Here is a 56,836-nt window from a genome sequence, read left to right as displayed (position 1 = left end):
CAACGACCCGCGCGTGATCAAGGCCTACCTGGGAGAGGACTGATGCTGAAGCTGGAACAGGTCCATACCCACTACGGCGCCGTCGAGGCGCTGTCGGGCGTATCGATCGAAGTGAAGAAGGGGGAGATCGTCACCCTGATCGGCAGCAACGGCGCCGGCAAGACGACGCTGATGATGACCGTGTGCGGCACGCCGCGCGCCTCGAGCGGGCGCGTGCTGTTCGAAGGGCAGGACATCACCCATCGCTCGACCCACGAGATCATGCGCCTGGGCATGGCGATCTCGCCCGAGGGCCGGCGCGTGTTCCCGAGCCTGACGGTGCTGGAAAACCTGAAGATGGGCGCGTTCTTCGCCAAGCGCGACGAGATCGAGGCGGGCATCGAGCATGTGTTCAAGCTGTTCCCGCGCCTGAACCAGCGCGCCGGCCAGCGCGCCGGCACCATGTCGGGCGGCGAGCAGCAGATGCTGGCGATCGGCCGCGCGCTGATGAGCCGGCCACGCCTGCTGCTGCTGGACGAGCCCACGCTCGGCCTGGCACCGCTGATCATCGCGCAGATCTTCGACATCATCCGCACCATTCGTGACGAGGGCGTCACCGTGTTCCTGGTCGAGCAGAACGCCAACAAGGCGCTGCAGGTCGCGGACCGGGGCTATGTGCTGGAGACCGGCAAGGTGGTGCTGGCCGATACCGGCGCCAACCTGCTGGCCAACGACCGGATCAAGGCCGCCTACCTGGGCGGCTGATGCGCCGGCCGCCGTGCTCGCCGCGGCGGCCGCTTTCTTTTGCCACTGCGTTTTCGCCATCCGCGAAATCCCCCTTTCGCCAATCACATTACATTTCCAGCCCCGCCCGGCCCGGCCCGGGGCCAGAGCGATGGCATAATCGATTGCCAAGTCAAGCATTGCCGCAACGCTTGAAATAACGCCCGCTTCAGGCGGCTTCCGGCGCGATCCTCACGATAGCCGTCGGGCTTGGCTGCACCGAACGAAGCGGACAAACTACCCCTGCAAACTACTGCGCGGTCCCCGCAGGCCGGCCTGCCAAGGCATGGTCATCGGTCCCGCCATCGCATCATGGCCAAGACGCTCTACGACAAACTCTGGGATGACCACACCGTCCACGTCGAGGAAGACGGCACCACGCTGCTCTATATCGACCGCCACCTGCTGCATGAAGTGACCAGCCCGCAGGCGTTCGAGGGGCTGAAGCTGGCGGAGCGTCCGGTATGGCGCATCAGCGCCAACCTGGCCGTGTCGGACCACAACGTGCCGACCACCGACCGCAGCCACGGCATTGCAGACCCGGTATCGAAGCTGCAGGTCGATACGCTCGATGCCAACTGCGACAGCTACGGCATTACCCAGTTCAAGATGAACGACCACCGCCAGGGCATCGTGCACGTGATCGGGCCGGAGCAAGGCGCCACGCTGCCGGGCATGACCGTGGTGTGCGGCGACTCGCATACCAGCACGCATGGCGCGTTTGGCGCGCTGGCGCATGGCATCGGCACCTCGGAAGTCGAGCATGTGCTGGCTACCCAGACGCTGCTGGGCAAGAAGGCCAAGAACATGCTGGTCAAGGTGGAAGGCAAGCTGCCGCGCGGCTGCACCGCCAAGGACATCGTGCTGGCCGTGATCGGCAAGATCGGCACCGCCGGCGGCACCGGCTACACCATCGAGTTCGCCGGCTCGGCCATCCGCGACCTGACCATGGAAGGCCGCATGACGGTCTGCAATATGGCGATCGAGGCGGGTGCGCGCGCCGGCCTGGTGGCGGTCGACGATGTCACGCTCGAATACGTCAAGGGCCGCCCGTACGCGCCGCAGGGCGTTGAGTGGGAGCAGGCCGTGGCCTACTGGCGCACGCTGCATTCGGATGCCGGCGCCAAGTTCGACCAGGTGGTCGAACTGCGCGCGGAAGATGTCCGCCCGCAGGTGACCTGGGGCACCTCGCCGGAAATGGTGATCAGCATCGAAGACCGCGTGCCGGATCCGGAGAAGGAAAAGGACCCGAACAAGCGCAACGCGATGGAGCGCGCGCTCGAATACATGGGCCTGCAGCCCAACGTGCCGGTCGAGAGCATCAGCATCGACAAGGTCTTCATCGGTTCCTGCACCAATAGCCGCATCGAAGACATGCGCGCTGCTGCCTGGGTAGTGCAGAAGCTGGGCCGCAAGGTTGCCGCGAACGTGAAGCTCGCGATGGTGGTGCCCGGCTCCGGCCTGGTCAAGGAACAGGCCGAGCGCGAAGGCCTGGACCAGATCTTCAAGGCCGCCGGCTTCGAGTGGCGCGAGCCGGGCTGCTCGATGTGCCTGGCGATGAACGCCGACCGCCTCGATGCCGGCGAGCGCTGCGCCTCGACCTCGAACCGCAACTTCGAAGGCCGCCAGGGCGCGGGCGGGCGCACTCACCTGGTGAGCCCGGCGATGGCCGCCGCGGCCGCCATCGAAGGCCACTTCGTCGATATCCGCAAGCTGGGCTGAACAAGCAAGGACAGAGCACATGGAAAAGTTCACCGTACACAGCGGCCTGGTTGCGCCGCTCGACCGCGAGAACGTCGACACCGACGCCATCATCCCGAAGCAGTTCCTGAAGTCCATCAAGCGCACCGGCTTCGGCCCCAACCTGTTCGACGAGTGGCGCTACAAGGATGTGGGCGAGCCCGGCATGGACAACAGCAAGCGTCCCCTGAACCCGGACTTCGTGCTGAACCAGCCGCGCTACCAGGGCGCATCGATCCTGCTGGCGCGCCGCAATTTCGGCTGCGGCAGCTCGCGCGAGCACGCGCCGTGGGCGCTGACGCAATACGGCTTCCGCGCCGTGATTGCGCCCAGCTTCGCCGATATCTTCTTCAACAACTGCTACAAGAACGGCCTGCTGCCGGTGGTGCTGAGCGAGCAGCAGGTCGACCACCTGTTCAACGAGACCAACGCGTTCAACGGCTACCAGCTCACCATCGATCTCGACAAGCAGGTGGTGCTGACGCCGTCGGGGCAGAGCTACGAGTTCGACATCGCGCCGTTCCGCAAGTACTGCATGCTGAACGGCTTCGACGATATCGGCCTGACCCTGCGCCATGCCGACAAGATCAAGGCCTTCGAGGCCGAGCGCGTGGCGAAGATGCCGTGGCTGAACAACCGCCTGGTCGGATAAGGCTCTACGAGGAAAGACAACAATGAAGATCGCAGTCCTGCCGGGTGACGGCATCGGTCCCGAAATCGTTGCAGAGGCCGTCAAGGTCCTGAACGCGCTCGACGAGAAGTTCGAACTGGAAACCGCGCCGGTGGGCGGCGCCGGCTACGAGGCCGAAGGCCATCCGCTGCCGGAGAACACGCTCAAGCTGGCCAGGGAGGCCGACGCCATCCTGTTCGGCGCCGTCGGCGACTGGAAGTACGACAGCCTCGAGCGCGCGCTGCGCCCCGAGCAGGCCATCCTGGGCCTGCGCAAGCACCTGCAGCTGTTCGCCAACTTCCGTCCGGCGATCTGCTATCCGGAACTGACCGGCGCCTCGAGCCTGAAGCCCGAGCTGGTGGCCGGCCTCGACATCCTGATCGTGCGCGAGCTGAATGGCGACATCTACTTCGGCCAGCCGCGCGGCCTGCGCGAAGCGCCGGACGGCCTGTTCCAGGGCGCGCGCGAAGCCTTCGACACCATGCGCTACAGCGAGCCGGAAATCCGCCGCATCGCCCACGTGGCATTCCAGGCCGCGGCCAAGCGCGGCAAGAAGCTGTGCAGCGTCGACAAGGCCAACGTGCTCGAGACCTTCCAGTTCTGGAAGGACATCGTGATCGACGTCAGCAAGGAATATCCGGAGGTCGAGCTGTCGCACATGTACGTCGACAACGCCGCGATGCAGCTGGTCAAGGCGCCCAAGAGCTTCGACGTGATCGTCACCGGCAATATGTTCGGCGACATCCTGTCGGACGAAGCGGCGATGCTGACCGGCTCGATCGGCATGCTGCCGTCGGGGTCGCTCGATGCCAACAACAAGGGCCTGTACGAGCCCTCGCATGGCTCGGCGCCGGACATCGCCGGCAAGGGCGTGGCCAATCCGCTGGCCACCATCCTGTCGGCGGCGATGATGCTGCGCTACTCGCTGAACAAGGCCGAGCAGGCCGACCGCATCGAGAACGCCGTCAAGAAGGTGCTGGCCCAGGGCTACCGCACCGGCGACATCCTGACGCCGGGCTGCAAGCAGGTCGGCACCCGCGAGATGGGCGAGGCCGTGCTGGCGGCACTGTAAGTCACACGCCAGTCACACGCCAAAGGGGCACCGCAATCGCGGTGCCCCGTGTTTTATTTGTCCCCAATTTGCACGCTGCGGCAGCGCCGCAAAATCGTGTAGACTCTGCCGATGGCCCGATTTTCCCAGTCCACCCTGACTGCTGTTGTCGCCCTGACCGCTACCCGCGGCCCGGTTGGCACGATTTCGCTCGGCCAGACCGCAACGACGATTAAAACCACTATTAAAACCGCGATCGCCTAGATCCGTTCGTCGTGCCTGCCCGTCTTCCCCGCGCAGCCACGCCGGGCGAGGAAAATGGCGGGGAAGTAAAAATCACATCCGAGGTAAATCATGATTGTAGGTCTCGTCGGTTGGCGGGGAATGGTCGGCAGCGTCCTGATGCAGCGCATGCAGGAAGAGCGTGATTTCGACCATATCGAGCCCGTCTTCTTCAGCACGTCCAACGCCGGCGGCAAGGCGCCCGCCATGGCCAAGAACGAAACCACGCTCAAGGATGCCAACGACATCGAGGCACTGAAGAAGTGCGACGTGGTGCTGACCGCCCAGGGCGGCGACTACACCAACGAGGTCTTCCCCCAGCTGCGCGCGGCGGGCTGGAAGGGGTACTGGATCGACGCGGCGTCGTCGCTGCGGATGAAGGACGATGCCATCATCGTGCTCGATCCGGTCAACCAGGGTGTGATCAAGGACGCGCTGTCCAAGGGCGTCAAGAATTTCATCGGCGGCAACTGCACGGTCAGCTGCATGCTGATCGGCCTCGGCGGCCTGTTCCAGGCCGACATGGTCGAATGGATGACCTCGATGACGTACCAGGCGGCCTCGGGCGGCGGTGCGCAGCACATGCGCGAACTGCTGACCCAGTTCGGCACGCTCAACGCGTCGGTCAAGCCGCTGCTGGATAACCCGGCGTCGGCCATCCTGGAAATCGACCGCCAGATCCTGGCGACCCAGCACGGCCTGTCGGCGGAAGAAACCAGGCAGTTCGGCGTGCCGCTGGCCGGCAACCTGATCCCCTGGATCGACAAGGACCTCGGCAACGGCCAATCGAAGGAAGAGTGGAAGGGCGGCGCCGAGACCAACAAGATCCTGGGCCGCGGCGAGGGCTTCCTGGGCGCGACCGGCGCCAAGCCGATCGCCGTCGACGGCCTGTGCGTGCGCATCGGCGCGATGCGCTGCCACTCGCAGGCGCTGACCATCAAGCTGCGCAAGGATGTGCCGCTCGATGAAATCGAAGGCATGCTGGCCGCCCACAACCCGTGGGCGAAGGTGGTGCCGAATACGCGCGAAGCCAGCATGACCGGCCTGACCCCCGCGGCCGTGACCGGCACGCTGACCATCCCGGTCGGCCGCCTGCGCAAGATGCAGATGGGCGGCGAGTACCTGTCGGCCTTCACGGTCGGCGACCAGCTGCTGTGGGGCGCGGCCGAGCCGCTGCGCCGCATGCTGCGTATCCTGATCGAGTCCTGATCGCAGGCCGCCGCCTGTGGCCTGGTTGCGCCCGTTGCAGCCAGGCAACAGATTGCAGCGCTTTGCTTACGACGCCGCGCCCATGCGCGGCGTTGTTGTATCCGGGCGCCTATTTTGCCGGGCGATGCGTCACAATACGCCGGCATGCGACCCCGTCCGCAGGGATGGGCGCCTGCGCGCAGGCTGGCAAAAGGGGCCGTTCAGAATGCCCCGCCTGCCGGGCGGATCTGGTTTATGGGATGGGTTTGTCGGGGTCGGTTTGTCGATTCATATCGCTACTAAAACATAACGGAGCACAAGGTGAGTGTGAGCCAACATCGCCGGAAAGATGCGCCTACTGCCCGTCAGCGCTGGTCAACGCTGGCCGTCACGGCACTGGGCCTGCTGCTTGCGCAGCCGGCCGCGTATGCCGCGGGGTTCGGGCAATTGCGGGTTCAGTCGAATCTGGGGCAGCCGCTGCAGGCTGAGATCGACATCAGCGGGGTCACCGCCGAGGAGGCCGCCGGGCTCAGCGTCAGGCTGGCGCCGCCGGGCGCCTATGCCGCGGCCGGGCTGACCTATCTGCCAAGCGTCGGCAACCTGCGCCTGGAACTGGAGCGCCGCGCCAACGGCAGCTACGTGGCACGGGTCCGTTCCAGCCAGCCGATCAGCGAGCCCTTCGTCGATATCCTGGTCGACATGAGCTGGGCCAGCGGCAAGGTCTCGCGCGCCTACACCTTCCTGCTCGACCCCGCCGGGGCCAGGGCTTCCAACCAGACTTTCTCGCCGGCACCGGTGGTGCAGGCCGCCACGCCCGACGCACCGGCCGCGCCGGCACCTGCCGCCGCGCCAGCTGCGCCGGCGCAGCAGGCCGCGCCCGGCGCCGAGGCCGAGCCGGCCCGGCCCGCCGCACCAGCCCGTCCCGCGCGGCAGAGCGCCCGGCGCGCCGCGGCACCGGCCGCCGGCACCGAGATGGCCCCCGGCGGCGGCTACACCGTGCAGCGCGGCGACACGCTTTATGGCATTGCCGGCGAGGCCGTGCAGGGCCAGGAATCGGTCTCGCTCGACCAGATGCTGGTGGCGCTCTACCGCAACAATCCCAACGCCTTTATCGGCGGCAACATGAACCGCCTGCGCAGCGGCGCGGTGCTGCAGGTGCCGACCCAGCAGCAGGCTCAGGCGGTCACGCCGAGGGCGGCGCGCCGCGAAGTGGTGGCGCGCACGCAGGGCTTCGACGCCTACCGCAGCCGGCTGGCCAGCGCCGCGGCGGCCAAATCGGTCGAGCCCGACAGCGGCCGCCAGCAATCCGGCAACGTGACCGCGCGCGTGCAGGAGCAGGCGGCACCGGCCGACGGCCCGCGCGATGAACTGAAGCTGAGCAAGGCCGCGCGTGGCGCGCAGGCCGACGCCGCGGCCAAGGCCGAAGCCGAGGTCGCGCGCGAGCGCCAGCTGAAGGAAGCCGAGGCCCGCCTGGCGCAGCTGCAAAAGAATGTCGGCGATATGCAGAAGCTGCTCGAGCTGAAGAACGCCGAGATCGCCAAGCTCAGCCAGGCCAACCAGGCCGCGCTGGCCGACAAGGAGAAGGCCGACGCCGCCGCCAGGGCGGCAGCCGCCGCGCCTGCCGTGGTGCCGGCCGAGCCGCCCAAGGCCGACGCCGTGGCCGCTACCGCTGCTGCGGCAGCAACCGCGGTCGCCGCGGCGAATGCGGCGAGCGCGCCTGCCGCGCCCGCGGGCAGCGCCAGTGCTGCAGCCGCCGTGGCACCCGCGGCAGCCTCCGCCGTGGCCGCGGCCCCCGCTTCGCAGCCTGCCGCGGACGTGGCAGCCAACGCGGCCCAAGGTGCCGCATCGGCGCCAGCGGCCAAACCTGTGCCGCCGGTGGTCGCGCAGCCCGAGCCGGTGCCCGAACCGTCGTTCCTCGATGGCCTGCTGGCCAACCCCATGCTGCTGCCGGGCGGCGGCCTGGTGGTGGCGCTGCTGGGCGTGTACGCGATCTATCGCCGCCGCCAGAAGCAGAAGGAGGGTGAGGCGACCGGCTTCGGCGACAGCATCCTGTCGCAGGAGAGCACCGTCATGGCCGGCGCCAACTCGCTGTTCGGCACCGCCGGCGGCCAGAGCGTCGACACCTCGCAGCACAGCGTGTTCGGCGCCGACTTCCGCATCGGCAACAACACGCCGGAAGCCAACGAGGTCGACCCGATCGCCGAGGCCGAGGTCTATATCGCCTACGGGCGCGATGTGCAGGCAGAGGAAATCCTGCGCGAAGCCCTGGAGAAACACCCGGAGCAGCAGCCGGTACGGCTCAAGCTCCTGGAGATTTACAGCAACAGACAGGATGTGGAAGGGTTCCGCGTGATTGCAGAGGAAATGTTCGCCCAGACCGGCGGACACGGAGCGGAATGGCTGAAGGCCGCGGAAATGGGACGCGCGCTGGAGCCGGGCAACGCGCTGTTCATGGTGGTGACGCCGGAGGCTGCGGGCCCCGATACGGCATCGCCGGCGACCGACCAGTGGCGCACGCAGGACCCGTCGCAGAATCCTGCCTCGATCGCGCGGCTGGAGCCGTCGCTGGGCGACCTGTCGCTGCCGCTGGATGCCTTCCCGGCGCCGGCCGCCGGCGACCCGATCGTCGCGCCGGCCTCGGCGACGATGGCGTTCGGCGTCGAGGCGCCGCAGCCTGGCGAGCCGGTGCGTCTCGACATGGGCCTGCCGGGCGCCGATCCGCTCGCCGATGACGACGTGCCCACGCTCGACACGCCGACCCGCGGCCGCCCGCTCGAGTTCGACATGTCCGGGCTGTCGCTGGACCTGGGCAGCGCGCCGCATGCCGCGACCCCGGCCGCGCTCGACGAGGGTTCGGTGCCGCTTCCCGCCACCACCATGCTGCGCGACGGCAAGCTGGCCGAGCCGATCGACCTGTCGCGGGTGGCGCCCGACACCGCCGGCGGGCTGGGCCAGAGCGTGTCGCCGAGCACGCTGTCGACCGACGGCATGGACGGCGGGCGCGACATGCAGATCAAGCTGGACCTGGCGCGCGCCTATATCGAGATCGGCGACAAGGAGGGCGCGCGCGAGCTGCTGCAGGAAGTGGTCGAGCAGTCGCAGGACCCGCTGCAGGCCGAGGCCCGCTCGCTGCTGCTGGAAGTGGCCTGAGCTATCATTGGCGGTCCGGCCGCGGCACACGCTGCCGCGGCCCGAAGCGATGCGCCGGAAGCGTCCCTTCCGGCGCATTTGCTTTTTCGGCGCGCATAGCCGGCGCGCCGCCATGCTTTTTCCCCTGACATGAACCGCATCGCCCTTGGCCTGCACTACGACGGCGCCGCCTTTTCCGGGTGGCAGTCGCAGCCGCACCGCAATACCGTCCAGGACCACCTCGAAGACGCCATCGAGCGCTTTGCCGGCGTGCGCCTGCTGACCACGGTGGCGGGGCGCACCGATACCGGCGTGCATGCGCTCGGCCAGGTGGTCCACCTGGATACCGAACTGGTGCGCGAGCCCTTTTCCTGGGTGCGCGGCGTCAACGCCTTCCTGCCGCCGTCGATCGCGCTGCAGTGGGCGTTGCCGGTCGACGATGGCTTCCATGCCCGCTTCCTGGCGTACGAGCGCATGTATTACTACGCGCTCTACACCGGTCCGCACCGGGTGCCGCTGGTGCATGGCCGCGCCGGCTACCAGATGCTGCCGCCCGGGCAACGGCTCGACGTGGACGCCATGCGAGCCGCCGCCGCGCACCTGATTGGCGAGCACGACTTTTCCGCGTTCCGCGCCGCCGAATGCCAGGCCAAGTCGCCGGTCAAGACCATGTACGACGTCACCATCCGCGACGACGGCAACTGGGTGTTCCTGCGCTTCCGCGCCAGCGCCTTCCTGCACCATATGGTGCGCAACCTGATGGGCTGCCTGGTGGCGGTGGGGCGCGGGCGCTACCCGCCGCAGTGGCTGGCGCAGGTGCTGGCCGGACGCGACCGCAAGCTGGCGGCGCCGACCTTCATGCCGGATGGCCTCTACCTGGTCGGGGTCAAGTATCCTGATGCTTACCCGATCCCCGCGGCCGACCCGTCCGCGAGCCTGTTCCATGGAGTGTTCGATGACGCAGACTGAGGGCAGTGCGGCGCACCTGCCGCAGCGCACCCGCATCAAGATCTGCGGCCTGACCCGCGAGGACGACGTGCGCGCCGCCGTCGATGCCGGCGCCGACGCGATCGGGCTGGTGTTCTACCCGAAGAGCCCGCGCTACGTCGACGTGGCGCAGGCTGCGGCGCTGGCCGAGGCCGCCGGGCCGTTCGTCACGGTGACCGGCCTGTTCGTCAACGCCGACCTCGAAGACATCGCCCACGTCGCCGAGCGTGTGCCGCTGACGCTGCTGCAGCTGCACGGCGACGAAACTCCGCAGTTCTGCACCCAGGCCGCCCAGCGCTGCGCGTTGCCGTTCCTGCGTGCCGCCCGTGTCCGTGCGGGGCTCGATTTGGTAGAATTCGCCGATCAATACCGTGATGCCGCTGCCTTGCTGCTCGATGCCTTCGTCGAAGGCTATGGCGGTGGCGGCCACGTCTTCGACTGGACCCTGATTCCTCCGGCATGGCTTCCGCCCAATCCCCCGGTTATGGCAACCGGCAACCCGAACGCAAGCGGCGCTCCTCGCATCGTTTTGAGTGGTGGGTTGAACGCGCAAAACGTCGCTGGCGCGATTGAACGCGTGCGCCCCTACGCCGTCGATGTCAGCAGCGGGGTAGAGGCTGCCAAGGGCGTGAAGGACCACGCCCGCATTGCCGAGTTTGTGCGCGCTGTCCGCAGCGCCGAGGCCGGATGAGCCGGAGCGAAGATCGATCCCTTGCCCACCTCCGTGTCCCGCCGCTTCCAGGCGGCCGTCGCGCACCCAGTCAACCACGCGCCCTTGCCGGCTGAGGCAAGGCCGCTGTTCCGAAGAGCCTAGACATGTACGACCTGCCCGATTCCCGCGGCCATTTCGGCCCCTATGGTGGCACCTTCGTGTCCGAAACGCTGGTGCACGCGCTCGATGAGTTGCGCGACGCCTATGCGCACTACCAGAAGGATCCCGAGTTCGACGCCGAATTCCGCCGCGAGCTGAAGCACTTCGTCGGCCGCCCGTCGCCGATCTACCACGCGCAGCGCTGGAGCGAGACGCTTGGCGGCGCGCAGATCTATTTCAAGCGCGAGGACCTGAACCACACCGGCGCGCACAAGATCAACAACGTCATCGGCCAGGCGCTGCTGGCCAAGCGCATGGGCAAGCCGCGGGTCATTGCCGAAACCGGGGCAGGGCAGCACGGCGTGGCCACCGCCACCATCGCCGCGCGCTTCGGCATGGAGTGCGTGGTCTACATGGGTGCCGAGGACGTCAAGCGCCAGGCCGCCAACGTCTACCGCATGAAGCTGCTGGGCGCGACCGTGGTGCCGGTGGAAAGCGGCTCGCGCACGCTCAAGGACGCGCTCAACGAAGCCATGCGCGACTGGGTCACCAACGTCGAGAACACCTTCTACATCATCGGCACCGTGGCCGGCCCGCACCCGTACCCGATGATGGTGCGCGACTTCCAGTGCGTCATCGGCGAGGAAGCCAAGGTGCAGATGCCCGAAATGACCGGGCGCCAGCCGGATGCGGTGATCGCCTGCGTCGGCGGCGGCTCCAATGCCATGGGCATCTTCTACCCGTACATCGAGCACAAGGATGTGCAGCTGATCGGCGTCGAAGCCGCCGGCGACGGGCTGGACACCGGCCGCCACGCGGCCTCGCTGACCGGCGGCACGCCGGGCGTGCTGCATGGCAATCGCACCTACCTGCTGCAGGACGACAACGGCCAGATCATCGAGACCCATTCGGTGTCGGCGGGCCTGGACTACCCGGGCGTTGGTCCCGAGCATGCCTGGCTCAAGGACAGCGGCCGCGCACAATACGTGCCGGTCACCGACGAGGAAGCGCTCAAGGCCTTCCACGACTGCTGCCGCATCGAGGGCATCATCCCGGCGCTGGAATCCAGTCACGCCATCGCCTATGCCTGCAAGCTGGCGCCGACGCTGCCCAAGGACAAGCTGCTGCTGGTGAACCTGTCCGGCCGCGGCGACAAGGACATGCATACCGTGGCTGAGCGCGCGGGGCTCAAGCTCTGATGCGCGCGCTGCCTCCGACCGGACTTGCCGTGGGCGGCGCGGGCGCGCCAGATGCATCGGGCGCGCCCGATTCCGCCCCGCTGCGCTTGTTCCAGGAAGACATGTTCGCGGGCATTGCCCGCCTGCCGGACGGCTCGGTCGACCTGATCGTCGCCGATCCGCCGTACGGGCTGGGCAAGGACTACGGCAACGATTCCGACCTGCTGTCGGGCCAGGCCTACCTGGACTGGTCCGAGCGCTGGATGGACGCGGTGGTGCCCAAGCTCGCGCCCAGGGGCACGCTCTACCTGTTCTGCACGTGGCAGTACTCGCCGGAGCTGTTCGTGATGCTGAAGCGGCGCCTGACCATGATCAACGAGATCATCTGGGACCGGCGCGTGCCCAGCATGGGCGGCACCACGCGCAAGTTCTCGTCGGTGCACGACAACATCGGCTTCTTCGCCAGGGCGCGCGACTACTACTTCGATCTCGACCCGGTGCGTATCCCATACGACCCCGAGACCAAGAAGGCGCGCAGCCGGCCGCGCTTCGAGGGCAAGAAGTGGCTGGAGGTGGGCTACAACCCGAAGGACCTGTGGAGCGTCTCGCGCATCCACCGCCAGGACCCGGAGCGCGCCAATCACCCGACGCAGAAGCCGCTGGAGATCGTCGAGCGCATGGTGCTGTCGAGCTGCCCGCCGGGCGGCCTGGTGCTGGATCCGTTCGCCGGCAGCGGCACCACCGCGGTGGCGTGCCTGCGCCACGGCAGGCGCTTTGTCGGCTACGAGATCAACCCCGAGTACGTGCAGGTGGCGTGCGGGCGCGTGGCCGCTGCTGCAGAGGCCATGCCCGCGCTCGAGCCCGATGGTGCCGCAAGCCTCGCCACCCCAACCCTGGCCGCCGCCAACGACGATGTCTCGCCGGCGACGCGGCCTCACCTGATTCCCTGAATATGTCCCGTATCCAGAAGACGTTCGCGGCGCTGGCCGCGCAGCAGAAGAAGGGCCTGATTCCGTTCATCACCGCCGGCGATCCCGAGCCCGGCCTGACCGTGGCGCTGATGCACGCGCTGGTGGCGGGCGGCGCCGACGTGATCGAGCTGGGCGTGCCGTTCTCCGACCCGATGGCCGACGGCCCGGTGATCCAGCGCGCCTCCGAGCGCGCGCTGGCGCAGGGTGTGTCGCTCACGCAGGTGCTGCAGTGGGTGCGCGAATTCCGCCAGACCAACTCCGACACGCCGGTGGTGCTGATGGGCTATGCCAACCCGATCGAGCGCATGGGCGAGGCGGCCTTCGCCAGGGCCGCCAGCGACGCCGGCGTCGACGGCGTGCTGGTGGTCGACTATCCGCCCGAGGAGTGCGAGTCGTTCGCCGGGCTGATGCGCGACCACGGCATGGACCCGATCTTCCTGCTGGCGCCTACCTCGACCGATGCGCGCATCGAGGCGGTCGCGCGCGTCGCCAGCGGCTACCTCTACTACGTCTCGCTCAAGGGCGTGACCGGCTCCGCCTCGATCGACCTCGACAGCGTGGCGGCGCGCCTGCCGCTGATCAAGCAGCACGCCAACCTGCCGGTGGGGGTGGGCTTCGGCATCCGCGACGCGCAGACCGCGCGCGCGATCGGCGGCGTGGCCGATGCCGTGGTGATCGGCAGCCGGCTGGTGCAGTTGCTGGAAGACACCCCGCGCGAGCAGGCGGTGGCGGCGCTGCAATCGTTCATCGCCGAAATTCGCCAGGCGCTGGACCACTGAAGTGATTCATTGTCGGCCTGGAGCGATGCAAGAGGTGCATTATCGTGCGCAATTCATGCGTTGCGCTTCGAGCTCCCCGGGCCGGCATGGTAAATTCGCGGGTTGATTCCCTGCCTTCCGCCAACCGGCGCCCCGACCATGGGCCTGCCGGGCGGAGTGCAGTCATCCGAAAGGAGCTTTCATGAGCTGGTTGGATAAACTCCTGCCCCCCAAGATTCAACAGACCGACCCCAGCACCCGCAAGGGCATCCCCGAGGGGTTGTGGGTCAAGTGTCCGTCGTGCGAGTCCACCTTGTACCGGACCGACGTCGAGGCCAACCTGCACGTCTGCCCCAAGTGCGACCACCATATGCGCATCAGCGCGCGCGCGCGTCTGGACGCGCTGCTCGACGCCGAAGGCCGCTATGAGATCGGCCAGGAGATCGTGCCGGTCGACGCGCTCAAGTTCAAGGATTCCAAGAAGTACCCCGACCGCATCAAGGCCGCCATGGACGACACCGGCGAGACCGATGCCATGGTGGTGATGGGCGGTGCCATCCACACCATCCCGGTGGTGGCGAGCTGCTTCGAGTTCGAGTTCATGGGCGGCTCGATGGGCTCGGTGGTGGGCGAGCGCTTCGTGCGCGGCGCGCAGGCCGCGCTCGAGCAGAAGGTGCCGTTCATCTGCTTTACCGCGACCGGCGGCGCGCGCATGCAGGAAAGCCTGCTGTCGCTGCTGCAGATGGCCAAGACCACCGCGATGCTGAACCAGCTGAGCGCGGCCAAACTGCCGTTCATCAGCGTGCTGACCGACCCGACCATGGGCGGCGTGTCGGCATCGTTCGCCTTCCTGGGCGACGTGGTGATCGCCGAGCCCAAGGCGCTGATCGGCTTTGCCGGCCCGCGCGTGATCGAGCAGACCGTGCGCGAGAAGCTGCCGGAAGGCTTCCAGCGCTCGGAATTCCTGCTGACCAAGGGCGCCATCGACATGATCGTCGACCGCCGCAAGATGCGCGCCGAACTGGCGCAACTGCTGGCGCTGCTGCAGAAGCAGCCGGCCGACGCGGTGGCATAACGCCGCCAGTATCGCGGTACCGAAGGCGCGGGTGGTTGACGCGCCTTTCGCCTTTTCTGGACCGGCGCGGCGCGCCGCCCCTTGACTTTGCGCCCGCCTGCCCGAATCTGGTAGCAAACGCTTCGCACGCTTCCCTCGCACACCCGAAATGCCTGTCTTCCACACGCTCCCCGAATGGCTCGCCCATCTCGAAACCGCCCATCCCGTGGGCATCGACATGGGCCTGACGCGCATCACGCGCGTGAAGGAGGCCCTCGGGCTGCGCATCGACGCCGCGGTCTTCACCGTGGGCGGCACCAACGGCAAGGGTTCGACCTGCGCCATGCTCGAGCGCATCCTGCTGGAAGCCGGCTACAAGGTGGGCTGCCATACCTCGCCGCACCTGATCTCGTTCAACGAGCGCGCGCGCCTGAACGGCGAGATCGCCACCGATGCGCAGCTGCTACCGCATTTCGAGGCGGTCGAGCATGCGCGCACCAGCTTTGCCGACCCGGTCAGCCTGACTTACTTCGAGTTCACCACGCTGGCCATCCTCCATTTCTTCGCCGCGGCCGGCCTCGACGCGATCGTGCTGGAAGTGGGGCTGGGCGGCCGACTCGATGCCACCAATGTGATCGATACCGACTGCGCCATCATCACCAGCGTCGACATCGACCATACCCAGTACCTGGGCAACACCCGCGAGGAAATCGGCTTCGAGAAAGCCGGCATCTTCCGCCCGGGCGTGCCGGCGATCTGCGGCGACCCGGTGCCGCCCAAGTCGCTGCTGGCGCACGCCGAAGCGGTCGGTGCCGAGCTGTGGCTGGTGGGGCGCGACTACCACTTCCAGGCCGCCAAGGGCCAGGAGCGCCAGCAATGGGACTGGAGCGGCGGCGGGCGCAAGCTCAACGGCCTGGGCTATCCGGCGCTGCGCGGCGCCAACCAGCTGCTGAACGCATCGGCCGCGCTGGCGGCGCTGCAGGCGCTGCGCGAGCGCCTGCCGGTGAGCGCGCAGGAAGTGCGCAACGGCCTGGCCTTTGTCGAGCTGCCGGGCCGGTTCCAGGTGCTGCCGGGCCGCCCGGCCGTGATCCTCGACGTGGCGCACAATCCGCATGCGGCGGCGACGCTGGGGCAGAACCTCGAGAACATGGGCTTCTTCCGCTACACCTACGCGGTCTTCGGCGCGATGCAGGACAAGGACATCGCCGGGGTGCTGCAGCATGTGGCCGACAAGGTCGACCACTGGTGCCTGTGCGACCTGCCGACCGAACGCGCGGCCAGCGCCGCGGACCTGCTCGGCAAGCTGGAAGCAGGGGGCTTCCAGCCCGGCCCGGATGCGACCGCGGCCTGCTTTTCCAGCCCCGAGGCGGCATTCCGCGACGCCATCGAGCGAGCCACCGAGAATGATAGAATTCTGGTCTTCGGATCGTTCTATACCGTCGCCGGCGTGATGGCCTACCGTGCCACGCAGGCTAACTGAAGCGGGCGTCCCGGCGCGCGCTGACCTGGCCACCCCGGCGGCCTTGGCCGATCACTGAGCGGCAAACGCAACGAGCGGCCCACCGGGCCGTATCACCGAACCAATCTATGGGCCTGCTTTCGCTGTTTTCCTCCCGCAAGGGCAACGACCCGGCACCCGAGCGTGCCCGGCGCCAGCGCGCCGATACGGGTGCGGGCATCGCCTCGTCGCGCCGCCTGGCCGACGAGTATGCCGACGACACGCTGGACCCTGAATTCCCGCAGAAGCAGCGCGCGCGCCGCCGGCTGATCGGCGCCGTGGTGCTGATGGTGGCCGCCGTGATCGTGCTGCCGATCGTGTTCGAGACCAAGCCGCGGCCGGTGTCCGATGATGTCTCGGTCAAGGTCGCCAACGGCGTCGGCACGCAGAAGCCGCGCGTCGAGCCGCGCAAGGCCGATCCGCTGCCGCCCGCGCCGGCCTCGCGCAATGATGCCGCGGCGCTGGATGCCGGCGAGGAAATCGTCAATGCGCCGAAAGCCGCGGCGGTTGCCGCCGACAAGCCGGCGCAGCGTACCGAGGCCAAGGCCGAGCCGAAGCCTGAAACCAAGGCCGAAGCCAAGACCGGCAGCGGCAAGTACCTGATCCTGATCGGCGCGTTTTCTTCCGAAGAGCGCGCCAGGGGCTGGCTGGCCAAGCTCAAGGCGAGCAAGGTGCCGGCCTATGTCGAAAGGAAAGTGCTGGCCGATGGCGAGCGCATCCTGCTGCGTGCCGGTCCCTTCAACGACCGCGACGCCGCCGATGCCGCCGACAAGCGCGTGCGCGCCGTGGGGCTGACCTCGAAGGTCGTGGAACAGTAAGGGCGCCGCGGCCGGCGCGTGTGCGCGGCCGCCAGCAACGATGCAGCCGACTTTCTTCGACTATGCCGTGGTCTTCATCCTGCTGGCCTCGGGCCTGCTGGGCGTGCTGCGCGGGCTGGTGCGCGAGGTGCTGTCGCTGATCGGATGGGTGGTGGCGTTCTGGGTGGCGTTCCGCTACGGCGCGGTGGCCGCGGGCTGGATGCCCGAGTCCCTGCCGGGCGGCGAGCTGGCCCGCCATGCGCTGGGCTTCGTGGTGCTGCTGATCGGCACCGTGCTGGGGGCTTCGCTGGCCGGCATGGTGGTCGGGCAATTGCTGGAAAGCACCGGGCTCAAGCCCGCCGACCGCGGCCTGGGCCTGGTGTTCGGGCTGTTGCGCGGCGTGCTGCTGGTGATGGTGATGGTGACGCTGGCCAGCCTGACGAAATTGCCGGAAGAACCGTTCTGGCGCGATGCGGTGAGCCGCCCGTATGTGATGCAGGCCATGGAATCGATCAAGCCGTGGCTGCCGCCGGAGCTGGCGAAGTACGTGAAGACATAAGGCCGGGCACGTTGCGCGGCTGGTAGTAACGCAGGCCTTCGGGCCCGGAGGATCCCGGGCCGGGCTGCGCCCCCTGAATCAAAGCCTTTCCTGGGAGCTTGGCATGTGCGGTATCGTCGGTGTGGTGTCATCCACGCCTGTCAACCAATTGATTTACGACAGCCTGCTGTTGTTGCAACACCGCGGACAGGATGCTGCCGGCATCGCCACCGCCAACGGCAGTACTTTCCACATGCACAAGGCCAACGGCCTGGTGCGCGATGTCTTCCGCACCCGCAACATGCGCAGCCTGCCGGGCGCCGCCGGCATCGGCCAGGTGCGGTATCCGACCGCGGGCTCCGCTTCCAGCGAGGAAGAGGCGCAGCCGTTCTACGTGAACGCCCCTTACGGCGTGATCCTGGCGCATAACGGCAACCTGACCAACTGGGAACAACTGCGCGAGGAGATGTTCCGCCGCGACCGCCGCCACATCAACACGCACTCGGACACCGAAGTGCTGCTGAACGTGCTGGCCGACGAGCTGCAGCGCGCCAGCAATGGCATGGCGCTGGACCCGGACACCATCTTCAAGGCGGTCGGCGGCCTGCACCGCCGGGTGCGCGGCTCGTACGCCATTGCCGCGCAGATCGCCGGCTACGGCATGCTGGCGGTGCGCGATCCGTTCGGCATCCGCCCGCTGTGCCTGGGCAGTGTCGAAACCCCGACCGGCAAGGAATGGATGGTGGCGTCGGAGTCGGTGGCGCTGGAAGGTATCGGCTACAAGCTCGAGCGCGACGTGGCGCCGGGCGAGGCCATCTTCATCGACCTCGACGGCAAGCTCTACAGCAAGCAATGCGCCGACAACGCGGTGCTGACGCCGTGCATCTTCGAATACGTCTACCTGGCCCGCCCGGATTCGTGCATCGACGGCGTGCCGGTCTACGACGCGCGCCTGCGCATGGGCGACTACCTGGCCGAGAAGATCCGCCAGGAAGTGTCTGCCGGCGATATCGACGTGGTCATGCCGATCCCGGATTCCAGCCGCCCGGCCGCGATGCAGGTGGCCAACCGCCTGGGCGTCAATTACCGCGAAGGCTTCTTCAAGAACCGCTACGTCGGCCGCACCTTCATCATGCCGGGCCAGGCGGTGCGCAAGAAATCGGTGCGCCAGAAGCTCAACGCCATGGGCGTGGAGTTCAAGGGCAAGAACGTGCTGATCGTCGACGACTCGATCGTGCGCGGCACCACCTCGTTCGAGATCGTGCAGATGGCGCGCGACGCCGGCGCCAACAAGGTGATCTTCGCCTCGGCCGCGCCGCCGGTGAAGTTCCCCAACGTGTACGGCATCGACATGCCGACCCGCAGCGAACTGGTGGCGCATGGCCGTACCCACGAAGAGATCGCGAAGATCATCGGCGCGGACAAGCTGGTGTACCAGGACGTGGAAGCGATGAAGCAGGCGGTGCGCGACATCAACCCCGCGCTGAAGGACTTCGACGCGTCGTGCTTCGACGGCCGCTACATCACCGGCGATATCGACGAGGCCTACCTGGACCGCCTGGAAACCGCGCGCAGCCAGGCCGACCGCGACGGCACCGGTGGCGACACCGAGCGCTCGCAACTGCACCTGCAGCGCTCCGGCGGCAACGAGTAAGCCCCGCCACCGCGTTGGCGCGCGTTGACGAATGCGATGTCCGGCCGTAACATGGCCGGGCGTCGATTTGACAGTCAGCTTGCGGACGCGGGTACAGCCCGAAACAGCTAAAGAGATGGTGGCCAGCAACGATTCCCGCTGCGCAGCGCCTTGCCGGCGCCGCGAGGTCCGGAAGCCGGCCGCCACAGCCTGAAGCCCAAGGCTATACGCATACGCACACGCAGAACAGCAAGCCCGTCGATCCGACCATCCGATCGCACGGGCTTTTTTCATGGCCGCGCGCCGTCCACCGGGGCGGTGCGCAGCTTGTCGAAACCATCGCATTCGCGCGGGTACGACCGCGCCACCAGCATGAACCAACCGCTCAATCCCGAATCGCTTGGCATCGATACCCTCGGCGTGCGCGCCGGCACGCTGCGCAGCGACTTCATGGAGCACTCCGAGGCCATGTACCTGACCTCGAGCTTCTGCTTCAACAGCGCCGCCGAGGCCGCCGAGCGCTTTGCCAACTCGGAAGAGGGCTACACCTATTCGCGCTTCACCAACCCGACCGTGTCGATGTTCCAGTCGCGGCTGGCCGCGCTGGAAGGCGCGCAGGCCTGCATGGCGACCGCGTCGGGCATGAGCGCGATCCTGTCGGTGGTGCTGTCGTCGATGCAGGCCGGCGACCACCTGGTCAGCTCGCGCGCGATCTTCGGCTCGACCATGACGCTGTTCAACAATATCTTCGGCAAGTTCGGCGTCGAGACCACCTTCGTCGATCCCACCGACCTGGGAGCATGGCGCGCCGCTGTGCGTCCGAACACGAAGCTGTTCTTCCTGGAAACGCCGTCGAACCCCCTGACCGAAGTGGCCGACATCGCGGCCGTGGCCGACATCGCCCACGACGCCAAGGCGCTGCTGGTGGTCGACAACTGCTTCTGTTCGCCCGCGCTGCAGCAGCCGATGAAGTTCGGCGCCGACATCGTGGTGCACTCCGCCACCAAGCATATCGACGGCCAGGGCCGCGTGCTGGGCGGCGCGGTGCTGGGCTCGCACGACTTCATCATGGGCAAGGTGTTCCCGTTCGTGCGCACCGCCGGGCCGACGCTGTCGGCATTCAATGCGTGGGTGCTGCTCAAGGGCATGGAGACGCTGGCGATCCGCATGGAGCGCCACTCGGCCAGCGCGCTGGCGCTGGCGCAGTTCCTGGAGTCGCACCCGGCGGTGGCGCGCGTGTTCCACCCGGCGCTGGCGTCGCACCCGCAGCACCAGATCGCGATGCGCCAGCAAAGTGGCGGCGGCGCGATCGTGTCGTTCGTGCTCAAGGGCGCGACGCCCGAGCAGCAGCGCGCCAATGCCTGGCGCGTGATCGACAGCACCCGGCTGTGCTCGATCACCGGCAACCTGGGCGACACCCGCACCACCATCACGCACCCGTACACCACCACGCATGCGCGCGTGAGCCCCGAGGCCAAGGCGGCCGCGGGCGTCGGCGAAGGGCTGATCCGCCTGGCGGTGGGGCTGGAGTCGGTCGAAGACCTGAAGGCAGACCTGCTGCGCGGCCTGGGCGACTGAGGCGCTACTCTGTCGCCGCGACCACCGGGGCAGGTTCTTGCGGAGCCGGCCCTTGCGGTGCCGGCGCTTGCAGTGGCTGCGCTTGCGGCGCGGGCTCATCGTTGCCGGCCATCGCCTTCACGCCGGCGGCGGTGACGTCGTAGGTCGCGCCGACCGCGGTCGAGGCCACGCTGACCGCGGCCGAGCCCACCGTCGCCACCGTCGACACCGCGGCGCTGCCGACGGCCACGGTGGCGCCGACCACCATGCAGCCGGACAGCGACGCGGTGGCGCAGGCGGCTGCCAGCATCAGGACGATGCGCGGCAGGGTGGCGCAGGTTTCGCTGTCGTTGCGCAGGTTGCGACGCAAGCGGGGAAATAAAGACGGCATGGAACTCGTAGTAATGGGTGAGCCTGGCATGGGACTGAGTCAGCGCAGCAGCCGGCGGCGCAGCAGCACCAGGCACACCACCAGCGCGGCCACGGCATAGGCGGCCAGCACCGCCAGGTGCAGGCCGGCGCCGTCGACCGGGCGGCCCAGCATCAGCGGCCGGATCAGCGCCACCGCGTGCGACAGCGGCAACAGCTTGGTGGCCGTCTGCACGCCTTCGGGCAACTGCTCCAGCGGGAAGAACACCCCGGACAGCAGCAGCATCGGCGTCATCACCAGGGTCTGGTAGAACATGAAGAAATCGTAGCTGGGCGCCAGCGCGGTGACGATCATCGCCAGCGCGGCGAAGGCAATCCCGGCCAGCACGATCACCGGCAACGCCAGCAGCGCCCCGGGCATCTGCGCATAGCCGAGCGCGCCCGCCACCAGCATGATCGCGAGCCCCGACAGCACCGCCTTGCTCGCGGCCCAGGCGATTTCGCCCAGCACCACGTCGCCCAGCGTCAGCGGCGCATGCATGATGGCTTCCCAGGTGCGCTGCACATGCATGCGCGAGAACGCCGAATACATCGACTCGAAGCTGGCCGACATCATCACGCTGGACCCAGTGGTGCCGGCCGCGAGGAAGGCGATATAAGACACGCCGTCGACCTGGCCCACCATCAGCCCGAGCCCGAGGCCGAGGCCGAACAGGTAGATCATCGGGTCGGCCAGGTTGCCGATCATCGACGGAATCGCCAGCTTCTTCCACACCATGTAGTTCCGGTACCAGACCATCATCCAGTTGCGCAGGTTGCGCGGCAGCAGCGGCTGCGGATAGGTCTGCCGCGCCGCCATGGCGGCGGCGGGGGAGGCATCGGTGGCGTCCGCGCGGGGGTCCTGTTCGCTCATGTCGTCCCCTGGTTCAGTCCCGCATCTCGCGGCCGGTCAGCTTGAGGAACACGTCCTCGAGGTTGGCCGGGCGGTGCAGGTAGCGCACGCCGCTCCTGCCGTGCAGCGCCGCCAGCAGCGGGGCCGGCTCGCGCACGTAGCAGAACAGCGTCTCGCCGCTCATTTCGGTGCGCTGCGCCAGCGGCGTCAGCGTGCCGCGCAGCGTCTCCAGTTCATCGCCATAGACCTCGACCACGTCGCAGCCGATCTGGCTGTCGATCAGCTCGTGCGGCTTGCCTTCGGCGATCTTGCGGCCGCCGTCGATCACGCACAGGTAGTTGCACAGCCGCTCGGCTTCTTCCATGAAATGCGTGGTCAGCAGGATGGTCTTGCCGCTGGCCATCAGCGACTTCAGCCGCTCCCAGATCAGGTGGCGCGCCTGCGGGTCGAGGCCGGTGGTGGGCTCGTCCATCACCAGCAGGTCCGGGTCGTTGATCAGCGCGCGCGCCACCGTCAGGCGCCGGCGCATGCCGCCGGAGAGGTCGCGCACCTGCGCATCGGCTCGGTTTTCCAGCCGCGCGAATTCCAGCAGCTTCGGCACGCGCCGCTCGATCTCGGCCGACGACAGCCCGAAGTAGCGCCCAAAGATGCGCAGGTTCTCGATCACCGAGAAGTCGGGGTCGAGATTGTCGAACTGCGGCACCACGCCCACGCGCATGCGCGCCTGCGGCGCACGCTCGGGGATGGGCTCGCCGCACAGCGTCAGCGTGCCCGCCAGCGGCGTGGTCAGGCCCAGCAACAGCCGCAGCGTGGTGGTCTTGCCGGCGCCGTTGGGGCCCAACAGGCCGAAGCACTGGCCGCGGAAAACCTGGAGGTCGAGGTCGTCGACCACGACCGTGTCGCCGTATTGCTTGCGCACCTTGCGCAACTCGAGGATGGCAGTCAAGGCAGGGTCCGGTGTGGCGCCGCAACGGCGCAATATCCGCCATTATGCCGGTCATCCGCGCCGGCCTCGGTTGGCGCGGTGCAGCAGGCGCGGCGGCCCCGGCGCACAGGCATAAAAAAAACCGCCAGCGGACTGGCGGTTTTTCTTGCCTGGCGAGGCCAGGCAGCGAAGCGTACCGGAATCAGTACATCTTCTTCGGCAGCATCTGCATGCGCAGGCGCTTGCGCAGGCGTGCTTCGGCGGCCTTCTTCTTGCGCTTGCGCTCGGTCGTCGGCTTCTCGTAAGCGGTACGGCTCTTGAGTTCAACGATCAGGCCAGTCTGCAGAATGGCACGACGGAAACGCCGCATTGCAACTTCAACGGGCTCACCGGGTTTCAAGACGATCTTAGTCAATTCAGTCCTTTAGGGGATTGCCGCCGGGGCGGCTGGTTCACACGGGGGGAAACTGCGGGTCGCCGGAGCGACTGGTATTGCACGCCGGGCCGATGCCCTGGTGCGCCCCCGCGAACCTGAAAGATGTGGACGTTTCAGTCCGTGCAACCAGTGTCAGGGGTGATAGCGCCAGGTCCAAACATAACTGGAGCCTGACAGTACCGGTTTCCATGAATGCTATACGCCCGTAACTATGGCATGTATACGACGGCGCTGTCAAGAATGCAGTGCAATGTACGTGCGGCGGCCGGGCCTCGAACACATTTCCAGACCACTTCCAGCGCCCCGCAGCGTCCCGCCGGGCGGCGAGCCGTCTTTATACCGTTTTTATGGCCGCGGCGGGCCTTTCTACCCCGTTTTTATCCCCGCATCCCTAATCTGGGTGACGTCTGCCACTCACGATTCTGCCTGTCATGGATGCGATGTTCCTGCTCGTTTTGATTGCCTTCGGTGCCGCCAGCGTCGCCATGGTCGCGCTCTGCGCATGGCTGTGCGGCCCGGCGCGGCCGGTATCCGCCGCGGACCGGCCGCAGCCGGACGCCGCCACCGGGGGAGACCGCTGATGGACTGGACCGAACTGCTGGCCGGCGCGCTTGCCGTGGCCATCTTCCTCTACCTGCTGATTGCGCTGTGCCGTCCGGAGAAGTTCTGATGCCGACCGATTTCCCGGGCCTGCTGGCCCTGTACCTGGCCATCCTGCTGGCGCTGGCCCCATTGCTTGGCCGCTACCTGCGCCGCGCGGTCGAAGACGGCAGCTACCGCCTGACCGGCTGGGGCCGGCCGCTCGAGCGCGCGCTGTACCGGCTTGCCGGCGTCCAGCCTGGCGCGCAGATGGGCTGGCGGCGCTACGCGCTGGCCGTGCTCGCCTTCAACCTGCTCGGCGCGGTGGCGGTCTATGCGCTGCAGCGGCTGCAGGGCTGGCTGCCGCTGAACCCGCAGGGCTTCGGCGCGGTGTCGCCGGACTCGGCCTTCAACACCGCCGTCAGCTTCGTCGCCAATACCAACTGGCAGGGCTATGCCGGCGAGTCGACCATGAGCTACCTGACGCAGATGCTGGCGCTGACGGTGCAGAACTTTGTCTCCGCGGCCACCGGCATCGCCGTGGTGTTCGCGCTGATCCGCGGCTTCGCGCGCCAGCGCGCTGGCGGCATCGGCAACTTCTGGGTCGACCTGACCCGCATCACGCTGTACGTGCTGGTGCCGCTGGCATCGGCCATTGCGCTGATGCTGGCGAGCCAGGGTGTGATCCAGAACTTCAGCGGCTATCGCGACGCAGCGTTGCTGCGTCCGGTGGCCTACAGCCAGCCGGTCACGGACGCCGCCGGCAATCCGGTCGCCAATGCGCAAGGCCAGGCGCTGACCCGTGCCGCCACGGCGCACACGCAGACGCTGCCGATGGGGCCGGTGGCCTCGCAGGAAGCGATCAAGATGCTGGGCACCAACGGCGGCGGCTTCTTCAACGCCAACTCCGCGCATCCGTACGAGAACCCGACCGCGCTGTCCAACCTGATCGAGATGCTGGCGATCTTCCTGATCCCCGCCGCGCTGTGCTTCACCTTCGGCGAGATGGTGCAGGACCGCCGGCAAGGCGTGGCGGTGCTGGCGGCGATGACGCTGCTGTTCGTGGCCATGGCGTGCCTGGCCGCGCTCGCCGAGCAGCGTGCCGGGGCGGTGCTGTCCGCGCTGCCGCTGGACCACGTGGGTTCCGCGCTGCAGGCGGGCGGCAATATGGAGGGCAAGGAAACGCGCTTCGGCGTGGCCGCCTCCGCGCTGTTCGCGGCGATCACCACGGCGGCGTCGTGCGGCGCGGTCAATGCCATGCACGATTCCTTCACCGCGCTGGGCGGCATGGTGCCGATGCTGCTGATGCAGCTGGGCGAGGTGGTGTTCGGCGGGGTCGGCTCCGGCCTGTACGGCATGCTGGTCTACGCGGTGCTGGCGGTGTTCATCGCCGGCCTGATGATCGGCCGCACGCCGGAATACCTCGGCAAGAAGATCGAGGCCTTCGAGATGAAGATGACCGTGATCGTGATCCTGGTCACGCCGCTGCTGGTGCTGCTCGGCACGGCAGTGGCGGTGATGGCGGGCGCGGGGCGCGCGGGCGTGCTCAACCCGGGCACGCACGGTTTTTCCGAGATCCTCTATGCGCTGTCATCGGCGGCCAACAACAACGGCAGCGCGTTCGCGGGCCTGTCCGCCAACACCCCGTTCTACAACACGCTGCTGGCCGCGGCGATGTGGTTCGGCCGCTTCTGGGTCGTGATCCCGGTGCTGGCGCTGGCGGGCTCGCTCGCGGCCAAGCCGAAGCTGCCGGCCACCGGCGGCACCATGCCCACGCACGGCGCGCTGTTCGTGGTGCTGCTGGCCGGCGCCGTGCTCATGGTTGGCGCGCTGACCTATGCCCCGGCGCTGGCGCTGGGCCCCGTCGCCGAACACCTGCAAGGCGTGCTGCCCAGCGCCGCGCGCTGATCGCCGGTCCTGCCTATCGCCACTCGCGAACCTGTCTCCATCATGCAACCCGATACCCTGACCACGCGGCCCCAGGCCGCTCCCGGCAGCGCCCAGGACGGCGCCGCCCACGACGCGGCACGCGCGCCGCGCCGCATCTTGTCCCCCGAGCTGGTGCGCCCGGCGCTGCTCGCGGCATTGCGCAAGCTGTCGCCGCGCGAACAGCTGCGCAACCCGGTGATGTTCGTCGTCTATGCCGGCGCCATCCTGACCACGCTGCTGGCGCTGCGTGCGCTGGTCTCGCCGCTGCCGCATGCCACCGAAAGCGCGGGCTTTATCGTCGTGGTCACGATCTGGCTGTGGGTGACCGTGCTGTTTGCCAATTTTGCCGAGGCGCTGGCCGAAGGCCGCAGCCGGCAGCAGGCCGCATCGCTGCGCGGGCTGAAGAGCACCGCGAGCGCGCGCGTGCTGACCGAGGGTCGCCGCGACGGCGCCGTGCATGTGCGCCCGGCCACCACGCTGCGCCGCGGCGACGTGGTGCTGGCCGAGGCCGGCGACATGATCCCCGGCGACGGCGAGGTCATCGTAGGCGTGGCCTCGGTCGACGAAAGCGCCATCACGGGCGAGTCGGCACCGGTGATCCGCGAATCCGGCGGCGATTTCTCGTCGGTCACCGGCGGCACCCGCGTGCTGTCCGACTGGATCGTGGTGCGCATCACCACCAATCCCGGCGAAAGCTTTATCGACCGGATGATCTCGATGGTCGAAGGCGCGCGGCGCCAGAAGACGCCCAACGAGCTGGCGCTGACCATCCTGCTGGTCGGGCTGTCGATGGTGCTGCTGCTGGCCACGGCCACGCTGCTGCCGTTCTCCTCCTACAGCGTGCTGGCGACGGGCGCGGGGCTGCCGGTCACCGTGACCGTGCTGGTGGCGCTGCTGGTGTGCCTGATCCCGACCACCATCGGCGGGCTGCTGTCGGCGATCGGCGTGGCCGGCATGAGCCGCATGATGGCGGCCAACGTGATCGCAACCTCGGGCCGCGCGGTGGAGGCCGCCGGCGATGCCGACGTGCTGCTGCTCGACAAGACCGGCACGATCACGCTCGGCAATCGCCAGGCCGCCAGGCTGCTGCCGGCACCGGGCGTGACCGGGCGCCAGCTGGCCGCCGCCGCGTGGCTGTCGTCGCTGGCCGATGAGACCCCCGAGGGCCGCAGCATCGTGGTGCTGGCGCGCCAGCAGGCCGGCGCCGACGCCCCGGGCATGGGCGCGGCGCGGCCGGTGTTCGTGCCGTTCAGCGCGCAGACGCGCATGAGCGGCGTCGACCTCGACGACGGCGCGTCGCGGCGCAGCGTGCGCAAGGGCGCGGCCGATGCCGTGCGCCGCTACGTGGCCGAGCATGCGGGCAAGTTCCCGGATGCGGTCACGCACGCGGTCGAGGACGTGGCGCGGGCCGGCAGCACGCCGCTGGTGGTGGCCGAGCTGGCCGGGACCGAAGTGCGCGTGCTGGGCGTGGTGGAGCTGAAGGACACGGTCAAGCGCGGCATCCGCGAGCGCTTCGGCGAACTGCGCCGCATGGGCATCCGCACCGTGATGATCACCGGCGACAACCGGCTGACCGCCGCCGCGATTGCCGCCGAGGCGGGCGTCGACGACTTCCTCGCCGAGGCCACACCCGAAGCCAAGCTCGCGCTGATCCGCCAGTACCAGGCAGAAGGGCGGCTGGTGGCGATGACCGGCGACGGCACCAACGACGCTCCGGCGCTGGCGCAGGCCGACGTCGCGGTCGCCATGAACAGCGGCACGCAGGCCGCGCGCGAGGCCGGCAACATGGTCGATCTCGACAGCAACCCGACCAAGCTGATCGAGATCGTCGGCATCGGCAAGCAGATGCTGATGACCCGCGGCGCGCTCACCACCTTCAGCGTGGCCAACGACCTGGCCAAGTATTTCGCGATCATTCCGGCTGCCTTTGCCACCACCTATCCGCAGCTTGGCCTGCTCAACGTGATGGGGCTGGCGACGCCGGCATCGGCGATCCTGTCGGCCGTGATCTTCAACGCGCTGATCATCGTGGTGCTGATCCCGCTGGCTCTGCGTGGCGTGCGCTACCGCGCGCTCGGCGCCGCCGCGCTGCTGCGCCGCAACCTGCTGGTGTACGGGCTGGGCGGCATCGTGGTGCCGTTTGCCGGCATCAAGCTGATCGACCTGGGCCTGGCCGCCATGGGCTGGGCCTGATCCGACCCGACCCGACCCCAAACAATGTTCGGAGCAACCATGTCTCATCCAATTACTGCCGACACCGCGCACGCCGCGCAAACCGAAGGGCAGGGCGGCGTGCTGCGCCCGGCGCTGGTCATCCTGCTGGCGCTGTCGCTGCTGACCGGCCTGCTGTACCCCGCGGCGGTCACCATGATTGCCGGCGCCGCCTTTTCGCACCAGGCCGCCGGCTCGCTGATCGTGCGCGACGGCAAGGTGCTGGGGTCCGAGCTGATCGGCCAGCCGTTCTCCGCGCCCGGGGATTTCTGGGGCCGGCTCTCGGCGACCGCGCTGATGCCTTATAACGGAGGCGCTTCCGGCGGCTCCAACCTGGGCCCCTCGAACCCGGCGCTGGCCGACGCGGCACGCGCGCGCATCGACGCGCTGCGCGCGGCCGATCCCGGCAACACCGCGCCAGTGCCGGTGGACCTGGTGACCGCCTCCGGCAGCGGCCTGGACCCGCATATCAGCGTGGCCGCGGCCGACTACCAGGCGGCGCGCGTGGCGCGGGCGCGGGGTTTGCCGCTCGCGCAGGTGCGCGCGCTGATCGCCGCGCATACCGACAAGCCGCTGCTGCCGGTGCTGGGCGAGGCCGGCGTCAACGTGCTGCGGCTGAACCTGGCACTGGATGCGTTGCCGGCGCGCTGAGGCGGGAGGCCACGTTGGGGGCCACGCGCCGGCCTGCATGGCACAATCTGGCTGCGCTCGCGCTGCCGCAACGTGAGCGCGCCCACCATGCCCGTGCGCCCAGCCGACGACCTCCGTCCCGATCCCGACCACCTGTTGCAACGCCTGCAGGCCGACGGCGAACGCGCCGCGCGCGGACGCCTGCGCATCTACTTCGGCGCCTCGGCCGGCGTCGGCAAGACCTTTGCCATGCTGGCGGCGGCGCGCGCATTGCGCGAACAGGGGGGCGATGTCGTCGTGGGCGTGGTCGAAAGCCATGGCCGCGCCGAGACCGAGGCGCTGGCCGAAGGCCTCGAGCAGCTGCCGCGGCGCGTGCTCGAGCACCGCGGCCGTGCGCTGCAGGAATTCGATCTCGATGCGGCGCTGGCGCGCCGGCCGGCGCTGGTGCTGGTGGACGAACTGGCCCACAGCAACGCGCCCGGCAGCCGTCATCCCAAGCGCTGGCAGGACATCGCCGAGCTGCGCTCGGCCGGCATCGACGTCTGGACCACCGTCAACGTCCAGCACCTCGACAGCCTGAACCAGGCAGTGGCCGGCATCACCGGCATCCGCGTGCGCGAGACCGTTCCCGACGCGGTCTTCGACGAGGCCGACGAAGTGGTGCTGGTCGACCTGCCCGCCGACGAGCTGCTGCGCCGGCTGCGCGAAGGCCGGGTGTACGTGCCCGAACAGGCCCGCCACGCGGTGCAGCACTTCTTCCGCAAGGGCAACCTGATCGCGCTGCGCGAGCTGGCGCTGCGCCGCACCGCCGACCGCGTCGACGACGATGTGCGCGCCTACCGCCAGCAGGCGTCGATCGAGCCGGTGTGGCGCACGCGCGAAGCCGTGCTGGCCTGCATCGGCCACGGCAGCGATGCCGCGCAGGTGGTGCGCAGCGCGCGCCGGCTGGCCGCGCAGCTCGATTGCGACTGCCATGTGGTGACAGTGTCGGTGCCGCGGCTGGCGCCAGTGCCTGAGCCGCTGCGCGCGCAGCTCGACGAAGCCATGCGGCTGGCCGAGTCGCTGGGCGCGCGCACCGAGACCCTGGCCGGCAGCGACATGGTGGCGGCGGTGGCCGGCTATGTGCGGCGGCACAACCTGACCAAGGTATTGATCGGCCGCACGCCGGCGCGCTGGGCCGACCGCGGTGCTTCGCTGCCGAGCCGCCTGCACGGCTGCCTGGCACGTGCGCTGGCCCCGTGGCTGGGCGCGCGCGCCTGGCTGTTCGGGCGCAGCAGCTTTGCCGATGCGCTGGCGGCCGCGTGTCCGGAAGTCGACGTGATCCGCGTCGCGGCTGACGGGGTCCGGCATGATGCGTCCGACGCCGCCCGCGGCGCGCATGGCATCGAAGCGCAAGGTGACGGGGCACGTCCGGCGCAATGGCCCGGCCTGCTGTGGGCGGTGGCCTGGTGCGCCGCCGTCACCGCGCTGTCGGCGCTGGCGCGGCCATGGTTCGACCTGGTCAATATCGCCATGCTGTTCCTGCTGGCGGTGGCCGGGGTGGCGCTGCGCCATGGGCGCACCGCCGGCGCCTTCGCCGCGCTGGTGGCGGTGGGGGCGTTCGACTTCTTCTTCGTGCCGCCGCAGCTGTCGTTCGCGGTCAGCGACGTGCAATACCTGGTGACCTTCCTCGTGATGCTGGCGGTGGGGCTGGTGATCGGGCAGCTCACCGCCGGGCTGCGCGAGCAGGCGCGCGTGTCGGTCCAGCGCGAGACCGATGCGCGCACGCTGTACGAGCTGGCGCGCGAACTGTCGGCGGCGCTGACCGATACGCAGATCGTCGCCATCGGCGGCCGCTTCCTGCGTGCGGCGTTCGACGCGCGTGCGGCGTTTTTCCTGGCGGGCCCGCAAGGGCGGCTGCAAGCGGCCGCCACCGATGCCGAGAGCGCGGCGCAAGCCGGCGTCGCCGCGCAGAGCGACGCCATCGACCATGTGCTGGCGCAATGGGTGTTCGACCACGGGCAGCCGGCCGGCACCGGCACCGACACGCTGCCGGCGGGCACGGTGCTGTACCTGCCGCTGAAAGCGCCGATGCAGGTGCGCGGCGTGCTCGCGGTCGAGCCGCGCGCCTGGCGTGCCTTTGCGCAGCCCGCGCTGCGACGCCAGGCCGATGTCTTTGCCACGCTGATCGCGATCGCGCTGGAGCGGCTGCATTACGTCGAGGTTGCGCAGCAGGCCCTGCTGACGATGGAGTCCGAACGCCTGCGCAGCTCGCTGCTGGCGGCGGTGTCGCACGACCTGCGCACGCCGCTGACCAGCCTGATCGGCATGGCCGAGACGTTGCAGCGCGGCACGCCGCCGCTGGCGCCGGACGTGGCCGACGCGGTCGGCGCCATGCGCGACCAGGCGCGGCGCATGCATGCGATGGTCGCCAACCTGCTCGACATGGCGCGGCTGCAGGGCCCCAACGTGGCGCTGCGCAAGACCTGGCAGTCGTTCGAAGAACTGGCCGGCGCGGCGCTGGCGTCACTGCGCGACGCGTTGGCGCGGCACCGCGTGGTGGTGGCCGACCTGTCGGCGCTGCCGCTGGTGGAATGCGATGGCGTGCTGATCGAGCGCGTGCTGTGCAACCTGCTCGAGAACGCCGCCAAGTACACCGCGCCGGGCACCGAGATCCGGCTGCGCGGCGAGCTCACCGAAGCCTCGGTGAGTCTGATCGTCGAGGACGACGGCCCCGGCGTGCCGCCCGCGATGGCGCGTCAGGTGTTCGAGAAATTCACGCGCGGCGAGCGCGAATCCGCCACCAGCGGCGTCGGCCTGGGGCTGGCCGTGTGCGAGGCGATCGTGCAGGCGCACGGCGGCAGCATCCGGGTCGAGCCGGTGCATCCGGCGCAGGCCGCTAGGGTCGATGGGAAGGGCGCGCGCTTCGTGGTCACGCTGCCGCGCGGCACCCCGCCCGTGCTGGAGCCCGAAGCGGCCGGCGTGCCGGCCTGAACCCGCCAACCTTGCAAGGAAGCAACCGGTCATGCCATTCGAGTTTTCGCCCACGGTGCTGCTGGTGGAAGACGAGCCCCATATCCGCCGCTTCGTGCGCGCGGCGCTGCAGGACGAGGGCTGCACGGTGCACGAGGCCGAGACGCTGCAGCGCGGCCTGATCGAGGCCGGCACGCGCCAGCCCGACCTGGTGATCCTGGACCTGGGCCTGCCCGATGGCGATGGCGTCTCGATGATCGGCGAGCTGCGCACCTGGACCGAAGTGCCGGTGCTGGTGCTGTCGGCGCGCACCGACGAGACCGAGAAGATCCGCGCGCTCGACGCCGGCGCCGACGACTACCTGACCAAGCCCTTCGGCGTGGGCGAACTGGTGGCGCGGCTGCGTGTGCTGTTGCGCCGGCATGCGCGCGCCGGCGCCCAGGGGCGGGCGCAGGTGGCGTTCGGCGATGTCGCCGTCGACCTCGCCAACCGGCAGGTCACCCGCGGGGGCGAGGCGGTGCACCTGACCCCGATCGAATACCGCCTGCTGGCGGTGCTGCTGGCGCACCGCGGCAAGGTCATGACCCACCGCGAGCTGCTGCGCGAAGTGTGGGGGCCGTCCCACGCCGACAGCAGCCACTACCTGCGCGTCTACATGGGCCACCTGCGCCACAAGCTGGAAGCCGACCCGGCCCAGCCGGCGTGGCTGCTGACCGAGGTCGGCGTCGGTTATCGCTTCGCCGGCTAGGCCCACCAGGCGTTACATCGTCCGTTTCCAACGGATCACGCTCCGCGTGAGGGCGGCGCTCGTCCATGCCCTCCACTCCCGGTAAACCCGCAAACGCGTCGAAAACGTTTGACGGGTAAATTCATGTGTATAAACTATTATTCATGAACATGAATTCAGGCAGGAGACCCGGATGTCGGACCAACCCGTTTATTTCATCTCGACCGCCGAGGTCGAGGGCTACCACCCTGCCAACCATGTCGGCACGCTCAACCGCCGACTGATCGCGCCCGAGACGGTCGGCTCGCGCCATCTGGAAGTGATCCACGGCACCATTGAGAAGGGCAAGGGCGCGCTGCCGCATGCGCATCCCGGCATCGAACAGGTTTGCTACGTGCTGGAAGGCCGCGCCATTGCCGAGGTCGGCGGCCAGCGCCGCGAGCTGGGTCCGGGCGATTGCTGCTTTTTCCCGCCGGACCAGATGCACGTCTTCACGGTGGTCAGCGACGAGCCGGCGAAGATTTTGGTGATCTATTCCCCGCCCTACGAGGAATCCCCTGAACGCGTGATACGGCCCGCCTGACCGGCGGCGTCGCGGGCAGGGCACAAAATTACAGGAGACAACCACCGTGAAGTCCTTCAAGAACGCTTTTGCCGGCCTGGTGCTGGGTTGCGGCGCGGCGCTTGCCGCGACCCCGGCGCTGGCCGCCGATGAATTCCCCGCCAAGCCGCTGCGACTGGTGGTGCCGTTTGCCGCCGGCAGCGGCACCGATGCGGTGGCGCGCCTGACCGCGAAGTACCTGGGCGAGTCGCTGCAGCAGCCGGTGGTGGTCGACAACAAGCCCGGCGCCAATGGCACCATCGCCGCCGAGTTCGTGGCCAAGGCGCCCGCCGATGGCTATACGCTGTTCATGACCACCAACACCACGCATTCGGCCAACCCGTCGCTGATGAAGCAGCTGCGCTATGACCCGGTCAAGGATTTCACGCCGATCTCGCGCATGGGCAACCTGCCGTTCATGCTGGTGGTCAACCCGGCGCTGCCGGTCAAAACGCTGCGCGAGTTCATCGACTACGCCAAGGCGCATCCGGGACTCACCTATGCCAGCGGCAACAGCACCGGCATCGTCTCGGGCGCGACGCTGTCGAAGATGGCGGGGCTGAAGATGCTGCACGTGCCGTACAAGAGCACGCCACCGGCGATGACCGACGTGATGGGCGGACAGGTGCAGGCGATGTTCGTCGACTTCGCCGCCGGCATCGCCAACGTGCGCGCCGGCAAGCTGCGCGCGCTGGCGGTGACCACCGCGCAGCGCAGCGCGCTGCTGCCGGATCTGCCGCCGCTGGCAAGCGTGCCGGAGCTGAAGGGCTTCGACGTGACCTCGTGGAATGGCGTGTTCGCGCCGGCCGGGGTGCCGGCACCGGTGGTGGCGCGGCTGAACCGCGAGCTGGTGGCGATTGCCACCAGCAAGCAGCATGCGGCGCAGTTCCACGCGCTGGGCTTCGAGCCGTTCGGCAGCACGCCGGCCGAACTCAACCAGTTTGTCGTAGCCGAGCTGCAGAAGTGGGCGCGGCTGGTGAAGGACGCGGGCATCCAGCCGGAATAAGACACCATCGAACAGACAACGACAGCAAGCAGGTAACGCAATGAATTTCGATCTCTCCGAAGAACAGGCCTCCATCGTCGAGGCCGTGCAGCAGGTTTGCGCGCAGTTCGACATGGAATACTGGGACCGCCTCGACAAGTCCGGCACCTATCCGCACGAGTTCTACAAGACGCTGTGCGAAGGTGGCTGGCTCGGCGTGGCCATGCCGGAGGCGTTTGGCGGCGCTGGACTGGGCATCCTGGAAGCGGCGCTGGTGATGCAGACCATCTCGCAATCCGGCGCGGGCATGACCGGCGCGTCGGCGGTGCACATGAACGTGTTCGGCCTGAACCCGGTGGTGGTGTTCGGCACCGACGCGCAGAAGGGCCGCTTCCTGCCGCCGCTGATCGCCGGCCAGGAGAAGGCGTGCTTCGGCGTGACCGAGCCCGACGCCGGGCTCGACACCACCAAGCTCAAGACCTTTGCACGCAAGGTGCCGGGCGGCTATTCGGTCAGCGGGCGCAAGATCTGGATCTCGACCGCGCAGGTGGCCGACCGCATGCTGCTGCTGGCGCGCACCACGCCGCTGGAATCGGTGAAGAAATCGACCGAGGGGCTGTCGCTGTTCTATACCAAAGTCGACCGCAGCAAGATCGAGATCCGCGAGATCGACAAGATGGGCCGCGCCGCCGTCGACACCAACATGCTGTTCATCGACGACCTGTTCATCCCCGACGAGGACCGCATCGGCGAAGAGGGCAAGGGCTTCGAGTACATCCTGCACGGGCTCAACCCGGAGCGCATCCTGATCGCGGCCGAGGCCATCGGGCTGGGCCGCGCGGCGCTGGCCATCGCCACGCAGTACGCCAAGGAACGCGTGGTGTTCGGCCGCCCCATCGGCATGAACCAGGGCGTGCAGCATCCGCTGGCGCAGGCGTGGATGCAGCTGGAGTCGGCCAACCTGATGATGCTCAAGGCCGCGGCGCGCTACGACGCGGGCCAGTCCTGCGGGGCCGAGGCCAATGCCGCCAAGTATCTCGCCGCCGAGGCCGGCCACAATGCCTGCCAGACCGCGATCCTGACGCTGGGCGGCATGGGCTATTCGCGCGAGTACCGGGTCGAGCGGCTGCTGCGCGAGTCGTATATCCCGCGCATCGCGCCGGTCAGCCCGCAGCTGATCCTGTGCTTTATCGCCGAGCGCGTGCTGGGCTTGCCGAAGTCGTACTGAGTGGGAGCGGCGATGCAAGACAAGCCAGTGCAGGCCAGTGCGCCGACCGGGCCGCTGGCCGGGATCCGCGTGATCGACATGACGTCCGTGGCGATGGGGCCGTATGCCACCCAGATCCTGGGCGACATGGGTGCCGAAGTGATCAAGGTCGAGCCGCCCGCCGGTGACGTATTCCGCCACGCCGAGCCGGCGCGGCACGCCGCCATGGGTGCGAGCTTCCTCAACCTGAACCGCAACAAGCAGTTCGTGGTGCTGGACGTGAAGCAGCCCGACGACCTGGCGGCGCTGAAGGCGCTGATCGCGGGCGCCGATGTCTTTGTCTCCAACGTGCGGCCGCAGTCGCTGCGCAAGCTGGGACTCGACTATGCCTCGCTGTGCGCCGACCATCCGCGGCTGATCTACTGCGGCGCCTATGGCTATTCGGAGTCAGGGCCGTACGCCGGCGCGCCGGCGTTCGACGACATCATCCAGGCGCGCAGCGGCATGGCGCAGTTCCAGGGCGCCAACTCGAACGAAGGGCCGCAGTACGTCAACACCATCCTCGCCGACAAGGTGGCCGGGCTGACCGTGGCCTATGCGATTCCGATGGCGTTGTACGAGCGCGAGCGCTCCGGCCGCGGCCAGGCCATCGAGGTGCCGATGTTCGAGACGCTGGTATCGTTCCTCGCCACCGAACAACTGGCCGGGCAGACCTTTGTGCCGCCGCTCGGGCCGGCCGGCTATCCGCGCGTGATGTCGCTGCACCGCAAGCCGTACCGCACCCGCGACGGGCATATCGCGCTGCTGCCGTACACCAGCGCGCAATGGCAGCGCTTCTTCGATGTCTCCGGTCATGCACCGCTGGCCAGCGATCCGCGCTACGCGACGCCGGCCGCGCGCAGCGCCAATATCGACGCGCTCTATGCCACGCTGGCCGAGATCGTCGCGCAGCGCACCACCGCCGAATGGCTGGCGTTGCTGCGCGATGCGGACATACCGCACAGCGAGGTGCCGCACTTCGACGGCCTTGCCGACGACCCGCACCTGCGCGCCACCGGCATGATGTTCGAGTACGACCATCCGAGCGAAGGGCGCCTGCGCGGCGTGGGCATTCCCACGCGCTTCTCGCGCACGCCCGGCAATATCCGCAGCTGGCCGCAGGCCTTGCCGCCGGCCGCGCGTCAGGAGGACTGACCCGCGCTGCCGCCGCGTACAATCCCGGCCAAGGGATACTGAAGTCGAGGAAGCCAACGATGGCAGCAAACGAAGCGGCGGAGAAGTCCGGTTACGGCAGCGTCAAGACGGCGCTGCGCGTGATCGAGATCATGGAAATCTATGCGCGCGAAGGGCGCTCGCTGACGCTGACCGAGCTGGCCAAGCTGCTGGGCGCGCCGATGTCGAGCTGCCTGGGGCTGATCCGCACGCTCGCCTCGCTGGGCTATCTCTACGAGACCGGGCGCCGCCAGGGCTACTACCCGACGCGCCGGCTGCTCGACATCGCGCAACGCATCGCCCGCAACGACCCGCTGCTGGAGCGCGTGCAGCCGGTGCTGGAGTCACTGCGCGATGCCACCGGCGAGACCGTGGTGTTCGGCAAGCTGCAGGAAGACGGGCGTGTGCTGTATCTGGAAGTGCGCGAATCCACCAACCCGGTGCGCTATATCGCCGCGCCGGGCGAGCTGCGCGATGCGCATGTCAATTCAATCGGCCGTGCCATCCTGGGCACCTTGACCGCGGAGAACCGCGCGGAACTGCTGGCCGGCGTTTCCTTTGCGTCGCGCACCGGGCGCACGGTGGACTCGCTGCGCGTCTTCGAGGCAGCGATGCAGCAGTGGCAGGCGCAAGGGTGGTATCCGAACTTCGGCGAGTCGTTCCCGGACCTGGGGGCCATCGCGATCCCGGTGTCGCTCGGCGGCGTTGCCTACGGGATGTCGGTGGCGGGGCCGTTGCATCGGGTCGAAGCCAATGCGGAGGCTATCGTCGTGGCGCTGAAGGCAGCAGGCGGTTCGCTGCAGGGATAAGCGCACGACAGGGCCGCTGCCGCCAACGCAGGTGCACCCGCAAACGAAAAAGCCCGGTGCGTTTGCACCGGGCTTCCGTATCGGTTGGCTCCCCGACCTGGGCTCGAACCAGGGACCTGCGGATTAACAGTCCGTCGCTCTACCGACTGAGCTATCGGGGAACAGCTGAGAAAGAAATTATAGCCAGTTTCTCATTTCTTCGTCAACACCCTTTCGATATTCAGTTCTCGGAGTGCGGGGAAGGCTGGCTTGCTGCCTGGCGTGCGATCCAGAGGGCTGGATGCCGGCTTCGCGACCGTGGGCGCCGAACAGCGAGGCCGCATTATAGCGATGGTTCCAGCCTTGTGCCAGAAAAAAACCGCCTCGCGGCGGTTTTTTTCTGCGGGGACCGGCAGCAGGTCAGTCGAACACCGGCGATTCCACGCCCAGCACCTTGTGCAGCTTCGGCGAGGTGGTGGTGTACTGCATGTGGATCTTCTTTTCGGGGAAGATATACGGTGCAGCACCGAACGCGGCCAGCGCGGCCTCGTGGAAGCCCGACAGGATCAGCTTTTTCTTGCCGGGGTAGGTGTTGATATCGCCGACCGCGAAGATGCCTGGGATATTGGTCTGGAATTTCTCCGTGTCCACCTTGATCTGCTTGCGCTCCAGGTCCAGGCCCCATTCGGCGATCGGACCCAGCTTGGGCGACAGCCCGAAGAACACCAGCAGGTCGTCGAGCGGCAGGCGGCGGGTCACGCCGTCGGCGCCGGACACCTTGATCTCGGTGAGCACGCCGTCCTTCTCTTCATAGCCGCTGATCTGGCCAACCAGGAACTGCATTTCCATCTGCTCGCACAGTTCCTTCATCTTGGCGACCGACGCCGGCGCGGCGCGGAAGCCGTCGCGGCGGTGGATCATCACCACCGACTCAGCCTTGCCGACCAGGTCCAGGGTCCAGTCCAGCGCCGAGTCGCCGCCGCCGACGATCACCAGGTTGCGGCCGTGGAAGCGGCTCGGATCCTTGACGCGGTAGAACAGCTGCTTGCCGTCGAACTTGTCGATGCCATCGACCTTCAGCGTGCGCGGCTGGAACGAGCCCACGCCGGCGGCAATGAAGATGGTCTTGGTGATGAAGCGCGTGCCGAGCGAGGTCTCGACGAAGAAGCGGCCGTCTTCACGGCGCTCGACCACGGAGACTTCCTGGCCCAGGTGGAAGGTGGGCTCGAACGGCTCGATCTGCTTGAGCAGGTTGTCGGTCAGTTCCTGGCCGGTGCAGCTGGGCACGGCGGGGATGTCGTAGATGGGCTTGTCCGGATACAGCTCGACGCACTGGCCGCCAACGACCTTCAGGGAATCGATGACGTGGGCCTTGATTTCGAGCAGGCCCAGTTCGAACACCTGGAACAGACCTACCGGACCGGCACCGACGATCAGCGCGTCGATTTCCAGCGGCTGGCCGCCTGCGGGGCTGCCGCCCTCGACCTGCCTGGTCGTGTCGGCAACGGGATTTGGAATGCTCAAGTCCATATTCGTCCTGATACGTTGGTTGGGCACGCGGGTGCCCGGCATTGCGGAAAGCGCGTGGGGACGGCTTTCTTTGCTGCCCGGTGCGCTCAGCGCTCCAGGTACTGCAGCTTGTCGGTGGCGTCCTTCCATTCCTCGGCCTCGGCCAGCGGGGCCTTGGTCTTGGTGATGGAGGGCCAGTTGCGGGCCAGCTCGGCGTTCAGCTCGATGAACTGCTGCTGGTCGCCCGGCACGTCTTCCTCGGCGTAAATGGCGTTCACCGGGCATTCGGCCACGCACACGGCGCAGTCGATGCACTCATCCGGGTCGATGGCGAGGAAGTTCGGGCCTTCGCGGAAACAATCGACCGGACACACGTCAACGCAGTCTGTGTAGCGGCAACGGATGCAGGATTCGGTGACAACGTGAGTCATTTCGGTTCCAGGAAAACGGGTCGGCTTTTAATGGGAAACTGTGGGGCCGCTTCTTGCCGGCGAGACGCGCCGCATCCATCACATGGAAGTGCCCGCGTGCCGCAGGGCAGCATGGGCTGGGCGAGCGCCGGCCGAGGCCTTTTGGAAACCGATATTGTAGCCGAGCCTTCTGGCAAGGATAGCCGGTCTATATAGCCGGATCAGATAGTTTTCTTATTTCTTTATGTACTTTTGATTTAACGCATGGTGGCCGGCTGGCGCCTTTGTCTGGTCCCCGGCATGCGCGCGGCAGCACCCGGCCAGCCGGCAGCGCACAGACTTCAGGTAGCATGGCGTTCTGACCCGGCATCGCCGTCTGGCCCGCTATGATCATCCAGTCTCTGCTCGACACCGACCTGTACAAATTCACGATGATGCAGGTGGTGCTGCATCAGTTCCCGCAGGCGCAAGTGGAATACCGCTTCAAGTGCCGCAACGCGGGCATCGATCTGACCCCATATATCGACGAGATCCGCGCCGAGGTGGCGCACCTGTGCCAGCTTCGCTTCACCGAGGAAGAGCTGGCCTACCTGCGCGGCCTGCGCTTCATCAAGAGCGATTTCGTCGATTTTCTCGGGCTGTTCCACCTGAACGAGAAATATGTCTCGGTGCGCCCGTCGCCGCAGGGCAACGGCGAGATCGAGATTTCCATTATCGGTCCGTGGCTGCACACCATCCTGTTCGAGGTGCCGGTGCTGGCCATCGTCAATGAAGTCTATTTCCGCCGCACCCAGCCCCAGGCCGACCTGGCCGAAGGCCGCCGCCGGCTGGAAACCAAGCTGGCCCTGCTGAAGACACCCGAACTGGGCGACTGCGTGATCGCCGACTACGGCACGCGCCGGCGCTTCTCGCGCGACTGGCAGGAAGAGGTGCTGCTGACCATGCGGCGCCTGCTGGGCCCGCAGCTGGCGGGCACCAGCAATGTCCACTTCGCGCGCCTGCACAATATGGTGCCGCTGGGCACGATGGCGCATGAATACCTGCAGGCCTGCCAGGCGCTGGGACCCCGCCTGCGGGATTCGCAGGTGTTTGCGCTGGAGCGCTGGGCGCGCGAATACCGCGGCGACCTGGGCATCGCGCTGTCGGATACCTATGGCTTCGACGCCTTCCTGCGCGACTTCGACCTGTATTTCTGCAAGCTCTTTGACGGCGTGCGCCACGATTCCGGCGATCCGGTGCTGTGGGGCGAGCGCATGGTGGCCCACTATGCCGCCAACCGCGTCGACCCGCGCACCAAGACGCTGATCTTCAGCGACAGCCTCGACATCCCGCGCGTGATCGAGCTGTACCAGCGCTTCCACGGCCGTTGCCGGCTGGCATTCGGCGTCGGCACCAACCTGACCAACGACCTGGGCTACACGCCGCTGCAGATCGTGCTGAAGATGGTGCGCTGTAACGGGCAGCCGGTGGCCAAGCTGTCGGACACGCCGGAAAAGACCATGTGCGACGATCCCGGGTACCTGGCCTACCTGCGCCAGGTGTATTCGGTGCAGCCCGCCGCGTAGCAAGCTTCCACTCGGCGCGCCGCTGTATCGACCTGCAGCGTGCCGCTGGATCGACCCTATAATCGCCGCATCGCGCCTTTGCGCATTGCCATCCCAGCCAGGCCCCATGGAAACCAACGACGCCCGCGACCGCATCTTTGCCCGCATCCGAGCCGCCCAGGGCAGGACGGCCCGGCCGAGCGCGGGGGAGCGCGGCGCCGTTGCCGATTACCTGGCCCGTCACCCGCAGGGGCCGCGTCCGGCCGCCGCGCCCGACCTGGCAGAAGCCTTCCTGGCGCAGGCGCAGCGCATGGCCTCAACCGTGGACCGCGTCGCGACCCTGGCCGACGTGCCCGCCTCCACGGGGCGATATCTCGACAGCCTGGGCCTGGTGCGCCGCGCGGTCGCGTGGGATGAATTCGGGCCGTTGCCGTGGCAGGACGCAGGGCTGACGGTGGAGTGCCGCCCGCCGGTGCGCGATGCCGTCGCCGACCGCGAGCATGGCGACCTGGTCGGCATCACCGGCTGCTTCTGCGCGATTGCCGAGACCGGCTCCCTGATGCTGCTGTCCGGGCCGGCCACCTTCGCCTCGGCCGCGCTGCTGCCCGAGACCCATGTCGCGGTGGTGCCGCGCTCGCGCATCGTCGCCGGCCTGGAAGATGCGTTTGCGCTGGTGCGCAGCGAGCGCGGCGAGCTGCCGCGCGCCACCAACATCATCAGCGGTCCGTCGCGCACCGGCGATATCGAGCAGACCATCGTGCTGGGCGCGCACGGCCCGTACCGCGTGCATGTGATCCTGGTCGACGCGGCCTGATCCGCGTGGCGCGGAACCGGCGCGCCGCAATCCGAAAATGCACGCCGCAAGGGGGATCGCGGCAGGGCCTTGCATTACACTTGCAGGCTTGCCCGCGCGCTTTGGCATCGCGCCGCGCGCGCCATGACCGCTGCATTGTTCGAGGAGATCCTGCCTGATGCGACGTGCCCCCGTGCTGTTGCCACTGCTGGCCATGCTGGCCGCCTTTCCCGCCGCCGGCCATGCCGCCGATCTCGACGGGGCGTCGCTGTCGCCGCTGTGGGGCCTGCCCTTTGCCGGCATCCTGCTGTCGATCGCGCTGTGGCCGCTGCTGGGGCCGAAGTTCTGGCACCACCACTACGGCAAGATTGCCGCCGGCTGGGGACTGCTGTTCCTGCTGCCCTTCGCGTTCGTGTTCGGCGCGCATGCCGCCGCCGTCAGCACCGTGCACGCGCTGCTGGCCGAGTACATTCCGTTCATCGCGCTGATCACCACGCTCTATATCGTTGCCGGCGGCATCTGCGTGCGCGGCAACCTGCACGGCACGCCGGGGCTCAATACCGGCATCCTGGCGCTGGGCACGTTCCTGGCCAGCTTCATGGGCACCACCGGCGCGGCCATGCTGCTGATCCGGCCGCTGCTGCGCGCCAATGACAACCGCCGCCACGTGGCGCACGTGGTGGTGTTCTTTATCTTCCTGGTGGCCAACGCCGGCGGCTCGCTGACGCCGCTGGGCGACCCGCCGCTGTTCCTGGGCTTCCTGAAGGGCGTCGATTTCTTCTGGACCCTGCGCAACATCTTCCCGGAAACGCTCTTTATCTGCGCGGTGTTGCTGCTGGTGTTCTACCTGGTTGACCGGCACTACTACCGCAACAAGGAAGAGCAACTGTCGGTCGATCCCACCCCGGATTCGGGCGGCATCGCCATCGAAGGCAAGTTCAACTTCGTGCTGCTGCTGGCGGTGGTCAGCCTGGTGCTGATGAGCGGGCTGTGGAAGCCGGGGATCTCGTTCGACATCCTGGGCACCGAGGTGCCACTGCAGGCCGCGGTGCGCGACGCCCTGCTGGTGGTGGTGGCGGTGGTGTCGATGCTGGTCACACCGCGGGCGGCGCGCGTGGGCAATGAGTTCAACTGGGAACCCATCCTCGAGGTGGGCAAGCTGTTCGCCGGCATCTTCCTGACCATCATCCCGGTCATCGCCATGCTGAAGGCGGGTACCGACGGCGCCTTCTCGGGGGTGATCCGCGCGGTCAGCGACGCCAACGGCCAGCCGGTCGACAGCATGTATTTCTGGGCGACCGGCGTGCTGTCCTCCTTCCTCGACAACGCGCCGACCTACCTGGTGTTCTTCAATACCGCCGGTGGCGACCCCGCCACGCTGATGACGCGCGATGCCTCGACGCTGGCCGCGATCTCGGCCGGCGCGGTGTTCATGGGCGCCAACACCTATATTGGCAATGCGCCCAACCTGATGGTCAAGGCCATCGCCGAGAACCGCGGCGTGCGCATGCCGAGCTTCTTCGGCTACATGTTGTATTCGGGCATTTTCCTGCTGCCGCTGTTCGTCATCATGACTTTCCTCTTCTTCCATATCTGATGCCATGAAGCCGTCCGTCCTGGTCACCCGCGCCATCTATCCCGAAGTCATCGCGCACCTGGCGCAGTATTTCGATGTCGACGACAACCAGCAGGACGCGGTGCTCGACGCCGCGGCGCTGAAGGCGCGGCTGGCTGGCAAGGCCGGCGTGCTGGCCAATGCCGCCGACCGCATCGACGCCGGCGTCATTGCCGGGCTGCCGGCGTTGCGCGCGGTGTGCAACATGGCGGTCGGCTACAACAACCTGGACCTGCCGGCGCTGACTGCCGCGGGCATCGTCGCCACCAATACGCCCGATGTGCTGACGGAGACCACCGCCGATTTCGGCTGGGCCCTGCTGATGGCAACCGCGCGCCGCGTCACCGAGGCCGAGCACTACCTGCGCGCGGGCAAGTGGCAGCGCTGGAGCTACGACATGCTGGTCGGCATGGACCTGTACGGCAGCACGCTGGGCATCCTGGGCATGGGCCGCATCGGCCAGGCGCTGGCGCGGCGTGCGGGCGGGTTTGGCATGAATGTGCTGTACCACAACCGCAGCCAGCTGCCGGCCGAGACCGAGCGCGCGCTCAACGCCCACTATGTCAGCAAGGAAGACCTGCTGCGCCAGTCCGATCACCTGCTGCTGGTGCTGCCGTACGGTCCGCAGAGCCACCACGCCATCGGCGCCGCCGAGCTGGCGCTGATGAAGCCCACCGCGACGCTGGTGAACCTGGCGCGCGGCGGCATCGTCGACGATGCCGCGCTGGCGCAGGCGCTGCGCGACAAGCGCATCTTCGGCGCCGGACTGGATGTGTTCGAAGGCGAGCCGGCCGTCCATCCGGACCTGCTGACGGTGTCCAACGTCGTGCTGACGCCGCATATCGCCAGCGCGTCCGAGAAAACCCGCCGCGCCATGGCCATGCTCGCGGCCGACAACCTGATCGCGGCGCTCGACCAGGGCCCGCAGGCCGGCCATCCGCCCACCGTGATCAACCCTGAAGTGATGGCGCATCGCCGCTGAGGTTTTCGCATGACCCTGATTCCGTTCCTGACGCTGGCCGCGGCGCTGCTCGCGGTCGTGCTGCTGGTCATCGTGTTGCTGCGCCAGCAGGCCGGGTCATCCGGCGCCGGCATGGCGCGGCAGCTCGACGAGATGCGGCTGGAGCAGGCACGCGGCATGGAACGGCTGGAGCGCGAGGTGCGCACCGAGGTGGCCGAGGCCGCGCGCGGCAGCCGCGGCGAGTCGGCGCAGCAGATGCTGCGCTTCCAGCAGGCGCTGTCGTCGCAGCTGACCGGCATCGCCACGCTGCAGAACAACCAGATCGACACCTTCGCGCAGCAGCTGGCCAAGCTGACCGAGACCAACACCCAGCAACTGGAGCAGGTGCGCCAGCACCTGATGCTGCAGTCGCAGCAGGCGCGCGACGAGCAGGCCGACACGCTGCGCCGCTTCGGCGACGGCCTGCAGCAACAGCTGGCGCAACTGTCCGAGGGCAACGAGCGGCGCCTGGCCGAGGTCCGCGCCACGCTGGAGCAGAAGCTGCAGGACATCGAGGCCAACAACGCCGCCAAGCTTGAGGAAATGCGCCGTACCGTCGACGAGAAGCTGCACGCGACGCTGGAGCAGCGCCTGGGGGAATCGTTCCGGCTGGTGTCGGACCGCCTCGAGCAGGTGCATCGCGGCCTGGGCGAAATGCAGGTGCTGGCGCAGGGCGTGGGCGACCTGAAGAAGGTGCTGACCAACGTGAAGTCGCGCGGCACCTGGGGTGAGGTGCAGCTGGAGATGCTGCTCGAGCAGATGCTGACGCCGGAGCAGTACGGCAAGAATGTCGAGACTGTGCGCAACTCGGGCGCGCGCGTGGAGTTTGCCATCCGCCTGCCCGGCAAGGCGGCGGGCGCGGATCCTGCGCCGGTCTGGCTGCCAGTCGACGCCAAGTTTCCCAAGGAACAGTACGAGCGGCTGGTCGACGCGCAGGAACGCGGCGATCCCGACGGCGTACTGGCGTTCGGCCGCGAACTGGAAACGGCACTGCGGCGCGAGGCCCAGACTATCGCCGAAAAATACCTGGCGCCGCCGCAGACCACGGACTTTGCCATCCTGTTCCTGCCGACCGAAGGGCTTTATGCCGAGGTGCTGCGCCGTCCCGGCCTGACCGACCAGCTGCAGCGCGACTATCGCGTGACCGTGGCCGGTCCCACCACGCTGACCGCGCTGCTGAACAGCCTGCAGATGGGCTTCCGCACGCTGGCGTTGGAAAAGCGCTCGAGCGAAGTGTGGGAAGTGCTGGGCGCGGTCAAGACCGAATTCGGCAAGTTCGGCGACGTGCTGGCCAAGACCCGCGATACCCTAGAGCGTGCCGCGCGCAATATCGAGCAGGCGGAAGTGCGCACGCGTCAGATGGCGCGCAAGCTGCGCACGGTGGAAGCGCTGCCGGGTGAAGCCGCGCAGCAGCTGCTTGGCCTCGGCCTGGAAGCTGCGGCGGATGGCACGCCGGAAAATACCAATAACGCGGAAAACAGCCAGGCCTGAGCGCGCGGCAGGGCAGGCGGGGAGAGCTGGAAAGGCGGCCGGCGTAGCGCCCGGCCGCGACTGGCAGTGTGCCGTTCAGCGGTCTTCTTCGGGAGACAGCTCGCGCACGTGGACCTCGATGCCGCCGAAGCGGGCAGCCACCCAGTTGTAGGCCTTGCAGGCCAGCCACAGCAGGCCAAAGCCGATCAGCGCATTGAGAATGATCGCGCTGAAGACCGTGATCGCCGGCAGGTCACCATAGCGGACGAAGGTGACGAACAGGCCGAGCGACACGATCGGCAGGGAGAAGCAAAGGTAGACCAGCACCAGCGCGCGGGCGGTCTTGACGGGGTGGAGGTACGCAATCTCCTGATTCATGACGGGGGATACTCGAATGTTTCTGAATCGTGCGCCAAGTGTAGCGATTGGCCGATGCCAAGCATAGCCCGGCGGCCGCGGGGCAGCCGAAAGCGCGGCGGCAACGGTGCCGCGGCGGCAAATGTGCAGCACAAAAACGACACATTGCTACGATCGTGTAGCGAATGGTTGCGCGCAGCTCCCGCCGTGCCGGTCAAACCAGCCCGTCGAACAACATCACCTCGACCGCGTCGCCCGCCTTGACCGAATCCTGCGCGTGGCCGAGCACGATAAAGCAGTTGGCCTCGCTCATCGAGCGCAGCACGCCCGAGCCCTGCTGGCCGGTGATGCGCACTTCCCACTCGCCGTCGCCAGCGCGCGCCAGGATGCCGCGCTGGTACTCGGTGCGCCCCGGCTTCTTGCGGATCGCCTGCGCGCTGCGCACGCGCAGCAGCGGCAGCGGCGGCACCGTCGCGCCCATCAGCCGGTGCAGCGCCGCACGCACGAAATGGTAGAAGGTCACCATCACCGCCACCGGATTGCCGGGCAGGCCGAACAGCAGGGCCGAGTGCGCGCCCGCGCCGTCGGCCTGGATGCGCCCGAAGGCCATCGGCCGGCCCGGGCGCATGGCGATCTTCCAGAACGTGACATCGCCCAGGCGCGCCATGATCTGCTTGGTGTAGTCGGCCTCGCCGACCGAGACCCCGCCGGAGGTGATGACCGCGTCGGCGCTCTCGCAGGCAGTGCGGAAAGCGGCTTCGAGCGACTCGGGATCGTCGCGCACCACGCCCATGTCGAGCAGGTCCACGTTCATCCGGCGCAGCATGCCATGCAGCGTGTAGCGGTTGGAGTCGTAGACACAGCCCGGGTCGAGCGGCTCGCCGATCGAGCGCAGTTCGTCGCCGGTGGAGAAGAACGCCACGCGCAGGCGCCTGCGCACGCGCACCTCGGCCACGCCCAGCGACGCCAGCAGGCCGAGGTTGGCCGGCTGCAGGATGCGTCCGGCCTGCAGCGCGGCCTGGCCACGGGCCAGGTCCTCGCCGCGCAGGCGCCGGTTGTCGCCGATGCGGACGCAGTCCGCGGCAAAGCGGATGCGCGCGCCGTCGGCGACGGTTTCGACAAACTCCTGTGGCACCACCGTATCGCAGCCGGCCGGCATCACCGCGCCGGTCATGATGCGCACCGCCTGCACCGCGGTCGGGGCCAGCGCGCCGGCGCCGCCGGCCAGCGCGCTGCCGATCACCTCGAGCTCGACCGTGTCGGTCTGCGCCGCGGCCAGGGCCGCACCGTGGAAGGCATAGCCATCCATCGCCGAGTTGTCATGCGCCGGCACGTCGATGGTCGAGACGATGTCCTCGGCCAGCACCCGGTCCAGCGCACTGCGGATCGGCAACTGCTCGATGCCGCGCACCGGCTCGACCACCTCGCCGATGATGCGGTTGGCGTGGTCTACCGGCAGCGCGGTGGGATCGTAGTCGGACAGGCAGGAAATGACGGATTGCAGCGATGGCATGGCGGCTCGGCGGTCGGCGGTGGCAGGATTCAGCGCGTTTCGTGCGCGCGCAGTTCGTCCAGGGTGTTGATATTGGCAAAGGCCGCGGCGTCGTCGAACAGCACTTCGGCCAGCCGGTGCGAGGCGGCCCAGGTCTCGATCTTGCGGCCGCCCCCGGAAAGATAAGCCACCAGGCTGTCGAGCGCACTGACCGGCATCAGGCAGAACACCGGCTGGGTCTGGCGCCGGCCGTCCTGGTCCAGCGTCACCGGAATCGCCAGCTCGGCGCCCTCGGCCTCGATCGCCTGTGCCAGCCGTGCCACCAGGTCGGTCGGCAGGAACGGCGAATCGCAGGGTGCCGTCACCATCCACGGGGTCGCGCATTGTTCCAGGCCGGCCAGCATCCCGGCCAGCGGGCCGGCGAAATCTGGCACGCTGTCGGTGTAGACCGGCACGCCGAAGGACTCATAGGCGGCCAGGTTGCGGTTGGCGTTGATCATCAGTCCGCCCACCTGGGGCGTCAGCCGCATCATCGTGTGCATGGCCATCGGCGTGCCCTGCAGCGGCTGCAGGCCCTTGTCGGTGCCGCCCATGCGGCTGCCCCTGCCGCCTGCGAGGATCAGGCCGGTGATGTCGTCGCGTGCAATCATGGAGTAGTTGTGGGGCGGGGTCAGCCGCCGATATAGGACATCTCGATCTTGCGCTCGGCGCGCCTGGCGCGCACTGCCGGGTCGCTGCGCTGCTCGGAATAGTTGTCGGTGCGGCCCTGCCATACCTGAGCGATCGCGTTGGAGATTTCCAGGTCGCTGTAGCCGCCGCGCAGCAGCGCGCGCAGGTCGAAGCCCTCGGTGGCGAACAGGCACAGGTAGAGCCGGCCTTCGGTGGACAAGCGGATGCGGCTGCAGTCGCCGCAGAAGGCATGGGTGACGCTGGAGATCACGCCGACCTCGCCGGCGCCGTCGCGGTAGCGCCAGCGTTCGGCGGTTTCGCCGGCATAGTTGGCCTGCACCGGCTCGAGCGGGAATTCGGCGTCGATGCGCTTCACCACTTCGGCCGACGGCAGCACTTCATCCATCTGCCAGTGGTTGCTCGCGCCGACGTCCATGAACTCGATGAAGCGGAGGATGATGCCGCTGTGGCGGAAGTGGCGCGCCATCGGCACGATTTCCTGGTCGTTGGTGCCGCGCTTGACCACCATGTTGACCTTGATCGGCGCCAGCCCCACGGCCTGCGCGGTCTCGATGCCGCGCAGCACGTCGGCGACGGCGAAGTCGACGTCATTCATGCGGCGGAAGGTGGCATCGTCGATCGCGTCCAGGCTGACGCTGACCCGCGTCAGGCCCGCGTCGCGCAGCGCGCGCGCCTTGCGCGCCAGCAGCGAGGCGTTGGTGGTCAGGGTCAGGTCCAGCGGCTTGCCCGACACGGTTTCGATCTTCGCCAGCATCTCCACCAGGTGCTCGATGTTCTTGCGCAGCAGCGGCTCGCCGCCGGTCAGGCGGATCTTCTCGACGCCGTGGGCAATGAACAGGCGCGCGGTGCGCTCGATCTCCTCGAAGCTCAGCAGTTCGGAATGCGGCAGGAAGGTGTAGTCCTTGTCGAACACTTCCTTCGGCATGCAGTAGACGCAGCGGAAATTGCAGCGGTCCGTCACCGAAATACGCAGGTCGTGCAGCGGCCGGCCGCGGCGGTCGGCCACCAGGCCGGTCGGCGCAACCAGGTTGCCGGGAATGCTGGGCGTCATCGAACGGTAGCGATGGTCGCGCAGGTCGAAAATCGGGATGACGGATTCGGTCATGGCCTGTGGGTGGCACGGCTTCCGGGGAGCGGCACGGTAACGCAAGAAGCGATGTGGCGCGGGTGCTCGGGGGCCGGATGCATTCTGCTGCCATTCTAGCCGAGGCCGGGGCGGGGCATCCGCATCCCGCGGTGATGACGGGGATTCACAGGGATTGCCACGCGCCCGTCGCCCATGAAAAAAAGGGGACGGCCAGGCCGTCCCCTTCTTGCTGTGGCTGCAGCGCAGCGGCGTGCCTTACTGCTGCGATGCCATCTGCACTTCGCGGCTGCCGGTTTCCACCAGGATCATCGGGCCCTGGGGCAGCGGCGGCAGCGGCTTGCGCTCGCGCGGCACGCGCGGGGCGGGCACGATGCGGGCGGCGGCTTCCTGGGCCGAGCGCAGCTTGTCGCTGTCGGTATGGACCCATTGCAGGCCGGCGGTGGCCAGCATCGGCTCCAGGTTTTCCAGCGACGCCGGCGCTGCTGCAGGGACCGTAGCCGGGGCCGGGGCCGGGACCGAAGCGACCGGCTCGGCCGCCGGAGCGGTTGCCGCGACCGGTGCCGCCACGGGCTCCGGTGCGGGTGCCGCGGCGGGGGCAGCGGCCGGCACGACCGGCGTAGCGGTTTCGACCGCCGCGCTGAGCGCAGGCTCGGAGACGGCCTCCGCGGCAATGGCCTCGGTCACCGCCACGGCCACCGGCGTGACGGCTTCGGCAGGTTCGGCAGCTTGCGCGACCACCGGCTGGACCGCCGGGGTGGCTTCCGCCGCCGGTGCCGGCGTCACCTCTGCCGGCACCGCGATGCGGACGGCTTCGACGGCTTGGGGTGCGGGTTGCGCGGCTACGGGCACCTGCGGCGCGGGCTCGGCCGGCGCGCCGGCTTCGGCGCTGGCCGGGGCAAAATCTTCGGCGGCGGTGCCTTCGCCTTCACCTGCCACGCCTTGCACCGACTCGTCGCGTTCGCGGCGATAGCGGTTGCGGCCACGGCGGTTGCGGCGGCGGCGTTCCTCGCCCTCGGCGGTCTCCGCGCTTTCGGCGACACCTTCGGCGCCTTCCGGCAGTTCGGCGCGGGCCTGGGTGTCTTCGGTCAGGGCCTGCGGCAGCACGCCCAGGGCCTGGGCGGCAGCGATGGCTTCCGGCTGCGGCGCTTCACCGGCTTCGGCTTCGCGCAGTTCGGTGCGCTCGCGCTGCCGTTCGCGCTGGCGCTCGCGGCGTTCCTGGTTGCGGTCGCGGCGGCCTTCCTGGCGTGCCTCGGCGCGTTCGCCCTGGGCACGCTCGGCGGGCACGGCCTCGGCCTGGCGCGCCACGGCCGGCGTCGCCTGGCCTTCACCTTGCTGGCGCGGCTGGCGGCCCTGGCGTTCGCCCCGGCCTTCGCGCTGCTCACCGCGCTGCTCACCGCGCTCGGCGGCCTGGCGTTCGCCACGCTCGGCGCGTTCGGTGCGTTCGCCGCGCTCGCCACGTTCACCGCGCTGGCCCCGGCCCTGGCGCTCGCCACGCTCAGCGCGCTCGGTGCGTTCGCCACGTTCGGCGCGCTCGCCACGCTGGCCGCGGCCTTCGCCACGCTGACCGCGCTCACGACGGCCATCGGCGCTGCGGGTTTCCGCGGCGGCGGCCGGCTTGGCCGGCTCCACCACCGGCGGCGTGGCCGGACGGGCACCGAACAGGCCCTTCAGCCAGGCGATAAAGCCGCCGGCCTCCACCGGCTTGGTGGCCGGCACGGGCGGTGCCACCGGAGCGGCTTCCGGGCGCGGCGCGCGCTCGGGGCGCGGCACCGAGACCGGCGCGGGCTGCTCGGGCGTGATGCCCTTGACCGCGGCTTCCTGGCGCGGCTTGGCTTCTTCCTTGCGGCGGCTGCTGTAGCTGGTGTCGGCTTCCAGTTCCTTGGCGGCGGCCTCGGCCATCTTGTAGCTGGCGGTGCTGTCCTCCAGGCGCGGATCGTCGTGGCGCAGGCGCTCCAGCTTGTAGTGCGGCGTTTCCAGGTGCTTGTTCGGGATCAGCAGCACGTTGACCTTGAAGCGCAGCTCGATCAGGTTGATTTCCTGGCGCTTCTCGTTCAGCAGGAAGGCGGCGACCTCCACCGGCACCTGGCAGTGGATGGCGGCGGTGTTTTCCTTCATCGCCTCTTCCTGGATGATGCGCAGCACCTGCAGGGCGGACGATTCGGTATCGCGGATATGGCCGGTGCCGTTGCAGCGCGGGCAGGTGATGTGCGAGCCCTCGGACAGCGACGGGCGCAGGCGCTGGCGCGACAGTTCCATCAGGCCGAAGCGGCTGATCTTGCCCATCTGCACGCGCGCGCGGTCGTGGCGCAGCGCGTCCTTCAGGCGCGTCTCCACGTCCTTCTGCGCCTTGCCCGACTCCATGTCGATGAAGTCGATCACGATCAGGCCGCCCAGGTCGCGCAGGCGCAGCTGGCGGGCGATCTCGTCGGCGGCCTCGAGGTTGGTGCGCAGCGCGGTTTCTTCGATGTCGGCGCCCTTGGTGGCGCGGGCCGAGTTCACGTCCACCGAGACCAGCGCCTCGGTGTGGTCGATCACGATGGCGCCGCCCGACGGCAGCATCACCATGCGCGAGTAGGCCGATTCGATCTGGTGTTCGATCTGGAAGCGCGAGAACAGGGGCACATCATCCCGGTACTTCTTCACGCGGTTCATGTTGTCAGGCATCACCACGCTCATGAAGGCGCGGGCCTGTTCGTAGATCTCGTCGGTGTCGATGAGGATCTCGCCGATATCCGGCTGGAAGTAGTCGCGGATGGCGCGGATCACCAGGCTGGATTCCAGGTAGATCAGCAGCGGCGCCTTGTTGTCGCCGGCGGCGCCGTCGATGGCCTTCCACAGTTGCAGCAGGTAGTTCAGGTCCCACTGCAGTTCCTCGGCCGAGCGGCCGATGCCAGCGGTGCGGGCGATGATGCTCATGCCTTCCGGCACGGTCAGCTGCGCCATGGTCTCGCGCAGTTCCTGGCGGTCTTCGCCCTCGATGCGGCGCGACACGCCGCCGCCGCGCGGGTTGTTCGGCATCAGCACCAGGTAGCGACCGGCCAGCGAGATGAAGGTGGTCAGGGCCGCGCCCTTGTTGCCGCGCTCTTCCTTCTCGACCTGGACGATCAGTTCCTGGCCTTCATGCAGCGCGTCCTGGATGCGCGCGTTGCGCACGTCGATGCCTTCCTTGAAGAAGGCGCGCGCGACTTCCTTGAACGGCAGGAAGCCGTGGCGCTCTTCGCCGTAATTGACGAAGCAGGCTTCCAGCGAAGGTTCGATGCGGGTGATGACACCCTTGTAGATGTTGCCCTTGCGCTGTTCGCGCCCGGCAGTCTCGATGTCGATATCGATCAGCTTCTGACCGTCGACGATGGCGACGCGCAATTCTTCCTGTTGCGTCGCGTTGAACAGCATGCGTTTCATCGCAATACCTCACTCCAGTGTCGCGGGTGGCACCGTCTGGGCGGTGTCCGCGGCGATCCATGGAGCACGCGAGGGAGCGAGCGAGGCGCGAGAATTGCCGGAAAGCGCCGCTGCGCAAGACATGCGAGCGGCTGGGCGCGGGTGAAAGAGAGCGATGACGTCGGGGTAACGACCGCAGGGCAGGAGAGAACACCGGAGGCTGCTCTTGCGCAGACATCCGGCGCATTCCCGTGCCGGAGGCGATGCTGGGCGCCGGCGCAACCAGCACCGGCGGCATCGCGGCCGGCCGCGGAAGGCCTAGACGCGTCAAAGAGCAAATTTTTCGGACACGGCATGGTTGCCGTTGCTGCCTGACTTCTCCTGGCGGGCGCACCTACTACTTCTTGGAGTTCTGCGACCGGGCGCCGGTAACTTCCAGTCAGGCGGCAGGTCAACCTGCCGGCCGGCACCGTTTCCCGGTGCGGGCGGGACTTCTCTCACCGAAGCGGATGCCGGCTGCGGCATCCGCCTTTAAATTCTGTTTTACCTGAACACTCAGTTCCCACGTCACCGCCTGCCCGTGCCGAAGCCACCTTTGGGCGACTTCCTGCATGCCGGCGGCACCGTGCGTGCTGCTTTTTGCTGCCATTTGCCCGTCTGGCGCTTGGCGTAACGCGAATTGCGGGAGACGGGCGGGGTCGACGGCAACCCAAGTGTAGAATGCGAAAAATCGAATAAAACTCGAAGATCCATCGCTTACACAGGTCTTGCGCTGCCGGCCACGAGCCGGAACAGCGAGGAAATTATATTGAAAATGAATGAGTTACGCCATCAAATTGAAAAGGCTGCCGAAGCTGCGCCGGCCAGCCCACAGGTGGCGTATGTCACGATTGACGAAGGCTCCGAAGGCCAGCGCATCGACAACTTCCTGCTGAAGGTCGCCAAGGGGGTACCCAAGAGCCATATTTACCGGGTGCTGCGTTCGGGCGAGGTTCGGGTCAATAAGGGACGTATCGACGCCACTTATCGTCTCCAGTCGGGCGATGTGGTGCGGATCCCGCCGATGCGTGTGGCGAATACGGCGCAACCCGGCGCGGCTCCCGTGCCGGCCGGGGAATTCCCGGTGTTGTTCGAAGACGCGCACCTGCTGGTCATCAACAAACCGGCCGGCGTCGCCGTGCATGGCGGCTCCGGCGTCGCCTTCGGGGTGATCGAGCAGCTGCGCCGGTCGCGCCCGCAGGCCAAGTTCCTCGAACTGGTGCACCGGTTGGACCGCGAGACTTCCGGCATCCTGGTGCTGGCAAAGAAGCGCACGGCACTGGTCCACCTGCATGAGCAGATTCGCGGCAACACCATGGACAAGCGTTACTTCGCCTGCGTCGCCGGCGAATTTCTCAACGCTCGCCAGCACGTGAAGCTGGCGCTATATAAATACAGCACGCCGGACGGGGAGCGGCGGGTGCGGGTCCAGGCAGACGGGCTGGCCTCGCATACCGTGTTCAACCGGATCGAGGCCTTCCACGGCTTCACGCTGCTGGAGGCCGAACTGAAGACCGGCCGCACGCACCAGATCCGCGTCCACCTGGCACACTCGGGCTTTCCCATCGTCGGCGACGAAAAATACGGCGATTTCTCGCTGAACAAGTCGCTGGCGCGTTCCGGCGCCCGGCCGGGCATCAAACGCATGTTCCTGCACGCGCACCGGCTGGTGTTTATCCACCCGGCCACCGGCGAGCCGCTGTCCGTGGAGGCGCCCCTGCCCGACGACTGCGTCGGATTCCTGCAACAATTGCGCGAACTGCACGCCCCGGAGTAGGGTAGTGCCTCAAACGCCACAAGGACTTCCATGGCCAGGCAACAATTTGACCTGATCGTTTTCGACTGGGACGGGACGCTGATGGACTCGACCCCGACCATCGCCAAGTGCATCCAGCTTGCCAGCCGGGACCTGGGCCTGCCGGTGCCGGACGACAGCGCCGCCAGCCACGTCATCGGGCTGGGCCTGAAGGATGCGCTGTCATACGCGGTGCCGACGCTGGATCCCGCCGACTACCCGCGGCTGGCCGAGCGCTACCGCTACCATTTCCTGACCCGCGACGCCGATCTGGTGCTGTTCGACGGCGTGCGCGAAATGCTCGAGACGTTGCGCGCGGAACACTATTTTCTCGGCGTGGCCACCGGCAAGACCCGCGTCGGCTTGCAGCGCGCGCTCGCGGCCAGCGGCCTGACCGCGCTGTTCGACGCCACGCGCTGTGCCGACGAGACCTTCTCCAAGCCGCACCCGGCCATGCTGCACGAGCTGACGCGCGAGCTGGGCCAGGACGTGGAGCGCACGGTGATGATCGGCGACACCACCCATGACCTGCAGATGGCGGCCAACGCCGGTGCCAAGGGCCTGGGGGTCTGTTACGGGGCGCATCCGGCCGAGTCGCTGCGCGCCATGGCGCCGGTGCACTGCGCCAGTTCAATCAGCGACCTGACCGAGTGGCTGCTGGCCCATGCCTGAGGCCACCTCCGGCCACGCGCCGGTGCGGCTGTGCGACGCCGATGCATTGCAGGAGGGCGGACTTGGCGTGCGCTTCTCGGTGGCGCTCGACCGGCGCGAGATCGGCGCCTTTGTGGTGCGTTTCGACGGCGTTGCCCATGCCTACCTGAACCAGTGCGCGCACGTGCCGATGGAGCTGGACTGGCAGGAGGGCCGGTTCTTCGATGCCTCGGGCCTATACTTGATGTGCGCCACTCATGGCGCGGTGTACGCGCCGGATAGCGGCGAGTGCGTCGGCGGCCCTTGCCGCGGGGCCGCGCTGGCCAAGCTGCAGGTCGAAGAACGCGACGGCCAGGTCTACTGGCTGCCGCGGGCCCCGTACCGCGCGGCCGAGGCTTCCGGCGGCGCCTGAATGGATTTCCACGAGCGAGTTGCATGACAGAACAACAGAAACCGCCTTCGGACGACACCAACGAACCGGGGCAGCCGGACCCGCGCAAGCCCGCCGGAGAGGGCGGGCCGGCCCGCGTGCCCGAGTCCGAGTCGGAGCGCCTGGTGACCGCGCCGCGTGCCGATTTCCCGCTGGAAGACGAACTCCGCGCGGGCGATGATGCCGCGCGGCGCGAAGCGCGCGAGCGCAAGGCGCGCCTCGCCGGCGCCAGCGGCGGCGGACAGGTGGGCGGACAGGCGAGCGGAGGCTGGGAACGGGACGTGCTGGAAAAAGTGCTGACCGCCTCGCTGCGCGAGCAGCGCGCGGCGCGGCGCTGGCGCATCTTTTTCCGGCTGGTGACCCTGGGCCTGCTGGCGTTGATCCTGTTCGCGGTGTTCGACTTCAAGGGCGATGGCGCCATCAGCGCTTCAGGTCGCCACACCGCGATGGTCACGCTGGAGGGTGAAATCGCCGCCGGCACGCCGGCAAGCGCCGAAGCGATCAACGCCTCGCTGCAGGCGGCCTTTGCCGACAGCAATGCCGCCGGCGTGATCCTGAAGATCAATTCGCCCGGCGGCTCGCCCGTGCAGGCAGGCATCATCAACGACGAAATCCACCGGCTGCGCGGCCTCTACCCGTCCAAGCCGCTGTATGTGGTGGTCGAGGAAATCTGTGCTTCCGGCGGCTATTACGTGGCGGCGGCGGCGGACAAGATTTATGTCGACAAGGCCAGCATCGTTGGCTCGATCGGCGTGCTGATGGATGGCTTCGGCTTTACCGGGTTGATGGACAAGCTGGGCGTGGAGCGCCGGCTCTACACCTCGGGCGCCAACAAGGGCATGCTCGACCCGTTCTCGCCGCAGGTGCCGAAGCAGAAGGACTTTGCCGAAGCCATGCTCAAGCAGATCCACCAGCAGTTCATCGACGTGGTCAAGGAAGGCCGCGGCGACCGGCTCAAGGACGACCCGGAACTGTTCTCCGGCCTGTTCTGGTCGGGCGAGCGCAGCGTCGCGCTGGGGCTGGCCGACGGCCTGGGCAGCGCCGAATACGTGGCGCGCGACCTGTTCAAGGCCGAGGACATCGTCGACTACACGGTCAAGGAGAACATCGCCGAGCGCGTGGCCAAGCGCTTCGGCGCGGCCGTGGGCACCGCGGCGATGAAGACCATGCTGTGGAGCACCGGCATGCAGGGCATGCGCTGAAGCCTGGCGCGGCAGCGAGTGAACAAGGGGGGGCAAGCGCCCCCCTTGTCATTTCCGTCCAGTGTTTGCCCTAGAGGGCGAGCAGCGAGAAGATCGCCGGGCGCTTGTGCAGCGCGATCCGCTCGGGGCGCCAGTCCGACAGCGGCAGCGTGACGATGGTCTCGCCGGGCAGGGTCAGGTCCACCGCCACGGACAGCAGCGTGGTGCCGGCGCAATGTTGTCGCATGGCCTCCAGCAGCGCGCCGTTGCGGTACGGGGTTTCGATGAAGACCTGGGTCTGGCTGGCCTTGCGCGAGCGCTGTTCCAGTTCGCGCAGCCGCTGCG

51 protein-coding genes and 1 tRNA gene (2 of these 52 running past the window's edge) are annotated in these 56,836 nt (G+C 68.1%); 39 read left to right on the top strand and 13 right to left on the bottom strand.

Annotated elements, in window-relative coordinates:
- From livG to ACEI37_RS21825, 18 genes are all read left to right on the top strand, one after another.
- Window positions 1–43: the 3' end of a high-affinity branched-chain amino acid ABC transporter ATP-binding protein LivG gene (gene livG / locus ACEI37_RS21910; protein WP_373380297.1), read on the top strand. The gene continues 731 nt to the left of window position 1, outside the view; the window shows 43 of its 774 coding nt (coding positions 732–774); its start codon lies beyond the left edge, outside the window; its stop codon occupies window positions 41–43.
- Window positions 43–744, top strand: coding sequence for an ABC transporter ATP-binding protein (locus tag ACEI37_RS21905; RefSeq protein ID WP_373378136.1), 702 nt, complete (start codon window positions 43–45; stop codon window positions 742–744). Before livG ends, ACEI37_RS21905 begins: the two co-directional genes overlap by 1 nt.
- 330 nt (window positions 745–1,074) lie before the next feature.
- Entirely contained in the window at window positions 1,075–2,484 is a 1,410-nt protein-coding gene (gene leuC, locus ACEI37_RS21900) for a 3-isopropylmalate dehydratase large subunit (RefSeq protein WP_373378135.1), read from the top strand.
- 19 nt (window positions 2,485–2,503) lie between these two features.
- On the top strand, window positions 2,504–3,154 hold the full coding sequence (leuD, locus tag ACEI37_RS21895; protein WP_373378134.1) for a 3-isopropylmalate dehydratase small subunit: 651 nt from the start codon (window positions 2,504–2,506) through the stop codon (window positions 3,152–3,154).
- 22 nt (window positions 3,155–3,176) lie between these two features.
- Entirely contained in the window at window positions 3,177–4,244 is a 1,068-nt protein-coding gene (gene leuB, locus ACEI37_RS21890) for a 3-isopropylmalate dehydrogenase (RefSeq protein WP_373378133.1), read from the top strand.
- Between the two features lie 333 nt (window positions 4,245–4,577).
- Window positions 4,578–5,714 (top strand): aspartate-semialdehyde dehydrogenase, encoded by a 1,137-nt coding sequence (gene asd, locus ACEI37_RS21885; RefSeq protein WP_373378132.1) that lies wholly within the window; start codon window positions 4,578–4,580, stop codon window positions 5,712–5,714.
- A 300-nt stretch (window positions 5,715–6,014) separates the two neighbouring features.
- The gene (locus ACEI37_RS21880; RefSeq protein WP_373378131.1) at window positions 6,015–8,843 is read left to right on the top strand and encodes a FimV/HubP family polar landmark protein; all 2,829 of its coding nucleotides are present in this window, start codon (window positions 6,015–6,017) and stop codon (window positions 8,841–8,843) included.
- Window positions 8,844–8,972: 129 nt separating this feature from the next.
- Window positions 8,973–9,791 (top strand): tRNA pseudouridine(38-40) synthase TruA, encoded by an 819-nt coding sequence (gene truA / locus ACEI37_RS21875; protein ID WP_373378130.1) that lies wholly within the window; start codon window positions 8,973–8,975, stop codon window positions 9,789–9,791.
- The gene (locus ACEI37_RS21870) at window positions 9,778–10,500 is read left to right on the top strand and encodes a phosphoribosylanthranilate isomerase (RefSeq protein WP_373378129.1); all 723 of its coding nucleotides are present in this window, start codon (window positions 9,778–9,780) and stop codon (window positions 10,498–10,500) included. The genes truA and ACEI37_RS21870 overlap by 14 nt, the downstream gene beginning before the upstream one ends.
- A 125-nt stretch (window positions 10,501–10,625) precedes the next feature.
- Window positions 10,626–11,819: a tryptophan synthase subunit beta gene (gene trpB, locus ACEI37_RS21865; RefSeq protein WP_115680672.1), complete on the top strand. Its 1,194-nt coding sequence runs from the start codon at window positions 10,626–10,628 to the stop codon at window positions 11,817–11,819.
- Entirely contained in the window at window positions 11,819–12,748 is a 930-nt protein-coding gene (locus ACEI37_RS21860; RefSeq protein WP_373378128.1) for a site-specific DNA-methyltransferase, read from the top strand. The genes trpB and ACEI37_RS21860 overlap by 1 nt, the downstream gene beginning before the upstream one ends.
- 2 nt (window positions 12,749–12,750) lie before the next feature.
- Entirely contained in the window at window positions 12,751–13,548 is a 798-nt protein-coding gene (gene trpA / locus ACEI37_RS21855; RefSeq protein ID WP_373378127.1) for a tryptophan synthase subunit alpha, read from the top strand.
- Window positions 13,549–13,729: 181 nt separating this feature from the next.
- The gene (gene accD / locus ACEI37_RS21850; protein WP_373378126.1) at window positions 13,730–14,602 is read left to right on the top strand and encodes an acetyl-CoA carboxylase, carboxyltransferase subunit beta; all 873 of its coding nucleotides are present in this window, start codon (window positions 13,730–13,732) and stop codon (window positions 14,600–14,602) included.
- 148 nt (window positions 14,603–14,750) lie between these two features.
- Complete coding sequence (gene folC / locus ACEI37_RS21845) at window positions 14,751–16,061, top strand: bifunctional tetrahydrofolate synthase/dihydrofolate synthase (RefSeq protein WP_373378125.1); 1,311 nt, start codon at window positions 14,751–14,753, stop codon at window positions 16,059–16,061.
- Between the two features lie 107 nt (window positions 16,062–16,168).
- Window positions 16,169–16,897: an SPOR domain-containing protein gene (locus ACEI37_RS21840; RefSeq protein ID WP_373378124.1), complete on the top strand. Its 729-nt coding sequence runs from the start codon at window positions 16,169–16,171 to the stop codon at window positions 16,895–16,897.
- A gap of 40 nt (window positions 16,898–16,937) precedes the next feature.
- On the top strand, window positions 16,938–17,435 hold the full coding sequence (locus ACEI37_RS21835; RefSeq protein WP_025585719.1) for a CvpA family protein: 498 nt from the start codon (window positions 16,938–16,940) through the stop codon (window positions 17,433–17,435).
- A gap of 103 nt (window positions 17,436–17,538) precedes the next feature.
- The gene (gene purF / locus ACEI37_RS21830; protein WP_373378123.1) at window positions 17,539–19,068 is read left to right on the top strand and encodes an amidophosphoribosyltransferase; all 1,530 of its coding nucleotides are present in this window, start codon (window positions 17,539–17,541) and stop codon (window positions 19,066–19,068) included.
- Window positions 19,069–19,419: 351 nt separating this feature from the next.
- On the top strand, window positions 19,420–20,625 hold the full coding sequence (locus tag ACEI37_RS21825; RefSeq protein WP_373378122.1) for an O-succinylhomoserine sulfhydrylase: 1,206 nt from the start codon (window positions 19,420–19,422) through the stop codon (window positions 20,623–20,625).
- A 4-nt stretch (window positions 20,626–20,629) separates the two neighbouring features.
- On the opposite strand, the gene ACEI37_RS21820 is transcribed toward ACEI37_RS21825, so the two are convergent.
- From ACEI37_RS21820 to rpsU, 4 genes are all read right to left on the bottom strand, one after another.
- Window positions 20,630–20,995, bottom strand: coding sequence for a hypothetical protein (locus ACEI37_RS21820; RefSeq protein ID WP_373378121.1), 366 nt, complete (start codon window positions 20,993–20,995; stop codon window positions 20,630–20,632).
- A gap of 39 nt (window positions 20,996–21,034) precedes the next feature.
- Window positions 21,035–21,886, bottom strand: coding sequence for an ABC transporter permease (locus ACEI37_RS21815; protein WP_373378120.1), 852 nt, complete (start codon window positions 21,884–21,886; stop codon window positions 21,035–21,037).
- A gap of 13 nt (window positions 21,887–21,899) precedes the next feature.
- Window positions 21,900–22,811, bottom strand: coding sequence for a nodulation factor ABC transporter ATP-binding protein NodI (gene nodI, locus ACEI37_RS21810; RefSeq protein WP_115680665.1), 912 nt, complete (start codon window positions 22,809–22,811; stop codon window positions 21,900–21,902).
- Window positions 22,812–22,992: 181 nt separating this feature from the next.
- Window positions 22,993–23,205, bottom strand: a complete 213-nt coding sequence (gene rpsU / locus ACEI37_RS21805; protein ID WP_010814647.1) for a 30S ribosomal protein S21 — start codon at window positions 23,203–23,205, stop codon at window positions 22,993–22,995.
- A gap of 452 nt (window positions 23,206–23,657) precedes the next feature.
- Here rpsU and ACEI37_RS21800 point away from each other — a divergent pair, with 452 nt between their 5' ends.
- The 12 genes from ACEI37_RS21800 (at window position 23,658) to ACEI37_RS21745 (ending at window position 37,068) form a co-directional block, all read left to right on the top strand.
- A complete protein-coding gene (locus tag ACEI37_RS21800; RefSeq protein WP_373378119.1) occupies window positions 23,658–23,807 on the top strand; it encodes a hypothetical protein in 150 nt (49 codons plus the stop codon).
- Window positions 23,807–23,896, top strand: a complete 90-nt coding sequence (locus tag ACEI37_RS21795; protein WP_062800936.1) for a potassium-transporting ATPase subunit F — start codon at window positions 23,807–23,809, stop codon at window positions 23,894–23,896. The genes ACEI37_RS21800 and ACEI37_RS21795 overlap by 1 nt, the downstream gene beginning before the upstream one ends.
- Complete coding sequence (gene kdpA, locus ACEI37_RS21790; RefSeq protein WP_373378118.1) at window positions 23,896–25,713, top strand: potassium-transporting ATPase subunit KdpA; 1,818 nt, start codon at window positions 23,896–23,898, stop codon at window positions 25,711–25,713. Before ACEI37_RS21795 ends, kdpA begins: the two co-directional genes overlap by 1 nt.
- A gap of 42 nt (window positions 25,714–25,755) precedes the next feature.
- The gene (gene kdpB / locus ACEI37_RS21785; RefSeq protein WP_373378117.1) at window positions 25,756–27,927 is read left to right on the top strand and encodes a potassium-transporting ATPase subunit KdpB; all 2,172 of its coding nucleotides are present in this window, start codon (window positions 25,756–25,758) and stop codon (window positions 27,925–27,927) included.
- Window positions 27,928–27,966: 39 nt separating this feature from the next.
- Window positions 27,967–28,596 carry a potassium-transporting ATPase subunit KdpC gene (gene kdpC, locus ACEI37_RS21780; protein ID WP_373378116.1) on the top strand — a complete coding sequence of 210 codons (630 nt, stop codon included), beginning with the start codon at window positions 27,967–27,969 and terminating at the stop codon, window positions 28,594–28,596.
- A gap of 87 nt (window positions 28,597–28,683) precedes the next feature.
- A complete protein-coding gene (locus ACEI37_RS21775) occupies window positions 28,684–31,548 on the top strand; it encodes a DUF4118 domain-containing protein (protein WP_373378115.1) in 2,865 nt (954 codons plus the stop codon).
- A gap of 31 nt (window positions 31,549–31,579) precedes the next feature.
- Window positions 31,580–32,275 (top strand): two-component system response regulator KdpE, encoded by a 696-nt coding sequence (gene kdpE, locus ACEI37_RS21770; RefSeq protein ID WP_373378114.1) that lies wholly within the window; start codon window positions 31,580–31,582, stop codon window positions 32,273–32,275.
- A gap of 172 nt (window positions 32,276–32,447) precedes the next feature.
- Window positions 32,448–32,837 carry a cupin domain-containing protein gene (locus ACEI37_RS21765; protein WP_373378113.1) on the top strand — a complete coding sequence of 130 codons (390 nt, stop codon included), beginning with the start codon at window positions 32,448–32,450 and terminating at the stop codon, window positions 32,835–32,837.
- Window positions 32,838–32,883: 46 nt separating this feature from the next.
- Window positions 32,884–33,861: a Bug family tripartite tricarboxylate transporter substrate binding protein gene (locus ACEI37_RS21760; RefSeq protein WP_373378112.1), complete on the top strand. Its 978-nt coding sequence runs from the start codon at window positions 32,884–32,886 to the stop codon at window positions 33,859–33,861.
- Window positions 33,862–33,901: 40 nt separating this feature from the next.
- The gene (locus ACEI37_RS21755; RefSeq protein WP_012353341.1) at window positions 33,902–35,068 is read left to right on the top strand and encodes an acyl-CoA dehydrogenase family protein; all 1,167 of its coding nucleotides are present in this window, start codon (window positions 33,902–33,904) and stop codon (window positions 35,066–35,068) included.
- A gap of 12 nt (window positions 35,069–35,080) precedes the next feature.
- Window positions 35,081–36,241: a CaiB/BaiF CoA transferase family protein gene (locus ACEI37_RS21750; RefSeq protein ID WP_373378111.1), complete on the top strand. Its 1,161-nt coding sequence runs from the start codon at window positions 35,081–35,083 to the stop codon at window positions 36,239–36,241.
- Between the two features lie 59 nt (window positions 36,242–36,300).
- Window positions 36,301–37,068 (top strand): IclR family transcriptional regulator, encoded by a 768-nt coding sequence (locus ACEI37_RS21745; RefSeq protein WP_373378110.1) that lies wholly within the window; start codon window positions 36,301–36,303, stop codon window positions 37,066–37,068.
- 85 nt (window positions 37,069–37,153) lie between these two features.
- Here ACEI37_RS21745 and ACEI37_RS21740 read toward each other — a convergent pair.
- From ACEI37_RS21740 to fdxA, 3 genes are all read right to left on the bottom strand, one after another.
- Window positions 37,154–37,229, bottom strand: a tRNA-Asn gene (locus ACEI37_RS21740).
- A 238-nt stretch (window positions 37,230–37,467) separates the two neighbouring features.
- Complete coding sequence (locus tag ACEI37_RS21735; protein ID WP_026164075.1) at window positions 37,468–38,577, bottom strand: NAD(P)/FAD-dependent oxidoreductase; 1,110 nt, start codon at window positions 38,575–38,577, stop codon at window positions 37,468–37,470.
- Window positions 38,578–38,663: 86 nt separating this feature from the next.
- Window positions 38,664–38,987: a ferredoxin FdxA gene (fdxA, locus tag ACEI37_RS21730; protein WP_112773948.1), complete on the bottom strand. Its 324-nt coding sequence runs from the start codon at window positions 38,985–38,987 to the stop codon at window positions 38,664–38,666.
- Window positions 38,988–39,352: 365 nt separating this feature from the next.
- Between fdxA and pncB the strand changes: the two genes are divergently transcribed.
- The 5 genes from pncB to rmuC all read left to right on the top strand — a co-directional run bounded on the left by pncB (window position 39,353) and on the right by rmuC (window position 45,409).
- Window positions 39,353–40,531, top strand: a complete 1,179-nt coding sequence (pncB, locus tag ACEI37_RS21725; protein WP_373378109.1) for a nicotinate phosphoribosyltransferase — start codon at window positions 39,353–39,355, stop codon at window positions 40,529–40,531.
- A 106-nt stretch (window positions 40,532–40,637) separates the two neighbouring features.
- Window positions 40,638–41,324 (top strand): lactate utilization protein C, encoded by a 687-nt coding sequence (locus ACEI37_RS21720; protein ID WP_373378108.1) that lies wholly within the window; start codon window positions 40,638–40,640, stop codon window positions 41,322–41,324.
- A 157-nt stretch (window positions 41,325–41,481) separates the two neighbouring features.
- The gene (locus tag ACEI37_RS21715; protein ID WP_373378107.1) at window positions 41,482–42,900 is read left to right on the top strand and encodes a sodium:proton antiporter; all 1,419 of its coding nucleotides are present in this window, start codon (window positions 41,482–41,484) and stop codon (window positions 42,898–42,900) included.
- Between the two features lie 4 nt (window positions 42,901–42,904).
- Window positions 42,905–43,900 carry a 2-hydroxyacid dehydrogenase gene (locus ACEI37_RS21710; protein WP_373378106.1) on the top strand — a complete coding sequence of 332 codons (996 nt, stop codon included), beginning with the start codon at window positions 42,905–42,907 and terminating at the stop codon, window positions 43,898–43,900.
- A gap of 9 nt (window positions 43,901–43,909) precedes the next feature.
- Window positions 43,910–45,409 (top strand): DNA recombination protein RmuC, encoded by a 1,500-nt coding sequence (gene rmuC / locus ACEI37_RS21705; RefSeq protein WP_373378105.1) that lies wholly within the window; start codon window positions 43,910–43,912, stop codon window positions 45,407–45,409.
- A gap of 75 nt (window positions 45,410–45,484) precedes the next feature.
- Here rmuC and ACEI37_RS21700 read toward each other — a convergent pair whose 3' ends face one another.
- The 5 genes from ACEI37_RS21700 to ACEI37_RS21680 all read right to left on the bottom strand — a co-directional run bounded on the left by ACEI37_RS21700 (window position 45,485) and on the right by ACEI37_RS21680 (window position 52,416).
- Entirely contained in the window at window positions 45,485–45,766 is a 282-nt protein-coding gene (locus ACEI37_RS21700) for a hypothetical protein (protein ID WP_018005172.1), read from the bottom strand.
- A gap of 193 nt (window positions 45,767–45,959) precedes the next feature.
- Window positions 45,960–47,258, bottom strand: a complete 1,299-nt coding sequence (gene glp, locus ACEI37_RS21695; RefSeq protein ID WP_373378104.1) for a gephyrin-like molybdotransferase Glp — start codon at window positions 47,256–47,258, stop codon at window positions 45,960–45,962.
- A 29-nt stretch (window positions 47,259–47,287) separates the two neighbouring features.
- Window positions 47,288–47,887: a molybdenum cofactor guanylyltransferase MobA gene (gene mobA / locus ACEI37_RS21690; protein WP_373378103.1), complete on the bottom strand. Its 600-nt coding sequence runs from the start codon at window positions 47,885–47,887 to the stop codon at window positions 47,288–47,290.
- Window positions 47,888–47,907: 20 nt separating this feature from the next.
- Entirely contained in the window at window positions 47,908–49,032 is a 1,125-nt protein-coding gene (gene moaA / locus ACEI37_RS21685; RefSeq protein ID WP_373378102.1) for a GTP 3',8-cyclase MoaA, read from the bottom strand.
- Window positions 49,033–49,269: 237 nt separating this feature from the next.
- A complete protein-coding gene (locus ACEI37_RS21680; protein WP_373378101.1) occupies window positions 49,270–52,416 on the bottom strand; it encodes an Rne/Rng family ribonuclease in 3,147 nt (1,048 codons plus the stop codon).
- Between the two features lie 793 nt (window positions 52,417–53,209).
- Here ACEI37_RS21680 and ACEI37_RS21675 point away from each other — a divergent pair.
- From ACEI37_RS21675 to ACEI37_RS21660, 4 genes are read left to right on the top strand one after another with little or no spacing between them, the layout of a single operon-like run.
- The gene (locus tag ACEI37_RS21675; RefSeq protein ID WP_373378100.1) at window positions 53,210–54,211 is read left to right on the top strand and encodes an RluA family pseudouridine synthase; all 1,002 of its coding nucleotides are present in this window, start codon (window positions 53,210–53,212) and stop codon (window positions 54,209–54,211) included.
- Between the two features lie 30 nt (window positions 54,212–54,241).
- A complete protein-coding gene (locus ACEI37_RS21670) occupies window positions 54,242–54,901 on the top strand; it encodes an HAD-IA family hydrolase (protein ID WP_373378099.1) in 660 nt (219 codons plus the stop codon).
- The gene (locus ACEI37_RS21665; RefSeq protein ID WP_373378098.1) at window positions 54,894–55,292 is read left to right on the top strand and encodes a Rieske (2Fe-2S) protein; all 399 of its coding nucleotides are present in this window, start codon (window positions 54,894–54,896) and stop codon (window positions 55,290–55,292) included. Before ACEI37_RS21670 ends, ACEI37_RS21665 begins: the two co-directional genes overlap by 8 nt.
- Window positions 55,293–55,315: 23 nt before the next feature.
- Window positions 55,316–56,512, top strand: a complete 1,197-nt coding sequence (locus ACEI37_RS21660; protein ID WP_373378097.1) for a S49 family peptidase — start codon at window positions 55,316–55,318, stop codon at window positions 56,510–56,512.
- Between the two features lie 70 nt (window positions 56,513–56,582).
- On the opposite strand, the gene ACEI37_RS21655 is transcribed toward ACEI37_RS21660, so the two are convergent.
- A protein-coding gene (locus ACEI37_RS21655) for an SAM-dependent methyltransferase (protein WP_373378096.1) crosses the window boundary here: on the bottom strand, window positions 56,583–56,836 show its final stretch. The gene runs 478 nt beyond the window's last position; 254 of the gene's 732 nt are visible here — the last part of the coding sequence; its start codon lies off the right edge, out of view; its stop codon occupies window positions 56,583–56,585.

It is taken from the genome of Cupriavidus nantongensis (assembly GCF_041726985.1).
Classification (GTDB): Bacteria; Pseudomonadota; Gammaproteobacteria; order Burkholderiales; family Burkholderiaceae; genus Cupriavidus; species Cupriavidus nantongensis_A.
This window is presented reverse-complemented; position numbering and strand designations above follow the sequence as displayed.

Bases quoted from the DNA above. Each gene is read 5' to 3' on its own strand.
- ACEI37_RS21905 (WP_373378136.1), top strand. From the start codon at position 43: ATGCTGAAGCTGGAACAGGTCCATACCCACTACGGCGCCGTCGAGGCG.
- leuC (WP_373378135.1), top strand. From the start codon at position 1,075: ATGGCCAAGACGCTCTACGACAAACTCTGGGATGACCACACCGTCCAC.
- leuD (WP_373378134.1), top strand. From the start codon at position 2,504: ATGGAAAAGTTCACCGTACACAGCGGCCTGGTTGCGCCGCTCGACCGC.
- leuB (WP_373378133.1), top strand. From the start codon at position 3,177: ATGAAGATCGCAGTCCTGCCGGGTGACGGCATCGGTCCCGAAATCGTT.
- asd (WP_373378132.1), top strand. From the start codon at position 4,578: ATGATTGTAGGTCTCGTCGGTTGGCGGGGAATGGTCGGCAGCGTCCTG.
- truA (WP_373378130.1), top strand. From the start codon at position 8,973: ATGAACCGCATCGCCCTTGGCCTGCACTACGACGGCGCCGCCTTTTCC.
- ACEI37_RS21870 (WP_373378129.1), top strand. From the start codon at position 9,778: ATGACGCAGACTGAGGGCAGTGCGGCGCACCTGCCGCAGCGCACCCGC.
- trpB (WP_115680672.1), top strand. From the start codon at position 10,626: ATGTACGACCTGCCCGATTCCCGCGGCCATTTCGGCCCCTATGGTGGC.
- ACEI37_RS21860 (WP_373378128.1), top strand. From the start codon at position 11,819: ATGCGCGCGCTGCCTCCGACCGGACTTGCCGTGGGCGGCGCGGGCGCG.
- trpA (WP_373378127.1), top strand. From the start codon at position 12,751: ATGTCCCGTATCCAGAAGACGTTCGCGGCGCTGGCCGCGCAGCAGAAG.
- accD (WP_373378126.1), top strand. From the start codon at position 13,730: ATGAGCTGGTTGGATAAACTCCTGCCCCCCAAGATTCAACAGACCGAC.
- folC (WP_373378125.1), top strand. From the start codon at position 14,751: ATGCCTGTCTTCCACACGCTCCCCGAATGGCTCGCCCATCTCGAAACC.
- ACEI37_RS21840 (WP_373378124.1), top strand. From the start codon at position 16,169: ATGGGCCTGCTTTCGCTGTTTTCCTCCCGCAAGGGCAACGACCCGGCA.
- ACEI37_RS21835 (WP_025585719.1), top strand. From the start codon at position 16,938: ATGCAGCCGACTTTCTTCGACTATGCCGTGGTCTTCATCCTGCTGGCC.
- purF (WP_373378123.1), top strand. From the start codon at position 17,539: ATGTGCGGTATCGTCGGTGTGGTGTCATCCACGCCTGTCAACCAATTG.
- ACEI37_RS21825 (WP_373378122.1), top strand. From the start codon at position 19,420: ATGAACCAACCGCTCAATCCCGAATCGCTTGGCATCGATACCCTCGGC.
- ACEI37_RS21820 (WP_373378121.1), bottom strand. From the start codon at position 20,995: ATGCCGTCTTTATTTCCCCGCTTGCGTCGCAACCTGCGCAACGACAGC.
- ACEI37_RS21815 (WP_373378120.1), bottom strand. From the start codon at position 21,886: ATGAGCGAACAGGACCCCCGCGCGGACGCCACCGATGCCTCCCCCGCC.
- ACEI37_RS21800 (WP_373378119.1), top strand. From the start codon at position 23,658: ATGGATGCGATGTTCCTGCTCGTTTTGATTGCCTTCGGTGCCGCCAGC.
- ACEI37_RS21795 (WP_062800936.1), top strand. From the start codon at position 23,807: ATGGACTGGACCGAACTGCTGGCCGGCGCGCTTGCCGTGGCCATCTTC.
- kdpA (WP_373378118.1), top strand. From the start codon at position 23,896: ATGCCGACCGATTTCCCGGGCCTGCTGGCCCTGTACCTGGCCATCCTG.
- kdpB (WP_373378117.1), top strand. From the start codon at position 25,756: ATGCAACCCGATACCCTGACCACGCGGCCCCAGGCCGCTCCCGGCAGC.
- kdpC (WP_373378116.1), top strand. From the start codon at position 27,967: ATGTCTCATCCAATTACTGCCGACACCGCGCACGCCGCGCAAACCGAA.
- ACEI37_RS21775 (WP_373378115.1), top strand. From the start codon at position 28,684: ATGCCCGTGCGCCCAGCCGACGACCTCCGTCCCGATCCCGACCACCTG.
- kdpE (WP_373378114.1), top strand. From the start codon at position 31,580: ATGCCATTCGAGTTTTCGCCCACGGTGCTGCTGGTGGAAGACGAGCCC.
- ACEI37_RS21765 (WP_373378113.1), top strand. From the start codon at position 32,448: ATGTCGGACCAACCCGTTTATTTCATCTCGACCGCCGAGGTCGAGGGC.
- ACEI37_RS21755 (WP_012353341.1), top strand. From the start codon at position 33,902: ATGAATTTCGATCTCTCCGAAGAACAGGCCTCCATCGTCGAGGCCGTG.
- ACEI37_RS21750 (WP_373378111.1), top strand. From the start codon at position 35,081: ATGCAAGACAAGCCAGTGCAGGCCAGTGCGCCGACCGGGCCGCTGGCC.
- ACEI37_RS21745 (WP_373378110.1), top strand. From the start codon at position 36,301: ATGGCAGCAAACGAAGCGGCGGAGAAGTCCGGTTACGGCAGCGTCAAG.
- ACEI37_RS21735 (WP_026164075.1), bottom strand. From the start codon at position 38,577: ATGGACTTGAGCATTCCAAATCCCGTTGCCGACACGACCAGGCAGGTC.
- fdxA (WP_112773948.1), bottom strand. From the start codon at position 38,987: ATGACTCACGTTGTCACCGAATCCTGCATCCGTTGCCGCTACACAGAC.
- pncB (WP_373378109.1), top strand. From the start codon at position 39,353: ATGATCATCCAGTCTCTGCTCGACACCGACCTGTACAAATTCACGATG.
- ACEI37_RS21720 (WP_373378108.1), top strand. From the start codon at position 40,638: ATGGAAACCAACGACGCCCGCGACCGCATCTTTGCCCGCATCCGAGCC.
- ACEI37_RS21715 (WP_373378107.1), top strand. From the start codon at position 41,482: ATGCGACGTGCCCCCGTGCTGTTGCCACTGCTGGCCATGCTGGCCGCC.
- ACEI37_RS21710 (WP_373378106.1), top strand. From the start codon at position 42,905: ATGAAGCCGTCCGTCCTGGTCACCCGCGCCATCTATCCCGAAGTCATC.
- rmuC (WP_373378105.1), top strand. From the start codon at position 43,910: ATGACCCTGATTCCGTTCCTGACGCTGGCCGCGGCGCTGCTCGCGGTC.
- ACEI37_RS21700 (WP_018005172.1), bottom strand. From the start codon at position 45,766: ATGAATCAGGAGATTGCGTACCTCCACCCCGTCAAGACCGCCCGCGCG.
- glp (WP_373378104.1), bottom strand. From the start codon at position 47,258: ATGCCATCGCTGCAATCCGTCATTTCCTGCCTGTCCGACTACGATCCC.
- mobA (WP_373378103.1), bottom strand. From the start codon at position 47,887: ATGATTGCACGCGACGACATCACCGGCCTGATCCTCGCAGGCGGCAGG.
- moaA (WP_373378102.1), bottom strand. From the start codon at position 49,032: ATGACCGAATCCGTCATCCCGATTTTCGACCTGCGCGACCATCGCTAC.
- ACEI37_RS21680 (WP_373378101.1), bottom strand. From the start codon at position 52,416: ATGAAACGCATGCTGTTCAACGCGACGCAACAGGAAGAATTGCGCGTC.
- ACEI37_RS21675 (WP_373378100.1), top strand. From the start codon at position 53,210: ATGAATGAGTTACGCCATCAAATTGAAAAGGCTGCCGAAGCTGCGCCG.
- ACEI37_RS21670 (WP_373378099.1), top strand. From the start codon at position 54,242: ATGGCCAGGCAACAATTTGACCTGATCGTTTTCGACTGGGACGGGACG.
- ACEI37_RS21665 (WP_373378098.1), top strand. From the start codon at position 54,894: ATGCCTGAGGCCACCTCCGGCCACGCGCCGGTGCGGCTGTGCGACGCC.
- ACEI37_RS21660 (WP_373378097.1), top strand. From the start codon at position 55,316: ATGACAGAACAACAGAAACCGCCTTCGGACGACACCAACGAACCGGGG.